This window comes from Polaromonas sp., from assembly GCF_012927455.1.
Taxonomy (GTDB): Bacteria; Pseudomonadota; Gammaproteobacteria; order Burkholderiales; family Burkholderiaceae_C; genus Polaromonas.
The window spans coordinates 456,887-512,719 of record NZ_JABBPE010000008.1; the positions used below are offsets into that span (position 1 = coordinate 456,887).

Annotated in this window: 59 protein-coding genes (2 of these 59 only partly in view); 18 read left to right on the forward strand and 41 right to left on the reverse strand. The window is 58.3% G+C overall.

Annotated features, from left to right (window positions below; all coding sequences use genetic code 11):
- The 3 genes in view from HHJ18_RS10675 to HHJ18_RS10685 are tightly spaced (at most 29 nt apart) and all read right to left on the reverse strand, a layout consistent with a single transcriptional unit that may run on beyond the window.
- Positions 1-290, reverse strand: partial view of a DUF2147 domain-containing protein gene (locus tag HHJ18_RS10675; RefSeq protein ID WP_296914976.1) — the 5' portion only. The gene continues 145 nt to the left of window position 1, outside the view; the window shows 290 of its 435 coding nt (coding positions 1-290); the start codon lies at positions 288-290; its stop codon lies off the left edge, out of view.
- A 29-nt stretch (positions 291-319) separates the two neighbouring features.
- A complete protein-coding gene (locus HHJ18_RS10680) occupies positions 320-2,116 on the reverse strand; it encodes an acyl-CoA dehydrogenase C-terminal domain-containing protein (protein WP_296914979.1) in 1,797 nt (598 codons plus the stop codon).
- Between the two features lie 15 nt (positions 2,117-2,131).
- Complete coding sequence (locus HHJ18_RS10685; protein WP_296914981.1) at positions 2,132-2,878, reverse strand: TetR/AcrR family transcriptional regulator; 747 nt, start codon at positions 2,876-2,878, stop codon at positions 2,132-2,134.
- 281 nt (positions 2,879-3,159) lie between these two features.
- Here HHJ18_RS10685 and HHJ18_RS10690 point away from each other — a divergent pair, with 281 nt between their 5' ends.
- From HHJ18_RS10690 to HHJ18_RS10715, 6 genes are all read left to right on the forward strand, one after another.
- Entirely contained in the window at positions 3,160-3,879 is a 720-nt protein-coding gene (locus HHJ18_RS10690; protein ID WP_296914984.1) for a DUF1028 domain-containing protein, read from the forward strand.
- Positions 3,876-4,871: an ABC transporter ATP-binding protein gene (locus tag HHJ18_RS10695; RefSeq protein WP_296914987.1), complete on the forward strand. Its 996-nt coding sequence runs from the start codon at positions 3,876-3,878 to the stop codon at positions 4,869-4,871. Before HHJ18_RS10690 ends, HHJ18_RS10695 begins: the two co-directional genes overlap by 4 nt.
- Entirely contained in the window at positions 4,868-5,932 is a 1,065-nt protein-coding gene (locus HHJ18_RS10700) for an ABC transporter ATP-binding protein (protein ID WP_296914989.1), read from the forward strand. The genes HHJ18_RS10695 and HHJ18_RS10700 overlap by 4 nt, the downstream gene beginning before the upstream one ends.
- A gap of 98 nt (positions 5,933-6,030) precedes the next feature.
- Positions 6,031-7,530: an ABC transporter substrate-binding protein gene (locus tag HHJ18_RS10705; protein WP_296914991.1), complete on the forward strand. Its 1,500-nt coding sequence runs from the start codon at positions 6,031-6,033 to the stop codon at positions 7,528-7,530.
- Between the two features lie 30 nt (positions 7,531-7,560).
- A complete protein-coding gene (locus HHJ18_RS10710; RefSeq protein ID WP_296914994.1) occupies positions 7,561-8,508 on the forward strand; it encodes an ABC transporter permease in 948 nt (315 codons plus the stop codon).
- Positions 8,509-8,528: 20 nt separating this feature from the next.
- Positions 8,529-9,377 (forward strand): ABC transporter permease, encoded by an 849-nt coding sequence (locus tag HHJ18_RS10715; protein ID WP_296915203.1) that lies wholly within the window; start codon positions 8,529-8,531, stop codon positions 9,375-9,377.
- A 56-nt stretch (positions 9,378-9,433) separates the two neighbouring features.
- On the opposite strand, the gene HHJ18_RS10720 is transcribed toward HHJ18_RS10715, so the two are convergent.
- From HHJ18_RS10720 to HHJ18_RS10730, 3 genes are all read right to left on the reverse strand, one after another.
- A complete protein-coding gene (locus tag HHJ18_RS10720) occupies positions 9,434-10,282 on the reverse strand; it encodes a fumarylacetoacetate hydrolase family protein (RefSeq protein ID WP_296914997.1) in 849 nt (282 codons plus the stop codon).
- A gap of 171 nt (positions 10,283-10,453) precedes the next feature.
- Positions 10,454-11,209: an SDR family NAD(P)-dependent oxidoreductase gene (locus tag HHJ18_RS10725; protein ID WP_296915000.1), complete on the reverse strand. Its 756-nt coding sequence runs from the start codon at positions 11,207-11,209 to the stop codon at positions 10,454-10,456.
- A complete protein-coding gene (locus HHJ18_RS10730; protein WP_296915003.1) occupies positions 11,206-11,940 on the reverse strand; it encodes an SDR family oxidoreductase in 735 nt (244 codons plus the stop codon). Before HHJ18_RS10730 ends, HHJ18_RS10725 begins: the two co-directional genes overlap by 4 nt.
- A 123-nt stretch (positions 11,941-12,063) precedes the next feature.
- Between HHJ18_RS10730 and HHJ18_RS10735 the strand changes: the two genes are divergently transcribed.
- The 6 genes from HHJ18_RS10735 to HHJ18_RS10760 are packed head-to-tail and all read left to right on the forward strand — an operon-like array spanning position 12,064 to position 18,469.
- On the forward strand, positions 12,064-12,783 hold the full coding sequence (locus HHJ18_RS10735) for a FadR/GntR family transcriptional regulator (protein ID WP_296915008.1): 720 nt from the start codon (positions 12,064-12,066) through the stop codon (positions 12,781-12,783).
- Positions 12,784-12,843: 60 nt separating this feature from the next.
- A complete protein-coding gene (locus tag HHJ18_RS10740; RefSeq protein ID WP_296915010.1) occupies positions 12,844-13,830 on the forward strand; it encodes a sialic acid TRAP transporter substrate-binding protein SiaP in 987 nt (328 codons plus the stop codon).
- A gap of 12 nt (positions 13,831-13,842) precedes the next feature.
- On the forward strand, positions 13,843-14,409 hold the full coding sequence (locus HHJ18_RS10745) for a TRAP transporter small permease (RefSeq protein ID WP_296915013.1): 567 nt from the start codon (positions 13,843-13,845) through the stop codon (positions 14,407-14,409).
- Between the two features lie 12 nt (positions 14,410-14,421).
- On the forward strand, positions 14,422-15,819 hold the full coding sequence (locus HHJ18_RS10750) for a TRAP transporter large permease (RefSeq protein WP_296915016.1): 1,398 nt from the start codon (positions 14,422-14,424) through the stop codon (positions 15,817-15,819).
- On the forward strand, positions 15,819-17,345 hold the full coding sequence (locus HHJ18_RS10755; protein WP_296915018.1) for a UxaA family hydrolase: 1,527 nt from the start codon (positions 15,819-15,821) through the stop codon (positions 17,343-17,345). The genes HHJ18_RS10750 and HHJ18_RS10755 overlap by 1 nt, the downstream gene beginning before the upstream one ends.
- 59 nt (positions 17,346-17,404) lie before the next feature.
- The gene (locus tag HHJ18_RS10760) at positions 17,405-18,469 is read left to right on the forward strand and encodes a malate/lactate/ureidoglycolate dehydrogenase (RefSeq protein WP_296915021.1); all 1,065 of its coding nucleotides are present in this window, start codon (positions 17,405-17,407) and stop codon (positions 18,467-18,469) included.
- A gap of 198 nt (positions 18,470-18,667) precedes the next feature.
- On the opposite strand, the gene slmA is transcribed toward HHJ18_RS10760, so the two are convergent.
- From slmA to HHJ18_RS10910, 30 genes are all read right to left on the reverse strand, one after another.
- Complete coding sequence (slmA, locus tag HHJ18_RS10765) at positions 18,668-19,318, reverse strand: nucleoid occlusion factor SlmA (RefSeq protein WP_296915024.1); 651 nt, start codon at positions 19,316-19,318, stop codon at positions 18,668-18,670.
- Positions 19,319-19,663: 345 nt separating this feature from the next.
- A complete protein-coding gene (gene argB, locus HHJ18_RS10770; protein ID WP_296915027.1) occupies positions 19,664-20,584 on the reverse strand; it encodes an acetylglutamate kinase in 921 nt (306 codons plus the stop codon).
- Positions 20,585-20,675: 91 nt separating this feature from the next.
- Entirely contained in the window at positions 20,676-22,568 is a 1,893-nt protein-coding gene (locus tag HHJ18_RS10775) for a nucleoside-diphosphate sugar epimerase/dehydratase (protein ID WP_296915030.1), read from the reverse strand.
- A gap of 24 nt (positions 22,569-22,592) precedes the next feature.
- A complete protein-coding gene (locus HHJ18_RS10780) occupies positions 22,593-22,958 on the reverse strand; it encodes an H-NS histone family protein (protein WP_296915033.1) in 366 nt (121 codons plus the stop codon).
- Between the two features lie 203 nt (positions 22,959-23,161).
- Positions 23,162-23,722: a sugar transferase gene (locus HHJ18_RS10785; RefSeq protein WP_296915035.1), complete on the reverse strand. Its 561-nt coding sequence runs from the start codon at positions 23,720-23,722 to the stop codon at positions 23,162-23,164.
- Between the two features lie 158 nt (positions 23,723-23,880).
- A complete protein-coding gene (locus tag HHJ18_RS10790; RefSeq protein ID WP_296915037.1) occupies positions 23,881-24,264 on the reverse strand; it encodes a type II toxin-antitoxin system VapC family toxin in 384 nt (127 codons plus the stop codon).
- On the reverse strand, positions 24,251-24,478 hold the full coding sequence (locus HHJ18_RS10795; RefSeq protein WP_296915040.1) for a DUF2281 domain-containing protein: 228 nt from the start codon (positions 24,476-24,478) through the stop codon (positions 24,251-24,253). The genes HHJ18_RS10790 and HHJ18_RS10795 overlap by 14 nt, the downstream gene beginning before the upstream one ends.
- 105 nt (positions 24,479-24,583) lie before the next feature.
- The gene (locus tag HHJ18_RS10800) at positions 24,584-25,531 is read right to left on the reverse strand and encodes an SDR family oxidoreductase (protein ID WP_296915042.1); all 948 of its coding nucleotides are present in this window, start codon (positions 25,529-25,531) and stop codon (positions 24,584-24,586) included.
- A gap of 145 nt (positions 25,532-25,676) precedes the next feature.
- Entirely contained in the window at positions 25,677-26,519 is an 843-nt protein-coding gene (locus HHJ18_RS10805) for a glycosyltransferase (protein ID WP_366558830.1), read from the reverse strand.
- Positions 26,516-27,424, reverse strand: a complete 909-nt coding sequence (locus HHJ18_RS10810; RefSeq protein ID WP_296915043.1) for a glycosyltransferase family 2 protein — start codon at positions 27,422-27,424, stop codon at positions 26,516-26,518. Before HHJ18_RS10810 ends, HHJ18_RS10805 begins: the two co-directional genes overlap by 4 nt.
- Positions 27,425-27,487: 63 nt before the next feature.
- Positions 27,488-28,798, reverse strand: coding sequence for a hypothetical protein (locus HHJ18_RS10815; protein ID WP_296915045.1), 1,311 nt, complete (start codon positions 28,796-28,798; stop codon positions 27,488-27,490).
- A gap of 212 nt (positions 28,799-29,010) precedes the next feature.
- Positions 29,011-29,952, reverse strand: a complete 942-nt coding sequence (locus HHJ18_RS10820) for a glycosyltransferase family A protein (protein ID WP_296915209.1) — start codon at positions 29,950-29,952, stop codon at positions 29,011-29,013.
- Positions 29,953-30,120: 168 nt separating this feature from the next.
- The gene (locus HHJ18_RS10825; protein ID WP_296915048.1) at positions 30,121-31,389 is read right to left on the reverse strand and encodes an O-antigen translocase; all 1,269 of its coding nucleotides are present in this window, start codon (positions 31,387-31,389) and stop codon (positions 30,121-30,123) included.
- Positions 31,382-32,482 (reverse strand): DegT/DnrJ/EryC1/StrS family aminotransferase, encoded by a 1,101-nt coding sequence (locus HHJ18_RS10830; protein WP_296915050.1) that lies wholly within the window; start codon positions 32,480-32,482, stop codon positions 31,382-31,384. Before HHJ18_RS10830 ends, HHJ18_RS10825 begins: the two co-directional genes overlap by 8 nt.
- Complete coding sequence (locus tag HHJ18_RS10835; protein WP_296915052.1) at positions 32,479-32,889, reverse strand: FdtA/QdtA family cupin domain-containing protein; 411 nt, start codon at positions 32,887-32,889, stop codon at positions 32,479-32,481. Before HHJ18_RS10835 ends, HHJ18_RS10830 begins: the two co-directional genes overlap by 4 nt.
- A 44-nt stretch (positions 32,890-32,933) precedes the next feature.
- On the reverse strand, positions 32,934-33,686 hold the full coding sequence (locus tag HHJ18_RS10840; RefSeq protein ID WP_296915055.1) for an acyltransferase: 753 nt from the start codon (positions 33,684-33,686) through the stop codon (positions 32,934-32,936).
- Positions 33,687-33,779: 93 nt separating this feature from the next.
- A complete protein-coding gene (locus tag HHJ18_RS10845) occupies positions 33,780-35,747 on the reverse strand; it encodes an acyltransferase family protein (RefSeq protein ID WP_296915058.1) in 1,968 nt (655 codons plus the stop codon).
- A 223-nt stretch (positions 35,748-35,970) separates the two neighbouring features.
- Positions 35,971-36,513 (reverse strand): dTDP-4-dehydrorhamnose 3,5-epimerase, encoded by a 543-nt coding sequence (gene rfbC / locus HHJ18_RS10850; RefSeq protein ID WP_296915212.1) that lies wholly within the window; start codon positions 36,511-36,513, stop codon positions 35,971-35,973.
- Between the two features lie 14 nt (positions 36,514-36,527).
- On the reverse strand, positions 36,528-37,574 hold the full coding sequence (locus HHJ18_RS10855; protein WP_296915061.1) for a PDDEXK nuclease domain-containing protein: 1,047 nt from the start codon (positions 37,572-37,574) through the stop codon (positions 36,528-36,530).
- Positions 37,571-38,491, reverse strand: coding sequence for a glucose-1-phosphate thymidylyltransferase RfbA (gene rfbA / locus HHJ18_RS10860; protein WP_296915063.1), 921 nt, complete (start codon positions 38,489-38,491; stop codon positions 37,571-37,573). The genes HHJ18_RS10855 and rfbA overlap by 4 nt, the downstream gene beginning before the upstream one ends.
- 11 nt (positions 38,492-38,502) lie before the next feature.
- Positions 38,503-38,682: a four helix bundle protein gene (locus tag HHJ18_RS10865; protein ID WP_296915066.1), complete on the reverse strand. Its 180-nt coding sequence runs from the start codon at positions 38,680-38,682 to the stop codon at positions 38,503-38,505.
- On the reverse strand, positions 38,679-38,876 hold the full coding sequence (locus HHJ18_RS10870; protein WP_296915068.1) for a type II toxin-antitoxin system VapB family antitoxin: 198 nt from the start codon (positions 38,874-38,876) through the stop codon (positions 38,679-38,681). The genes HHJ18_RS10865 and HHJ18_RS10870 overlap by 4 nt, the downstream gene beginning before the upstream one ends.
- An 11-nt stretch (positions 38,877-38,887) precedes the next feature.
- Positions 38,888-39,253 (reverse strand): MarR family EPS-associated transcriptional regulator, encoded by a 366-nt coding sequence (locus HHJ18_RS10875; protein ID WP_296915071.1) that lies wholly within the window; start codon positions 39,251-39,253, stop codon positions 38,888-38,890.
- A gap of 429 nt (positions 39,254-39,682) precedes the next feature.
- A complete protein-coding gene (locus HHJ18_RS10880; protein WP_366558831.1) occupies positions 39,683-40,087 on the reverse strand; it encodes a type II toxin-antitoxin system VapC family toxin in 405 nt (134 codons plus the stop codon).
- Positions 40,087-40,341 (reverse strand): type II toxin-antitoxin system prevent-host-death family antitoxin, encoded by a 255-nt coding sequence (locus HHJ18_RS10885; protein ID WP_296915076.1) that lies wholly within the window; start codon positions 40,339-40,341, stop codon positions 40,087-40,089. Before HHJ18_RS10885 ends, HHJ18_RS10880 begins: the two co-directional genes overlap by 1 nt.
- A gap of 251 nt (positions 40,342-40,592) precedes the next feature.
- Positions 40,593-40,868: a BrnA antitoxin family protein gene (locus tag HHJ18_RS10890; protein ID WP_296915079.1), complete on the reverse strand. Its 276-nt coding sequence runs from the start codon at positions 40,866-40,868 to the stop codon at positions 40,593-40,595.
- Complete coding sequence (locus tag HHJ18_RS10895; RefSeq protein WP_296915216.1) at positions 40,852-41,079, reverse strand: BrnT family toxin; 228 nt, start codon at positions 41,077-41,079, stop codon at positions 40,852-40,854. The genes HHJ18_RS10890 and HHJ18_RS10895 overlap by 17 nt, the downstream gene beginning before the upstream one ends.
- Before the next feature lie 21 nt (positions 41,080-41,100).
- A complete protein-coding gene (rfbD, locus tag HHJ18_RS10900) occupies positions 41,101-42,000 on the reverse strand; it encodes a dTDP-4-dehydrorhamnose reductase (protein WP_296915082.1) in 900 nt (299 codons plus the stop codon).
- Positions 41,997-43,061, reverse strand: a complete 1,065-nt coding sequence (gene rfbB / locus HHJ18_RS10905; RefSeq protein WP_296915085.1) for a dTDP-glucose 4,6-dehydratase — start codon at positions 43,059-43,061, stop codon at positions 41,997-41,999. The genes rfbD and rfbB overlap by 4 nt, the downstream gene beginning before the upstream one ends.
- 35 nt (positions 43,062-43,096) lie before the next feature.
- A complete protein-coding gene (locus HHJ18_RS10910; protein ID WP_296915088.1) occupies positions 43,097-43,996 on the reverse strand; it encodes a Wzz/FepE/Etk N-terminal domain-containing protein in 900 nt (299 codons plus the stop codon).
- 256 nt (positions 43,997-44,252) lie between these two features.
- Between HHJ18_RS10910 and HHJ18_RS10915 the strand changes: the two genes are divergently transcribed.
- The 3 genes from HHJ18_RS10915 (at position 44,253) to HHJ18_RS10925 (ending at position 46,423) form a co-directional block, all read left to right on the forward strand.
- Positions 44,253-44,756: a phasin family protein gene (locus HHJ18_RS10915; protein ID WP_296915090.1), complete on the forward strand. Its 504-nt coding sequence runs from the start codon at positions 44,253-44,255 to the stop codon at positions 44,754-44,756.
- Positions 44,757-44,915: 159 nt separating this feature from the next.
- Positions 44,916-45,587, forward strand: a complete 672-nt coding sequence (locus HHJ18_RS10920) for a TetR/AcrR family transcriptional regulator (protein ID WP_296915093.1) — start codon at positions 44,916-44,918, stop codon at positions 45,585-45,587.
- Positions 45,588-45,649: 62 nt separating this feature from the next.
- Positions 45,650-46,423 (forward strand): hypothetical protein, encoded by a 774-nt coding sequence (locus tag HHJ18_RS10925; protein ID WP_296915095.1) that lies wholly within the window; start codon positions 45,650-45,652, stop codon positions 46,421-46,423.
- Positions 46,424-46,589: 166 nt separating this feature from the next.
- Here HHJ18_RS10925 and HHJ18_RS10930 read toward each other — a convergent pair whose 3' ends face one another.
- Genes HHJ18_RS10930 through HHJ18_RS10945 form a run of 4 tightly spaced genes read right to left on the reverse strand, consistent with a single transcriptional unit; the run spans position 46,590 to position 50,741 of the window.
- Entirely contained in the window at positions 46,590-47,237 is a 648-nt protein-coding gene (locus tag HHJ18_RS10930) for an HAD-IB family hydrolase (protein WP_296915098.1), read from the reverse strand.
- Positions 47,225-48,790, reverse strand: coding sequence for a glycosyltransferase family 39 protein (locus HHJ18_RS10935; protein WP_296915101.1), 1,566 nt, complete (start codon positions 48,788-48,790; stop codon positions 47,225-47,227). Before HHJ18_RS10935 ends, HHJ18_RS10930 begins: the two co-directional genes overlap by 13 nt.
- Before the next feature lie 51 nt (positions 48,791-48,841).
- A complete protein-coding gene (locus HHJ18_RS10940; protein WP_296915104.1) occupies positions 48,842-49,834 on the reverse strand; it encodes a lysylphosphatidylglycerol synthase transmembrane domain-containing protein in 993 nt (330 codons plus the stop codon).
- A gap of 10 nt (positions 49,835-49,844) precedes the next feature.
- A complete protein-coding gene (locus HHJ18_RS10945; RefSeq protein ID WP_296915106.1) occupies positions 49,845-50,741 on the reverse strand; it encodes a decaprenyl-phosphate phosphoribosyltransferase in 897 nt (298 codons plus the stop codon).
- 78 nt (positions 50,742-50,819) lie between these two features.
- Between HHJ18_RS10945 and argE the strand changes: the two genes are divergently transcribed.
- On the forward strand, positions 50,820-52,040 hold the full coding sequence (gene argE, locus HHJ18_RS10950) for an acetylornithine deacetylase (protein WP_296915109.1): 1,221 nt from the start codon (positions 50,820-50,822) through the stop codon (positions 52,038-52,040).
- Between the two features lie 70 nt (positions 52,041-52,110).
- Here the strand turns inward: argE and HHJ18_RS10955 are convergent, their stop codons facing one another.
- On the reverse strand, positions 52,111-53,244 hold the full coding sequence (locus HHJ18_RS10955; RefSeq protein WP_296915111.1) for an ABC transporter substrate-binding protein: 1,134 nt from the start codon (positions 53,242-53,244) through the stop codon (positions 52,111-52,113).
- 284 nt (positions 53,245-53,528) lie between these two features.
- On the opposite strand from HHJ18_RS10955, the gene HHJ18_RS10960 reads away from it, so the two are divergent.
- Entirely contained in the window at positions 53,529-55,646 is a 2,118-nt protein-coding gene (locus HHJ18_RS10960; RefSeq protein ID WP_296915114.1) for a molybdopterin oxidoreductase family protein, read from the forward strand.
- Positions 55,647-55,660: 14 nt separating this feature from the next.
- A protein-coding gene (locus tag HHJ18_RS10965; RefSeq protein ID WP_296915117.1) for an aminopeptidase crosses the window boundary here: on the forward strand, positions 55,661-55,833 show its start. The gene runs 952 nt beyond the window's last position; only the first 173 of its 1,125 coding nucleotides appear in the window; it begins with the start codon at positions 55,661-55,663; its stop codon lies off the right edge, out of view.

Genomic DNA, 55,833 nt, shown 5'->3' on the forward strand with positions numbered 1-55,833 from the left:
ACCTCGCGGCCCTCGGCTTTCTTGGCGCCACGAATGATTTCAAGGCCGAGCAGCGGCTGGCCTTTGCGCTCGTCGCTGCATTCGGTGCAAATATCCTCGGGTTTGGCAGTCTTGAGCAGGCGTTTTTCAATTTTCCCGCTCAGCACGCCCGCCGTCTCGACGATACGCACTTCAGCCTTCGCCTCGCCGGTTTTGTCATCGCTGTTGCGCCACAGGCCAACCGGCGTGCCTTGCGCCAGCGCAGAAAACCCAATTGATCCTAAAATAATAGCAGTCAACGCAAGTTTCATAAGGGCTCCAGCAGTAAATGATTGATAACTCAGGCCAACGCAGCGTCGGTATCCATCAACGCCCGGCTGCCGCTGCGCGCCGTGCGCATCAGCATCGCCGTTTCCGGGAACAGCTTGGCAAAGTAAAAGCGCGCCGTCTGCACCTTGGCCAGGTAGAAGGGGTCGTTATTGCCAGCGGCGATTTCGCGCAGCGCCACTTGCGCCATGCGCGCCCAGAAATAGCCAAACACCAAGTGCCCCGCCACGCGCAGATAGTCCACCGCGGCAGCGCCCACCTCATCCGGATTCTGGAAGCCCTTGAAACCGAGTTCGGTGGTGAACTTGGTCATCTGGTCGGCCAGATAGGCCAACGGGTTGATGAATTCGGCCATCTTCTCGTTGACGCCTTCTTCGGCAATCAGCGCACCAATGATCTTGCCGAATTTCTTCAGCGTCGCGCCGTTGTTGCCCAGCACCTTGCGGCCCAGCAGGTCGAGCGACTGGATGGTGTTGGTGCCTTCGTAGATCATGTTGATGCGGTTGTCGCGCACCAGCTGCTCCATGCCCCATTCCTTGACGTAACCGTGGCCGCCAAACACCTGCATGCAGGCATTGGTGGCAATGTGGCCGTTGTCGGTCAGGAAGGCTTTCACGATGGGCGTGAGCAGCGCGACGATTTCGCCGGAGTCCTTGCGCACTTTTTCATCCGGATGGTAAAGCTCCTTGTCGAGCAGCAGCGTGCAGTAAATCGCCAGCGCGCGGCCGCCTTCGGCATAGGCCTTGGCCGTCAGCAGCATCTTGCGCACGTCGGGATGCACGATGATCGGATCTGCGGCCAAGTCCTTGGCCTTGACGCCCGAGAGCGAACGCATCTGGATGCGGTCCTTGGCGTAGGCCAGCGCGTTCTGATAAGCCACTTCGGTCAGGCCGAGCGACTGGTTGCCCACGCCCAGGCGGGCCGCATTCATCATCACGAACATGGCGGCCAGGCCCTTGTTGGGTGCGCCAACCATGGTGCCAACGGCTTCCTCCAGCACGATTTGCGCGGTGGCATTGCCATGGATGCCCATCTTGTGCTCCAGGCCGCCGCAGTAAATACCGTTGCGCGAGCCTAAAGAACCATCTTCATCGACATTGAATTTCGGCACGATGAACAGGCTGATGCCCTTGCTGCCCTGCGGTGCATCCGGCAGACGGGCCAGCACCAGGTGCAAAATGTTGGGCGTCATGTCGTGCTCGCCGGCACTGATGAAAATCTTGTTCCCCGTGAGCTTGAAAGTACCGTCAGCCTGCGGCTCGGCCTTGGTGCGCAGCATGCCCAGATCGGTGCCGCAATGCGGCTCGGTCAGGCACATGGTGCCAGTCCATTCACCGCTGACCAGCTTGGGCAGGTACAGGTTTTTCTGCGCCTCGGTGCCATGGGCATGCAGTGCTTCATACGCGCCATGCGACAGGCCGGGGTACATGGTCCAGGCCTGATTGGCCGAATTCATCATCTCGTAGAAGCACTGATTCACCACGAAGGGCAGGCCCTGGCCGCCGTAGGCCGGGTCGCAGCTCAGCGCGGCCCAGCCGCCTTCCACATACTGCGCGTAGGCTTGCTTGAAGCCCTTGGGCGGTGTCACTTCGTGGCTAACCTTGTCGAGCTTACAACCCTCTTCGTCGCCGCTGATATTGAGTGGAAAGGTGACTTCAACAGCAAACTTTCCGCCTTCTTCGAGCACGGCATTGATGGTGTCCGCGTCGATGTCGGCATGCCGGGGCAAGACCTTCAACTCGTCGGTAACCTTGAGCACTTCGTGCAGAACGAATTGCATGTCGCGTAGCGGGGGGTTGTAGTGAGGCATGTCGGTCCTTTGGCTTTAAAACGGATGGGAAGGAGGTGTTTTTGCCGAAACTTTCTTCGACGAAACAGGAGTGGAAGAAAAATCGACAGACGGTGCATCGTCGGTGGCGCCGTAACGCGCCAGAATGTTGGCAAAGCCGGTGTTGGCGCGGTTCAGGGAACCGGGCGTTTTAAGAAAGCGAGCTTCGTAATGCAATGCCAGGATGAGGCCATGAATCTCGAAGGCCATTTGCTGCTCGTCGGCGTCGGCACGCAAGTGGCCAGCCTCCTTGGCCTGCACCAGCGCGCGGTACATCGCAGCCAGCCAGGTTCGGACCGAATCCGCCAGCGCATCGCGCACCGGACCAGGCCGGTCGTCAAACTCAACAGCGCCGCTGATATAGAGGCAACCCGAATCAATCTCGACCGAGGTGCGCATCATCCAGTTTTGAAACATGGCACGCAGACGCGGCAGGCCGCGCGCCTGTTGCAGGACGGGGAAAAACACCTCTTCCTCAAACCTGGCGTGGTATTCGCGCACCACCGAAATCTGCAATTCCTCGCGCGATCCAAAATGGGCAAACACGCCGGACTTGCTCATGTGCATGACCTCGGCCAGCGCACCTATGCTCAGGCCTTCGAGGCCGATATGGGTCGCCAGGCCCAAGGCCGCATCCACAATGGCCGCCTTGGTCTGCTGGCCTTTTTGCTGGCTGCTTTTTGCAACAGGCGGGCTGATCGGCCCGGTGCGGACAGTTTTGACAGGAAGTTCAGGGGCGGACATGGCGCTGTAAAAAATAAAACGAACGATCGTTCTATTTTGCCGCAAATTGATCCACAAGAGTGCGGCAAGGCGCACTTATTTGCTGGGTCAGCCCCGCCAGAATTACGGGTTTACCCGAAGTCTCCATCGGTATTTTTTTAACGCGAGTCACTGTTTCTTTAGTAATGTCGGACGTTGACAAAGCAGATCGGCCCTGATCCGAGCGCTAGAAATCGCCTCGCCGTAACTATTTGCTTCTGCACATAATGCGTCAGAGCCGCCATTACCGACGAAAGTACTTTATGACTTGGTCCATCATCGCGCGCGATTCTTCCGGCGCGTTCGGTATCGCCATTGCCAGCAGATTTTTTGCAGTGGGCGCCTTGTGCCCGCATGCGCGCAGCGGGGTAGGCGCGCTTTCCACCCAGGCGCTGGTCAACCCGCTTTATGCCGCCCCGGCGTTGGCAGGTCTAGCAAAAGGCATCGATCCAGAGCGCATCATTAGCCAGCTGACCGCCGGCGACGAAGGTCGCGACCACCGGCAGATACACCTGATCGACGCCAGCGGGAAGGCCGCTGCCTATACCGGCGCCGCCTGTATTGACTGGTGTGGTCACACGCTAGGCAGCAGATTTTCGGTAGCCGGCAACATGCTGGCCGGGCCACAGGTACTTGCCGCCACGGCCGCCGCCTACGAAACGAATCCCGCCTTGCCGTTTGCGGAGCGCCTGATCGCTGCGCTGGTTGCCGGCGAGGCAGCTGGCGGCGACAAGCGTGGCAAGCAGGCCGCGGCGCTGCTGACCTACACCACGGAAGATTATTGCGCACTCGATTTGCGCGTTGACGACCACCCGGAGCCGATCGCGGAACTGCAGCGCCTCTACCAGAAAAGCCTGGAACGCTACCAGCCGTTTAGCGCCTGCCTGCCTTCGCGCAAGCACCCAGCGGGCATCACCGACCGCGCGCTGATCGAAGCCGAGATCGAGCGCTTTCAAGCCCGGCAAGGCGGAGCGGGCACATGAGCGCGCTGCTGGAAGTCAGCGGTTTGCGCACCAGCTTCAAACTTGAAGGCGGCGGCGAATTTGCCGCGGTGAATGGCATCAGCTTTTCGGTCGAAGCTGGCCGCACGTTGGGCATCGTCGGTGAATCGGGCTGCGGCAAAAGCGTGACGGCGCTGTCCATCATGGGCTTGCTGCCCAAAGGCCAGGGCCGCATCGCCGCCGGCGCCATCCGCTTCGAGGGCCGCGACCTTGCGACGCTGGCACCGGACGCGATGCGCGCACTGCGCGGCAACCGCATGGCGATGATCTTTCAGGAGCCCATGACTTCGCTCAATCCGGCCTTCACCATTGGCGACCAGCTGATAGAGGCGATTCGCTGCCACCGCGACCTCGGCCAGGCGGGCGCCAGAACGCACGCGATCGAGATGCTGCGACGGGTGCGCATTCCCTCGCCCGAACAGCGCATCGACGAGTATCCGCACAAGTTGTCGGGCGGCATGCGGCAGCGCGTGATGATCGCGATGGCGCTGTCGTGCGAACCAAAACTGCTGATCGCCGACGAACCGACCACCGCGCTCGACGTCACGATCCAGGCTCAGGTGCTTGACCTGATGCGCACACTGCGCGAAGAAACCGGAACCGCCATCATCCTGATCACGCATGACCTCGGGGTGATCGCCGAGCTAGCCGACGAAGTCGTCGTCATGTACTCAGGCCGCATCGTCGAGCGGGCCAGCGTCGCGCGCCTGTTTGCCCAGCCGCAGCATCCTTACACGATTGGCTTGCTCGGATCGATACCGAAGCTGCACCTGCAACAAGACAGGCTCCATGCCATCGAGGGGCAGGTGCTGCCGCCGATGGCCGAGGTGTCCGGCTGCCGCTTCGCGCCTCGCTGTCCGTTTGCGCTTGACCAATGCCGCCAGGCGCCGCCACCGCTGACTGACATGGGCGACGGCCACGAAGCCGCTTGCTGGCGCGCGCCGCTGGAAGCCGGCATGGAGCAGACCGCATGAGCGCGCTGCTGCGGGTTGAAAACCTGGTCAAGCACTTCCCAATCCATCAGCACCTGTTCGGCCGCCAGACCGCGGTAGTGCACGCGGTCGATGGCCTGAGTTTCGAAGTCGGCGCCGGCGAAACCATGGCGCTGGTGGGCGAGTCCGGCTGCGGCAAATCCACGGTCGGGCGGCTGGTCTTGCGTTTGCTTGACGCCACGGCAGGCAAGGTCTGGTTTGATGGCGAAGATTTGATGGCGCTGGCGCCCGAACGCATGCGCGCCAAACGGCGCGAGCTGCAAATGATTTTTCAGGACCCGTATTCCTCGCTCAACCCGCGCATGACGGTGCAGCAGACGCTGGTCGAGCCGCTGGCGCTGCATGGCCTGGCGCGCGGGCGGCAGCGCGAGCGGGCCGCCGAGCTGCTCGACCTGGTGGGCCTTGCGCCGCAGTATTTACAGCGTTATCCGCATGAATTTTCGGGCGGCCAGCGCCAGCGCATCGGCATCGCCAGGGCGCTGGCGGTAGAGCCCCGATTGATCGTCTGCGACGAGCCGGTGTCGGCGCTGGATGTATCGATACAGGCGCAGGTGGTCAACCTGCTGCAAGACTTGCAGCGACGCCTGGGCCTGGCCTATGTCTTCATTGCGCACGACCTGGCCGTCGTTAAACATATCGCTTCGCATGTCGCGGTAATGTATTTGGGCCAGATCGTCGAGTACGCGGACAAGCGCAGTCTGTTTGCCCAGCCCAGGCATCCTTACACACAGGCCCTGTTGTCGGCGATACCGATTCCGGAACCGGGCATCCAGCGCGAGCGCGCCCTGCTGCAGGGCGATGTTCCCAACCCCATCAATCCGCCCTCGGGCTGCCGCTTCAGGACGCGCTGCCCACATGCGCGCGAGCGGTGCGCGCAGGAGGTTCCATCCTTGCGGACGCTGCAAGGGCATGGGGTGGCCTGTCATTTCTGGGAAGACATCGTGGCGCCCCCAGTGATCGCCGCGCCGGCAGTGATGAATGAGCGGCTGCGGCGTTTGCAGGAGGCGTTTCGTCCGCACGGTGCTGGAGCGGGTTTTCAGTAGCATGATCGGATTTGGCAAGCCAGACCGGCGCCTTGCGGCAACTCTCAGTGACGTGAAAAGCAATTTAATCAACGGCTAACCGAAAAAGGAGACACACGATGAACAAGAAGTTTGTGCTGGCACTCACCCTGGCGATCACCACTTGCGTGGCGAATTCCCAGACCCTGCGCATCGGCTTGGCCGAAGACCCGGACATACTGGACCCCAGCCTGGCGCGCAGCTTCGTCGGCCGCATCGTCTTTGCCTCGCTCTGCGACAAGCTTGTCGACATCGATGAAAAACTCAACATCGTGCCGCAACTGGCCACGTCGTGGCAATGGTCGGCCGACAACAAGGCGCTGACCATGAAGCTGCGCCCCGGTGTCACTTTCCATGACGGCGAAAAATTCGACGCCGCCGCCGTCAAGTTCAACATTGACCGCCACAAGAGCCAGCCCGGTTCCAACCGGCGCGGCGAACTATCGCCCGTCACCACGGTCGACGTCATCGACGATCTGACGGCCAAAATCAACCTCAGCGCCCCCTTCTCGCCGCTGCTTTCCGTGCTGGCCGACCGCGCCGGCATGATGGTCTCGCCCAAAGCGGCGCAGGCCAACACCACTAACTTTGGCGCCAAGCCAATCTGTTCGGGCCCGTTTCGCTTTGTCGAGCGCATTGCGCAAGACCGCATCGTGCTGGAGCGCTTTCCCAACTACTGGAACAAGGCCGAGATCCATTTTGACAAGGTGACCTTCCAGCCCATCGTCGATGCCACGGTGAGGCTGGCCAACCTGCGCTCTGGCCAGCTGGACTTCATCGAACGGGTCGCCCCGTCTGACATGGCATCCATCAAGGCCGATAAAAAACTGGCGATCTCCCGTATTACCGAGCTGGGCTACCAGGGCATCACCATCAACACCGGCAAAAGCGATTTTGCCCAGAAGAATCCGTTGGGCCGCGATCCCCGGGTACGCGAAGCCTTCGAGCTGTCGCTGGACCGCGCCGGCATCGTTCAGGTGGCGATGGATGGCGAAGCCCAGGCGGGCAACCAGTGGGTGTCACCGGGCAACAGTTTTTACGCGAAGAACGTGCCCCTCCCGAAACGCGACATTGCGCGCGCCAAGGCGCTCTTGAAAGAAGCCGGCGTCCCCAATCCAAGCTTCACGCTGATGACGCCCACGACGTCTGACGGACAGCGCGTTGCACAGGTGGTGCAGGCCATGGCCAAAGAGGCCGGCTTTGACGTGAAGATCCAGTCTACCGAGTTCGCCACCACGCTCAACCTGGCCGACAAGGGCCAATACGATGCTTTCGTGCTGGCGTGGAGCGGGCGCGCCGATCCGGACGGAAACCTCTATAGCTTTTATGGCTGCAAGCAGCCGCTGAACTACAGTGGCGTCTGCAAGCCACAGTGGGACGAACTGCTGGACCGCTCGCGCAGCACCCTCGATGCTGCAGGCCGCATCAAGGTGTTCGAGACACTGGCGGCAGAAACGGCCAAAGAACGTCCCATCGTTTATCTCTACCACCGCAACTGGCTGTGGGCTTACAACAAAAAACTGACCGGCATGCGCACCATCCCCGACGGATTGGTGCGGGTGCAGGGATTGAAGATGTAACGCGCGCCTCGCTAATCCGCAACCGCCCCCATGCTCAACTACCTGCTCAAGCGGCTGGCCGCCATCGTGCCGACGGTTTTCTTCGTCACGATCATCATCTTTGGCTTGCAGCAGTTGCTGCCCGGCGATCCGGCCGTGATCCTGGCCGGTGAAAACCAGGATCCGGACGTCATTGCCTATCTGCAAAAGAAAATGCATCTCGACAAAGCGCTGCCCGTGCGCTACGCCTACTGGGTGGCCGGTGTATTCCAGGGCGACCTGGGCGAGTCGCTGCGCATCCAGCAGCCGGTGCTCGATTTGCTCAAGGAGAAACTGCCGGTCACGCTAGAGCTTGCTGCCCTGGCGATGCTGATTGCGCTGGTCATCGGCATTCCGGCCGGCATCGTCTCGGCGGTCGGCAAGGACACGGTGTGGGACTATGCGGCCAACGTGATTGCCTTGTGGGGCTTGTCCACGCCGAACTTCTGGCTGGGCATACTGATGATTCTGTTGTTTTCCGTATCGCTTGGCTGGCTGCCGGCCTCCGGCTATGTCAGCCCGTTCGAAGACCTGAAAGCCAATCTGGCGGCGATGATCATGCCGGCCTTTGTGCTTGGCAACGCAATTGCGGCGGTGCTGATGCGGCACACCCGCAGCGCCATGCTGCAGGTGCTCAATGCCGACTATGTTCGCACCGCCCGTGCCAAGGGCCTGGACGAGCGCACCGTGGTGCTCAAGCATGCACTGCGCAATGCGCTCACGCCGATCATCACGCTGGGCGCGCTCGAATTCGGGACGCTGCTTTCAGGAGCCGTGCTGACCGAACAGGTGTTCTCGATTCCCGGCTTCGGCAAGCTAATCGTCGACGCGGTCTTCAATCGCGATTACGCCGTCGTGCAGGGTGTGGTGCTGTTCACTTCGAGTGTCTATATTGTGCTGAACCTGCTGGCCGATCTGGCCTATTTTCTCGTCAATCCCCGTCTGCGAGATAGCGCATGAGCGCCGTGTTTGCGCAGGGCATGCCGCGCGAAGCCACCCCGTCCCGGCGCGCCTTGCGCCGGCTGCTGCGGCGCCGCGGCGCGATGCTGGGTGGGGTAATCGTGCTGTTTTTCGTCGTGCTGGCGCTGTTCGCCCCGAGCATCGCCCCCTATGACCCTATCGCCACCAGTTGGAGCGCGGTGCGCAAGGCGCCCAGCATGCAGTACCTGTTCGGCACCGACGAGATAGGCCGCGACGTGCTGTCGCGCGTTGTGTGGGGCGCGCGCGCCTCACTGATGGCAGGCCTGGTCTCGGTGTGTATCTCGATGGCGCTGGGCGTACCGATCGGCCTGCTGGCGGCCTATGTCGGCGGCTGGACCGACAGCCTGATTTCGCGCTTTACCGACGCGATGCTGGCCGTCCCCTTCCTGATTCTGGCGATCGCACTGGCCGCCTTTCTCGGGCCCAGCCTGAGCAATGCCATGATCGCCATCGGCGTGTCAGCAACGCCCATCTTCATCCGGCTGACGCGGGCCCAGGTGCTGGCAGTCAAGGTCGAGGATTTTGTCGAGGCCGCGCGGGCGGTCGGCAACCCGCACTGGCGCATCGCCCTGCGCCATATCCTGCCCAATGTGCTGCCGCCGCTGATCGTGCAGGCCACGCTGGCGATCGCCGCCGCCATCATCGCCGAGGCCAGCCTGTCCTTCCTCGGGCTGGGCCAGCAGCCGCCGGCGCCCAGCTGGGGCAGCATGCTGAACACCGCCAAAAATTATGTCGACAATTCACCCTGGATGGCAGTCTGGCCTGGCCTGTCGATCTTCCTGCTGGTGCTGTCTTTCAACCTGCTGGGCGACGGCTTGCGCGATGCGCTGGACCCCAAACACAAATAGTTCGCGGGGGCACTGCTGACGCCGCTGCGGCGCCAGCACCAAGCAGCCCTAACGCATCAACGTTTGAACGGCACGACCAGCTGGCGCTGCTCGCCCAGTCCTTCAATGCCCAGCGCCATCTGGTCGCCCTTTTTCAAGAACAGCGGCGGCTTCATGCCCAGGCCCACGCCGGGTGGCGTACCGGTGGTGATCACGTCGCCTGGTTCCAGCGTCATGAACTGACTGACATAGCTGACAATTTTGGCTACGCTGAAGATCATGGTTTTGGTGTTGCCGGTCTGCATACGCTTGCCATTCACATCCAGCCACATGCCAAGCTTCTGCGGATTTGGCACTTCATCGCGCGTGACCAGCCAGGGCCCCAAAGGGCCAAAGGTATCGCAGCCCTTGCCCTTGTCCCAGGTGCCACCGCGCTCGATCTGGAACTCGCGTTCGCTGACATCGTTGATGGTGCAGTAACCCGCGACGTGGTTAAGCGCATCTTTTTGCGACACATGACGTGCCTGCGTGCCGATCACCACACCCAGCTCTACCTCCCAGTCGGTCTTGACGGAGCCCTTGGGCAGCATGACCGCATCGTTGGGACCCTGGATGCAACTGGTCGCCTTCATGAACACAACCGGTTCCGCCGGAATCGGCAGGCCGGCCTCGGCCGCATGGTCAGCGTAGTTCAGGCCAATGGCGATGAACTTGGGCGTGCCGGTGAGCGGGCTGCCCAGACGCGGCGAGCCTCTGACCAGCGGCAGCTTGTCGGTTTTGAGTTTGCGCAGCTTGGCGAGCGCCGCATCGCCGAGTTGCCCGGGTCCGATGTCGGGAATGACGGCACTCAGATCACGCAGCTTGCCGTCAGCGTCAATCAGGCCTGGTTTTTCTTTGCCGGGGTTACCGTAGCGCACAAGTTTCATGGGGCTTCCTTTTTTTGCTCTTAACAGGGAAATTATTACAACAGAGGATGACGATTCATCAAGCGTGTCATTCCATTTCTAAATCAAGCGTGGACGCGAAGGCGAAGCGACGACAGTACAAACGTACGACTCGCGGAGCCGACAAAGTGCACGATTGATTTAGATATGGAATCAATAGGTGGCGCGGCCGCCGGAGAGATCAAACACCGCGCCTGTGGAGAACGAGCAGTCTTCAGTACACAGCCAGGCCACCATTGCCGCCACCTCTTCGGGCTCGCCGAAGCGGCCCATGGGAATTTTCGCCAGCATGAAGGCAATATGCTCAGGCGTCATCTGCTCGAAAATCGCCGTTTTCACCGCCGCAGGTGTTACGCAGTTGACGCGAATGCCAGTGTCGGCCAACTCCTTGCCCAGCGATTTGGTCAGCGCAATCACCGCCGCCTTGCTGGCGCTGTAGGCGCTGGCGTTCGGGTTGCCCTCTTTGCCGGCCACCGAGGCGATGTTGACGATGCGCCCATAGTTGCGCTGGCGCATCAGCGGCACCACTTCGCGGCAGCAATAAAACAGGCCATTGAGATTGACCTGCATGACCTGCAGCCAGTCGGCCGGCGGGTAGTCCCAAAGCTTCACGTTCGGACCGGTGACGCCGGCGCAGTTGACCAGCACGTCGATAAAGCGGTGCCGCGCCACAGTTTCCCGCAGCGCCTGCACCACGCTGGCATGCTCGCTAACATCGACCATCACTTGGTGCACTTGCCCACCTTGCGGGCCGAGCTGCTGCTGCGCCGCCGCCATGGCCGCGGCATCGCGGTCCCACCAGGTGACGCTGGCACCCGACGCCAGCAAACGCTGCGTGATGGCAAAGCCCAAACCGGCCGCGCCGCCGGTGATGACCGCGTGCCGGCCCTTTAGATCAAGCTGGTTCATAGCGTCATGCCGCCGTCAATGTTGTAGGCCTGCCCGGTCACAAAGGCGGACTCGTCGCTGGCCAGAAACACCACTAGCGGCGCGATCTCTTGGGCCTGCGCCAGCCGACCCATGGGCTGGCGCGCAATGAAGTTTTTTCTCGCCTCCACCGGGTCAGCATGGGCTTTGATGCGCTCCTGCAGCGAAGGCGTATCCACGGTGCCGGGGCAGATGGCATTGCAGCGAATCCCCTGCGCTATGAAGTCTGCCGCAATGCTTTTGGTAAGCCCGAGCACCGCGGCTTTGGTCGTGCCATAGACAAAGCGGTTGGGCAAGCCCTTGATGCTGCCGCAGACGCTCGCCATGTTGATGATGCTGCCGCCCTTTTGCGCCAGCATGGCAGGCAGAACGGCCTGGATCATCCAGAACTGGGCGCGCACATTGAGGTTGAAGGCAAACTGCAGCTCGGCATCGGTAGCGTCAAGCGCCGTACCCCCGTGAACCACGCCCGCACAGTTAAACAGTACATCCATCGCAGGCAATGCGGCCACCAGCTTTTCAATGGCGACCTTGTCCAGCACGTCCAGCGGCAGCGCCGTGATGTTGGCCACACCCCGGTAACTCTCAAGCAGTTCGGCATTCACGTCGGTCGCCCACACCTGGGCACCTTGCGCGGCCAGTGCCAGGGCGCTGGCGCGCCCTATGCCCTGCCCTGCGGCAGTGACCAGCACGTTTTTTCCTTCAAGTCTCATGAATGCTCCTACAGGGTTTTGCCCGATGTTGCCCTAACGCTTTCATGGGATTATTAATTGGCCTGACCACTTGTCCAATTCTGACTAACCCTTAAAGCCTGCAAAACCTTCCTGCACCCCTCGATGCCTCTGCAAACCGTCGAACCGCGCCGCCTGTACCGCCAGATTGCCGAGCAATTGCGCTCGCTGATCAGTGCGGGTGAGTTTGCGGCAGGCAGCCGCCTGCCGGCCGAGCGCGACTTGGCCAAGCAGCTGGGCGTAAGCCGCCCCTCGGTGCGTGAAGCCCTGATCGCGATGGAGGTGGAAGGCTGGGTCGAAGTCCGCACCGGTTCTGGCGTCTACGTGCTGGATCGATCGAAGCGGACCAACCGCTCCAAGGGGCTGCAGATTGCGGCCAGCGAATGGGGACCGCTCGAACTGATACGCGCTCGCCGCGTGGTGGAAGGCGAAATTGCCTCGATGGCTGCCGTGCAGGCCAAACGCAAGGACATTGACGCCATGCGCAAAGCCATTGACTCGATGAAAAGTGATGCCGACGGGGGCGTGCTGCCGATCGAAGGCGACCGGGCATTTCACAGCGCGATTGTCGAGGCCTGCGGCAACGTGGTGCTGATAGAAACCGTCCAGAGTTTCTGGGATTCACGCCGCGGCCCGCTGTTCGAGCGCCTGGTCGGCTATTTCGAGACGATGAAATCATGGCAGTCCGCCATAGCCGAGCACGAAGCGATTTTTGCGGCCATCCGCGCGCATGATGGCGCCGCCGCCCGCGCTGCGATGCATGCCCACATGGACAAATCCCATTCCCGATTCAGTGCAAGCTGGCGCCGCGCGAAAACCAGCTGATTCAAGCGCCCCAGTCACTGCACCTTTCACTTTCACCGTTCTTTCAACCGAGGAGACAACATGACAAAACGATTAGCTATTAAAACCATAGCTATGTGCGCAGTATTGGCGGGCGCCATGAGCACATTTGGCATTTCCCATGCGCAGACCAAGCTGAAATGGGCGCATGTCTACGAAACCTCCGAGCCCTTTCACAAGTGGTCGGTCTGGGCGGGTGACGAGATCAAGAAGCGCACCAATGGCCGCTACGACGTGCAGGTGTTTCCGGCCTCATCGCTGGGTAAAGAGTCTGACATCAACCAGGGCCTGACGCTGGGCACGGTGGACATCATCCTGACCGGCGCGAGCTTTGCAGCCTCCAGCTACCCGCCGCTGGCGGTGACCTACTTCCCGTTCATCTTTCGCGATTCCGAGCACCAGCTCAAGTACGCCAAGAGTGAGGTGTTCAAGGAGCTCGCCAAAGGCTATGACGACAAGAGCGGCAACCACATCACGGCGCTGAACTACTACGGCGCGCGCCAGCTGACATCCAACCGCCCGATTGCCAAACCCGAAGACATGAAGGGTCTGAAAATCCGCGTGCCTGACGCGCCGGCTTACCTTGCATTCCCAAAATCACTGGGCGCCAACGCTACGCCGATTGCCTTTGCGGAGGTTTATCTGGCGCTGCAGAACGGCACCGTGGACGCGCAAGAAAACCCGTTGCCCACCATCCTGGCCAAGAAGTTTTTTGAAGTGCAGAAAAATATCTCGTTGACCGGTCATATCGTGGATTCGCTGCTGACCGTCGTCGGCGGGGCGCTGTGGAACAAGCTGTCGGAAGCCGACCGGAAAATCTTCAGCGACGTGATGCAGGAAGCCGCCGAGAAAACCGGTCGTGAAATCATTGCCTCGGAACTGCGCCTGGTTGACGAATTCAAGCAGAAGGGCATCAACGTGATCACGGTGGACAAAAACGCCTTTCGCGAGGCCGTGTTGAAAAATGCCAAGCCCGCCGACTACGGCTACCGCCAGGCCGACTACGACCGCATCACTGCAATCAAGTAGGCAGGATGCATCATGCAAGACATTGACGCCGGCCCCAAAATCATGGGGGACGACGGCGAGTTCCACGCGCAGGACGAGGCGGTGGATCTCTCCGGCACCACAGGGGAAGCCTGGGTTGCGCTGGGCATCTTCTGGGCCCTCGGCGTCACCGTGTTCTACCAGTTTTTCACGCGCTATGTGCTCAACGACTCTGCCGCCTGGACCGAAGAGATCGCGCGCTATCTGCTGATCGGTGTGGTCTTTGTCGGCGCCTGCATCGGTGTCAGCAAGAACAACCACATTCAGGTCGATTTTTTCTTCAAGTTCATGCCGCCCGCCATCGCCCGCTTTGTGGCCACTCTGGTGGACCTGCTGCGCGTGGTGTTCCTTCTCGCCTTCGCGGTGCTCACGCTGATGATGATGAACAAGCTGAGTAACGCCCGCATGACGATGATTGACCTGCCGATGAACCTGGTTTATGGCGTCTGCATGGCCGGCTTTTCGGCCATGACCTGGCGTGCCATTCAGGTGGCGCGCTTTCACTGGAAGCGCGGCTACAGCGTGCTCGAACGCCCTGAATCAACTATGGATGACGTCTGAGCGACCTACCCTATGCTGAAAATTATTTTCCTGCTGCTCTTGAGTGGCGGCATTCCGGTCGCCATCGCCATGGCCGGCTCCGCGCTGCTCTACATCTGGTGGACTGGCACGCTGCCGCCGTTTGTGGTGATCCACCGCATGATCAGCGGCATCGACAGCTTTCCCCTGCTGGCCGTGCCCTTCTTTATTCTGGCTGGCAACCTGATGAACAACGCTGGCATCACCAACCGCATCTATAACTACGCGCTGGCATTGGTGGGCTGGATGAAAGGTGGCCTGGGCCATGTCAACGTGCTGGGCTCGGTGATTTTTGCCGGCATGAGCGGCACCGCCATTGCCGACGCGGCCGGCCTGGGCACGATTGAAATCAAGGCCATGAAGGACCACGGCTACAGCACCGAGTTTGCCGTCGGTGTGACGGCGGCCTCGGCCACGCTGGGTCCCATCATTCCGCCGAGTTTGCCGTTTGTGATCTACGGCATGATGGCCAACGTCAGCGTGGGCTCGCTCTTTCTCGCCGGCATTCTGCCGGGCGTGCTCATGGCGATTTTGATGATGCTGACGGTGGCCTGGTTTGCCCACAAAAACGGCTGGGGCGCCGACGTCAGGTTCGAGTGGCCCAGGGTCATCAAGGCGCTGCTGGAAACCGTTGTGGTGATCGCCTGGCCGGTGCTGCTTTGGCTGCTGATTGTCAAGGGCGGCCTGCCAGCGCAGCTGACGGTGTTTATCGGGCTGGTCATGCTGTTCGTTGCCGACAAGCTGTTCAAGTTCCAGGCCGCGCTGCCCATCATGACGCCGGTGCTGCTGATTGGCGGCATGACGACCGGCATTTTCACGCCCACTGAAGGCGCCATCGCCGCCTGCCTGTGGGCCATGCTGCTGGGCTTTGCCTGGTACCGCACGCTGAATTTCAAGTCGTTCGTGAAGGTCTGCCTGGACACCGTGGAGACCACCAGCACGGTGCTGTTCATTGTCGCGGCCGCCAGCATTTTTGGCTGGATGCTGACGGCCACCGGCGTCACCGCCGCTATCAGCGAATGGGTGCTGGGCTTTACCCAGAGCCCCTACATGTTTTTGCTGCTGGCCAATCTGCTGATGCTGTTCGTCGGCTGCTTTTTGGAGCCGACTGCGGCGATCACCATCCTGGTGCCCATACTGGTGCCGATCTGCCAGAAATTGGGCATTGATCTGGTCCACTTCGGTCTTGTGATGGTGCTCAACCTGATGATAGGCCTGCTGCATCCACCCATGGGCATGGTGCTGTTTGTGCTGGCGCGGGTGGCCAAGCTCTCGGTGGAAAGAACCACCGTGGCAATCCTGCCTTGGTTGCTGCCCTTGCTGGGCAGTTTGGCCATCATCACCTATTTCCCCAGGGTCGTTCTGTGGCTCCCCAACATGGTTTTTAACTAATGACACCTTTTATCCGTCTCCACCCCCAGGACGATGTGCTGATTGCCCGAGCCCAGCTGGTCGGCGGCACGCAAGTTGAAAACATCACAGTCAAGGGGCTGATACCAGCCGGCCACAAAATTGCCAGCCACGCCATTGCGACTGGCGATGCGGTGCGGCGCTACAACCAGATCATCGGTTTTGCCAGCAAAGCGATTGCCGCAGGCGAGCACATTCACACCCACAACCTCGACATGGGTCCGGACAAGGGCGACTTCGCGCGCGACTACGCCTTTGGCGCTGATGTCAAACCCGAGCCGGCACGGCTGGAAGCCACCTTCATGGGCATCAAGCGCGCCGACGGCCGCGTCGCCACGCGCAACTACATTGGCGTTTTGACCAGCGTGAACTGCTCGGCCACGGCGGCGCGCGCCATCGCCGATCATTTTTCGCGGCAAAGCAATCCGGCCGCACTCAGCGCCTTCCCGAACGTGGATGGCGTGGTGGCGCTGACCCACGGCACCGGCTGCGGCATGGACACCGAGGGCACGGGCATGCAGATTTTGCAGCGCACGCTGGCCGGTTATGCCACGCATGCCAACTTTGCCGCCGTGCTGGTGGTGGGCCTGGGCTGCGAGGCCAACCAGATCAATGCCTGGCTGGCCAGCAGCAGCCTGCGCGAAGGCGAGACCTTCAAGGTGTTCAACATCCAGGACAGCGGCGGCACCACCAAGACCGTGGCCAAGGGCGTGGCACTGATCAACCAGATGCTGCCCAAGGTCAATAACGTGAAACGCGAGCCTTGCAGTGCCGCGCACATCACCATAGGCCTGCAATGCGGCGGCTCCGACGGCTACTCGGGCATCAGCGCCAACCCAGCGCTCGGCGCTGCCGTGGATTTGCTGGTGGCGCACGGCGGCACCGCCATCTTGAGCGAAACGCCCGAAATTTACGGCGCCGAGCATTTGCTGACGCGCCGAGCCGTGACGCGGGAGGTCGGTGAAAAACTGATTGCCCGCATCAAGTGGTGGGAGCACTACACCGAGATCAACCAGGGCGAGATGAACAACAATCCCTCGCCCGGCAACAAGGCGGGCGGGCTCACGACCATTCTTGAAAAATCGCTGGGCGCCGTCGCTAAGGGCGGTACCTGCAATCTGCAGGCGGTCTACGAATACGCCGAAGCAGTGACGGCGCACGGCTTTGTCTACATGGATACGCCCGGTTACGACCCGGTCAGCGCGACTGGCCAGGTGGCAGGCGGCGCCAACCTGATCTGCTTTACCACCGGCCGCGGCTCGGCCTACGGCTGCGCGCCCTCGCCCTCGCTCAAACTGTCGACCAACTCGGCGCTGTGGCGCAAGCAGGAAGACGACATGGACCTCAACTGCGGAGAGATCATAGACGGCAGCAGCACAGTGGCCGAGATGGGACAGCGTATTTTCGAGCTGGTGCTGGCCACCGCCTCGGGCGGCAAAAGCAAGAGCGAGTCACACGGTTATGGCCAGAACGAATTTGTGCCCTGGCAGGTCGGCGCGGTGATGTGAGTCAGCTTAGGCCTACGGCCAACTGACCTGATTCGTGCGCCTCACCAAACTACTTTTACATGCAAAAAACAATCCAGGCCCAAGACCTACGTGCGCAAGTAGCTACTGTTTTAATAGCAGCCGACAGTTCCGCCGAAGAAGCTGCCAGTGTCGCGGCCAACCTGGTGCTGGCCAATTTGAGCGGCCACGACTCGCACGGCGTGGGCATGCTGCCACGCTATGTTGACGCGGTACTCGAAGGCGGCCTTCGCCCCAACACCGGCGTGCGCGTGCTGCTAGACAGCGGCTCGCTCTTGACGCTGGACGGCCAGCGCGGCTACGGTCAGATCGTCGGCGAGCAGGCCATAGCGCTTGGCATAGAGCGCGCCAAAACCCATGGCAGCTGCATCATGACACTGGGCAACGCGCACCACCTGGGCCGCATCGGCCACTTTGCCGAGATCGCCGTGGCGCAGGGCCTGGTGTCGCTGCATTTTGTCAATGTGCTGTCGCGTCCGGTCGTCGCACCGTTTGGCGGCGCCGATGGCCGCTACGGCACCAATCCCTGCTGCATTGGCGTGCCGCTCAAGGGGCGGGAGCCTTTCGTGCTTGACTTTGCCACCAGCCGTGTGGCGCAAGGCAAGATGCGGGTGGCCTACAACAAGGGTATACAGGTCGAACCCGGCACGCTAATTGACGAGATGGGCCGCCCAACCACAGACCCCGGTGTGGTCGTGGTGCCGCAAAGTAATGGCCTGTTTGGCGCCCTGCTGGCCTTTGGCGAGCACAAGGGTTACGGCCTGGCCGTAGCCTGCGAATTGCTGGGCGGCGCACTGACGGGCGGCGGCACTTGGCACAAACCGACCGACCCCGCCGTGCGCGCCGTCGTCAACGGCATGCTCACCATCTTGATCGACCCGATTAGGCTGGGCACACAAGCGGTCTTTGAAAAGGAAGCGTTGGCGTTTGTTGACTGGCTCACGGACGGGCCGGTGGCGCCGGGCTTTGACGCCGTGCAGATTGCCGGTGAGCCCGAGCGCGCGACCCGGCTGCGACGCGAAGCTGAGGGAATCGTGATCGATGCCATTACCTGGCAGGAAATTGTGGCGGCGGGCCTTAAGCTGGGCATCAGTCTGCCAAGCTGATAGTCCATTCCAAGACCACGTTTGCGCTTTTCATGCGTTTTTGCATGCTATTAAACTGATAGCTGTTTGCGCCCGTATCTATTGGGCTGCGACAGCATCTTCATCAACAGATATATAGAAAATGCCGCTAGCCCAATAGAAACGGGCGCTAGCAGCTACTTTTTTCATAGCATCAGCGGCCAATGCGACAGTGCAGGCTCAAGCCAGCACGGCGTTCAGGCTGGCTTCCAGGTGCTCGGTCGGCAAGCGCTTGAAGCCGGAGCGGTTAAAGCGCTGCAGGCGCCCAACCATGAAGGCGACGATCACCGATGCGCGCACCTGCGCGTCGACCGTCGGAGTGGCGGCGCCATTGCCGGCGGCCGCATCGCGCAGGCTTTGCTTCAGGCTGGACTCGAGCTTGTCGAAAAACTGGTTCATGCGTGCCTGCAGGCGCTCGTTTTCAAACACTAGCGCATCTCCCACCATCACGCGCGCCATGCCTGGGTTCTTTTCGCCGAATTGCAAAATCATGACGACCAGCTTGCGGGTGCGTGCGGCGTGTTCGGTTTCGCGCTCGGTGATCTGGTTGACGAGTGTAAAAACGCTTTGCTCGATGAACTCGATCAGCCCCTCGAACATCTGCGCCTTGCTGGCGAAATGGCGGTACAGCGCCGCTTCGCTCACATCCAGTTTGGCGGCCAGGGCTGAGGTGGTGATGCGCTCGGCGCCCGGCTGCTCGAGCATGGTCGCCAAGGCCTGCAGAATCTGCTCGCGGCGCTCTCCCGGCTTGGGACGCTTGCGCGCTGCCGGTTCCGCAAACGCTGGCGTGGCCAGCGGGCTCAGTTCGGGTTCAGACGCAAAGTCGGGCATAGGGGCAATTGGGGCGATAGGGGGGCGATAAGGCCCGAAATGAAAAGTGTTTCAAAAAACCAGCGTTCGTTGCAAATCCATTCTCGCACAGGGGGATAAGCGATCTGGCGCCATCTTGTGGGGGTTTTTGCTCATGGCGCCAGCAAAATTTTTAGCTTTTCAACAGGTCGGTTTGGCTGCTCAGAGCATCGCGCCAACAGTACTCAGGAGAAAAAAGTGCAGCGAACCTTCGACGAATTTAGTTCATCTCACGCATGCTGCATCTTGCCGATTTGATCCGGACAGGTTTGAACGCAGTTGAACGCAGTTGAACGCAGTTGAACGCGGACATAGCCCGGCGCCCGCTCAATGCGAGCGAATCATGGTCCCGTAGGCCTGATCGGTCAAAATCTCCAGCAGCATGGCATGCGGCACCCGGCCGTCAATGATGTGGACCGCATTGACGCCACTTTTGGCCGCATCCAGCGCGCCTTCTATTTTGGGCAGCATGCCGCCCGAAATCGTGCCATCGGCAAACAGCTCGTCAATCTCGCGGGCGCTCAGGTCGGTCAGCAGTTCGCCGGCCTTGTTCAGCACGCCGGGAGTATTGGTCAACAGAACAAGCTTTTCGGCCTTGAGCACGATGGCCAGCTTGCCCGCCACCACGTCGGCGTTGATGTTGTAGCTCTCGTTTTCCTCGCCAAAGCCAATCGGGCTGATGACGGGAATGAAGGCATCGTCCTGCAGTGCCTTGACCACGCTGGGGTCGATGCTGACGATTTCGCCGACGAAGCCGATGTCATGCGCCTTGTCCGCATCGTCCTTGTCGAGCATCTTGAGTTGGCGCGCCCGGATCAGGCCGCCGTCGCGCCCCGTGAGGCCGACCGCCTTGCCGCCGGCCTGGTTGATCAGGCCCACGATATCCTGCTGAACCTGGCCGGCCAGCACCCATTCGACCACCTCCATGGTTTCATCGTCGGTCACGCGCATGCCCTGAATGAAGCGCCCCTTTTTTCCGAGACGGTTCAGTGCCGCTTCAATCTGCGGTCCGCCGCCGTGCACCACCACCGGGTTCATGCCGACCAGCTTGAGCAGCACCACGTCTTCGGCAAAATCGGCCTGCAGCGCCGGGTCTGTCATGGCATTGCCGCCGTACTTGATGACGATAGTTTTGCCGTGGAACTTGCGGATGTAGGGCAGCGCCTGGGCCAGAATCTCGGCCTTGTCACGCGGTCCGATGTGGGATAGATCAGGATCGACGGAGGGAGTGGCAAGGGGTGTGGTCATGGCGCCAGGTAGTTAAGTCAATTAGCAAATTGTGCCGTATCTCGGTGCACCTCCGCCCGTCCTGTCCGCTAGCACTCAACCGATTGCGGATTCAGGCATCGTCACAAGGCTGATCCCCATAGCCATGAACACAGGCTTTCAACACCGCCTTGATGCGCGCCACATCGCTGGCTGCCGCAGCGCCGCGCAAGGTCTGCAAATGCAGCGCAAGCTCGGGCCACGCCATAAATACCTCATGCGCCTTCATGATGCGCGGATGGGCTGTCGGCGCGGGGTTGTCGCCAATCAGCAGCTCTTCGTACAGCTTTTCGCCGGGACGCAAACCGGTGATGGCAATTTCTACATCGCCCTCGGGATTTGCCTCGTCACGCACCTTCATGCCAGACAACGCCACCATGCGGCGGGCCAGATCAATGATTTTGACGGGCTCACCCATATCGAGCACAAAGACATCGCCCCCGGTGGCCATGGCCCCGGCCTGCAACACCAGTTGCCCGGCCTCGGGAATGGTCATGAAATAGCGCGTCACCTCGGAGTGCGTCACAGTCAGGGGTTCGCCCGCGGCAAGCTGGCGCCGGAACAGGGGCACCACGCTGCCGCTGGAGCCCAGCACATTGCCAAACCGCACCATACTGAAACAGGTAACCAGCTTTTCATCCGTCTGCGGAGCAGCTCTTTCAGCCAGCGCCTGCAGCACCAGTTCGGCCATGCGCTTGCTGGCGCCCATGACGTTGGTCGGCCGAACCGCCTTGTCGGTGGAAATCAGCACGAACCGCGACGCGCCGCTGGCCAGTGCGGCCTCAGCCATATTGAGCGTACCGAAGACGTTGTTAAAAATGCCTTCTGCCGGGTTGGCCTCGACCATCGGCACATGCTTGTAGGCCGCCGCGTGATAAACGCTGTCAGGGCGATAGGTCTCGCAGATTTCCCGCAGCCGAAGCGGATTGATGACTGAACCCAGCAAGGGCACCAATTCCGCCTTCAGGCCCTGAGCTGGTTGCAAGCCCTGCAACTCCTGGTGAATGCTGTACAAACCGAACTCGCTGTGGTCCAGCAGCAAAAGCTGGCGCGGCCGCTCTGCCAGAATCTGCCGGCACAACTCACTGCCGATACTGCCGCCGGCGCCGCTGACCAATACCACTTTGCCCGCCAGATTGCGCGTCAGCAGACCCGCAAGGGGCGCAACAGGATCGCGCCCCAGCAGGTCTTCAATATCCAGTTCCTTGAAATCCTGAACCGTTACGCGGCCGCTGGCCAAATCAGCCAGACCCGGCAGGGTTCGAATATGCACCGGCAGCGAGTGCAGGCTTTGAATGATGTTGTTGCGCCGTTCGCGAGATGCGCTGGGGAGTGCCAGCAAAATATCTGTCACCCCTTCACGGGCTACCAGGCCGGCAACATCCTGCTGGGAATATACCCGGATGCCATTGATGCTTCGACCGACCTTGCCCAAATCATCATCGACAAATCCCAGCAACTGATACTGGCCTGATATTCCCAGTGCTGCCGCTGTTTGCACGCCCGCCGTACCCGCGCCAAAAATCAATAATCGGCCGTCATCGTTGTGCCGCTGCTCCCAGCCGGCCAACCAAAATCGCGCAACAGCCCGACTTGCCCCGACCAGCAGCAAAAATATCATGGGCTGCAATACGCCCAGGGTACGCGGTACGCCCGGCCAGCGCACCAGCAGCAACAAGCCCAGAAGCAACCCGCCGTAAACCGCAACGGCCTTTGCTGTCGCCAGCAAAGCGGCCTGACCGGTGTACCTGAATATGGCGCGGTACAGCCCGAAGCGGATGAATAGCGGCACGGCCAGCGTAGGCGCCAGCGCATAAACCCACCACTGCGCCCCGCTGGGCCAGTGCAGAGTATCGAGCCGCAAACTGAACGCCAGCCAGGTCGCCAGCACGGACATACCGACGTCTATCGCGACAACAATCAAAAGCTTGAAAGTACGAGGCCAGCTGAGAACTTTTTCCTGCATTTGATTGCCTGAAGCCTTCCAGTTCTACTGAGCCGTGATGGCAAAGTTTTCTTTAGATTGCCCTTGCGAAACCAGCGCTGAAAGCCAGCGAGGCATCAAACCGCGGCCGCTCCAGGTTTCGCCGTTGGGTCCACGGAATTTGGCGGCCACAGGCGGCTTTTTAACACCAGAACTTGCCCGTTTGCCCGCTGCGGGTGTCTTGGCCGGGGCTTTGGTTTTGCCTTTAGCGCCCTTGCGCTTGCTCGTACCCAAGTCCTTGACGGTAATTCCGAAGGCCTGCATTTTTGCAAGGATTTCCTGCACGGTTTTATCAAATTCCCGCGACTTGATTTCATCGGCCTGCTTTTGCAGCTTTTCAATCTGGCTCTGGAGATCAATCAAATTACTCATGTCTGAATTCCTTCTTGGGTTGGCTTTGAAAAGTCATACTGTAACCGCGACGTCTTGAAATTTAAAATAGATGCGTTCTTTAATCGCGACGCACTCACGCGCCTTGGCATTTTCACCGCAATGAGAAAATTAATTTTTCAAGCCAAATGAGTGCCGCACCAGGTGCGACGCATCGAGCGCACCCATTTTTGGACAACCCGACGTTAGTGCGTAACGCCCTCGCGCCGAACTACCTTTAAAAACGTCAACCACAAGATATGAATGTCAAACCACAGCGACTGCCGCTGAAGATATTCAACATCCAGCTTGACCTTCTCAGGAATGGGCAATTCGTCGCGTCCATTGATCTGCGCCCAGCCTGTGAGCCCCGGCATCAATTTATGCACACCAAGCCGTGTTCGCAGTTCTATCAGGTCATGCTGGTTAAAAAGCGCAGGTCGCGGACCAACAAAGCTCATGTCTCCTGCAAAAATACTCCACAGTTGCGGCAACTCGTCCAAACTGCTCTTGCGCAAGAAACTGCCAATCGGCGTGAGATGCGCATGGGCGTCAGCCAGCAGGTGTGTAGCGACCGCTGGTGTGCCTACCCGCATGCTGCGGAACTTGGGCATTTTGAAAATGGTGTTGAGGCGCCCTACCCGATCAGACCAGTATAGGGCTGGGCCAGGCGAGGTCAGCCGCACCAGGGCGGCCACCAACAATACTGGCACAGCCAGGATCACAGCCGCAGCCAGGGCCAGCAACAGATCAAATACGCGTTTCACGTCCATCTTCTGCAGCTTTCGTGAAACCTCGGTCGGGGATGAAACGCTATTTCAATCGCTGCATTCCGCGCGCAGCGAGTCACCCCTTTCGGACTAGCCTGACCTAAATGCTGAATGGTCGCAAGGGGTCGCGTGGAAGGATTAACCAGCGACGCCACTTAAGCACCAGAACCTGACACTGAACGCACGATGGACAGCAAAGCAATGTCGAATGTGAGTAGCTCAAGCCCATCATGAATAGCAGTCGCGGCAATAATGGCATCGGGCAGTTTGACTTTATGCGCACGGCGCAGGGCGATGGCTCCATCTTCAATCTCAATCGTGATGGTCCGATAGGTGAATTTAGACAGTCGATCCACTATCAATTGTTCTTCGGCAGCATTTATGCCCGGATAGCCCAACAGCTCCATTCGGGTGATTGCACTGTAAGCACACTCTGAAGCCAACAAAGCTCGCTGAGACACCATTTCAAGCACTTCTGGCGTTGCTTTGAGCAATCCCAAAATGCAGTTTGTGTCCAGCAGGTACTTAATGCCACTCATCACGCATCTTCCGCTGAATTGCCATAGGTTCGGCGCCAAATGTCAACGAATCTTCCAGACCGCCGCAAAGGTCAGACAGGCGCAACAGTGGGGGAACATGTTCAATCGGAACACGCTTGACTCGCAAAAACTCAGCAAAGTCCAATACCTCAGCCAGTAAGGGCTCAGGCAGCGTACGAGTAATTTCCCATAGTTTTTCGGCTGTCGTCGACATATGAACTCCCGTAAATGTTTGCATTTTACAAGCCCCCATTGCAAAAGTGCATCGGTGGCTGGATCCTTACCCCTGTGGACTTCATTCTGATGGCCGATGCATGACTTAATTGCCCGCCGCCGCCCGTCGCAAACCCTCATCCAGCGAAAGCGGAGGCGTCCAGCCCAGCAAGCGCCGGGTTTTTTCAATATCCACTTGCAAAGAGCCGCACAGGCGCTGCGCCACATCCTGCTTGCCTACCATCGTGGCCGCCAATTTCAGCCAACTGGTCGGCACAGGAATCAAATGCGCCGGGCGGCCCATGGCCTGACCCATGCGTCGCAACAGTTCCGCGGTCGAAACATCCTCGCCATCGGAGACCAGAAAAGTCTGATTGGCTGCTGCGGGATGCGTAAGGCAAGTCACGATCAAATCGACCAGGTTGTCTAGCGCCACCAGACTGCGCTGGTTGTGAATGGCGCCCAGCGGCAAGGGTATGCCGCGCAGAAGCCAGCGCATCAGTGAGCCGAAATTTCCGGGTGCATCTGGCCCGTACACAAGCGGAGGGCGAATAATCACCACCTCCATACCGGTTTTAGTGGCCAAGGCTTGCAACCCTAATTCGGCCTCGTACTTTGATTGTGCGTAGGGGGAATGTGGCTGGGCCTGATCTTCGGAGGTAAACGGCTGGTGAGATGTCGCTGCTCCATTCACTCCAATTGAGCTAATAAACACAAATCGGCGCACACCGCTTTTAGCCGCCTGCCGGGCCAGATTTAACGTGCCTTGTACATTTACCCGACGAAACTCGTCCAGCGGGTTTACCGCGGTCTCAGCCATCACATGAACCCGTGCCGCACAATGCAAAAGCACCGACACGCCATCAAGCGCAAGCGACCAGTCGGTTGAGGGCTCTAGGTCACCCGTAACGCGGGACAAAATTCTGTCCGACCATTGCTCACCGTCTTTACGTAAAGCAACTGCCACCCGCCGCGATCCGTCGTCATTCAGTAAGCGGTGCACGACCGCTTTACCCACGAACCCTGTCGAGCCAGTAACAAGTATTTCAGACAATCAGAAATCCTTCCGGATTCGTTCGCCACCGAAGCCCGGAATCAATACACGACTCATCGATAGCGCGAGACGCCATTAAACAAAACAGAAGACACAGCCTCGGTTGCATTTTTAAATATCTCAATATGACTATCAAACAGCATGACTAGCGAGAACGAAGAGCAACGCGATAAAGTATGCCACGAACAGAGCCCGGGACCAATCTTGGAAACACCCGTAAAACAAGGTTATAAAGCGCCCGTGGAAAAGTAATAAACCCAGCCGCCAGAAATAGCCGCTGAGCCTTTATTTCGCTCTTTACATAACGCATTCCACCGCGCCTCTCCAGCAGTCCCGCTCCAGCTCGGGCATGGACAAACACTTGCGCCAGATTGGCGAATTTATACCCATTATTAATCATCCGCACCCAGAGCCAGTAATCCTCCATCAGATCGAGTTCTTGATAACCCCCTGCCGAATCGACCGCTGATTTTCGATACATCACAGTCATGTGATTCATGGGGTTTCGGGTCCGAGCAAATCGCACTATCTGCGCATGCTCAAGCGGGACTTTCCGTAGCCCCGAAGTCACGTGAGGGTCAACTTCGAATTCTGCGATCCATGTTCCCAGCACGTCGACGTCGGGGTGCTTGTTCATCCAGGAGCATTGCGCCTCAAAGCGTTCCGGCGAGCACCAATCGTCTGTATCAAAACGCGCCACCAGATCATAGCTGCAGTGTTTTAGCCCTTCGTTCAGAGCAGCGGCAAGGCCGACATTCCTGGAAAGTCGTACTATTTTCATTGGGAGCATTGTTAAGTGCGATTGGACTATTGATTCCAATTCCTCCCCAATAGGACCATCGATAACAAGAATTACTTCCCGTGGTGGCAGCGTCTGACTCGTAATGCTTTTCAACGCGCATTCTAGTGAAGATGGCATCTCGCGCGAGTACAGTGACATAAGTATGGAAAACTCCATAGCTGCCGGTAACTGTTGTATTGTCATCATTTACCCGGAAATGGTCCGCTCTTCCCTATAACTCCATGATAGAGCCCAAGGAGCATAAATTTCACTTGCTTAAGTCGTGGCGGGTTAACACAGGCAAAAAGTAAAAATCCGCGCACAGTTCGAACAATATCGTAAAACTTCCAATACAACGGAAAAGCTGGATGCTTTTGCATAGCCACTGCATTTCGCATTGTGTAGTAATGCCGTAATGGCGAATGCAGCGGCACAATGATGGGGCCAATTTTCAGTCGCTGATCCCCAAGATTATGAAACAGCGTCGCGGCGGCGACTCCATAGGATTTAAGGCCTCGTAGACGTGCGCGTGCGCCCCATTCAACATCCACATATTCCAAAAATAAGTCTTCGCGCATTAGGCCGACGGTCTCAAGAGATTCACGAGACATCAACGTTCCAGAACTTAAAAGCGAAAAACATTCAACAACCTGTTCCGGCGTGGTAACGGATAGTCGTCGCTTAAATCCATGAACAAATGTCACAAACGGTATTATGTTGCCTGTAGCCTGATCAATTAACTTTGGTCCGACAGCTGCAACACCTACACCCTTTTGTTTCAACGCCTCCTCAGCCTCAATGAGATGTTTGCGAAAGCCAGGTGTCACCATGCTGTCTTGATCAAAAACTATGACGTGAGTTACGCCTTTGACAAGAGAATTCTCTATGCCTATATTTTGAGCCGCGCCAATCCCCAAATTCACCTTATTTAATACCAAGTCTACCTGACTGTTAACCGTCACTTCGCATAACAAACTCGTGTCAGGCGAACCATTATCAACGATAACAACTCTTTCAAATTGAGCGCACAACTCACGAATAAACACTGCAAGATGAGACAAGTCAGGATAATATGTGACAACAACCGCAAATATTTTAGAATTATCTTCCATATTCTCACTCATTCAGATATTAAATATTATCTATATCTAAAAATAATACAAATAAGAAATGCTTTATTTCTTTTCTGGTTGCTGAATTGCAAAATTGCTTCGAGATAAATAATCTACAACAAATACAAACCCAAAATTAATTGCAAAATCAAGAACGACCTTGAACCATAAAAAATCTGAGTAATTGTTAACTATCGGAACACGTATAATGAGCCAAAATATGACAGGATAGTAAATTGTTGGATTTTTTGCCACAAATGGACGAGCTATATTTAGCACGACGGTTATATTAAAAAGAACGAATAATGGTCCTAAAATTATCGACCAAGTTCCAAATATCGTCCATGCATGGGCTAGGTAATAGGTGTTCGCATTGAGCCAAGCATCTCCAGCCGTTGGAAATAATATCTGGACCACTTCTGCAGCAGGATCGATTTGCTGGAGGCCAAATAGACCAGCCAACGGCATTCCAAGCCATAGATATTTTTCATCTGGCGTTAAGAATTGATATATATAAAACATACCCTCGTTTTGCCCGGCAAATATTCGTAACAGCGTGTCTTGAACCAGCGCCATGTCAAACTCATAGCCAAGCGTGATAACGAACATCACAGCACTCAGTCCAAAACCCAAAAGACCACCACGGATAAGATATTTCGCTCGACCGCCACGAATATAGAATAGCCAAAAAGTTGACACTACTAAAAGTACAATCGTAAATTTCTGAATGTCATACAATGAATTAATAAGAGCCAATGGTATATTTGCGATAAATATTGCTCGTTTTACGCTATTCTTCGGGTCATAAGAGAGCAACATAACCGAAGCGAGATATACGTAGGAAGTAAAACTTCTAAAAATATAATTCAAGCCAAAAACTGTGATGCCCTCCTGATTAGTTAAAATTCGAACTTTTGCTTCCCCGGCAGCCACTATATCGCCACTAAAAGCTAGCAACAAAGGAATCTCTGATATGGATGCTAATTTTATCGCCAGTATAATTAGCGAGACGAAGGTCAACCATTTTAAAGTTGATATTTTTTCGTCCTGCGCTCTATAATACAATGGCGATAATATTCTGCTCTTAAAAAGGAAGGCAAGTCCAAGAAAAAATAAAATAATACTTAGAATTGTACTTATTACCGCATACTCCTTCGCGCTTTGGCTAATATCCATATCCATATCAAATGACATCGGAAAATCCAAAACACCTATGGCAATTGTTCCTGGAAGTGTAAAAAATAATATTTGCAATAGAATTACCAGCGATAGCGGATGTGCATTTTCTCCGAGAAAACGAAATCCTGCTGATTTCAGAATAAATGCTGATAAAGCGAGCAATAGGCATAACATACCTATTAAAAAATAGAACAAGATTTTTGCCTTATGAATTCAATTATTGGCGTAATTTAACTGCCGACTTTTGTATTGTTGGCAGAAACTTTATATAGTATTCTAAATCTCAAGAGTGGAATTGCCCTTAGCCGATCTATTAACTAATCAACAGACGAGAATCAAGACCGGACTTAAAAAGAGTGCTACCTCTACATGCTGAGACACCAAGTCGAGAAAATCCACTGGTGTCATTAGTGCATCTTTCCATCAATATATGCTACCAAGCGAGCCATGTATTTGTACCCCAGCGCTGCTGAACGGGCAATAGCGGTCTGCATGAACGGGATGATTACTTTAATCCCCGTGGTCCGTCGGAAATTTGCTGAGTTTCCTCGCAGTGCTAGCCAAAGCGCCGTCCGTTTGAGGCCCATGAAGCGGTCTAAATTATGCAGTTCTATTCGCATTACTTCCAATCCGACCTGAACCTGCCGTTCCCGTGTCCCCGTGCTTGCTGCGTCATGGAGGCGATACGCCGCAACTTTGCTAGCGGTAAAAGCGAGTGCATCGCTCGCAATGAGTTTTAGGTAGTAATCCCGATCTTCTACTCGGAAGGCCTCATCGTAGTATCCGATTTTTTTTAGTACTTCGCGTTTTGCCAGATAAACCGGGCCGGGAATACACCAATTGAGTATGAGTTCGTATGGTCGGGTGCGGCAATTTGAAAGTGCACTTACGTTAGCATGAAACTTGTCGACCAATACTGAGCTACAGATTTTCTTACCTGCTTCGTCTATGCCAATGCAATCGGCAAAAATGGCCAATGCCTTTGGCGCACCCTTAAGAGTAGCGAGCCGCGCCTCAATGCCTCCCTTCAGAAGCATGTCATCACTCGCGAGCAGCACCAAATATTCACTCGTAAACGTTCGCAGTAAGGTGTTTAGTGTTTTTGTAACCCCTTGATTATCTTGACGCATTAGAATATAGTGATTTAGACGATGCCCATGGGTACTGAACCATTCGTCTGCTAATCGATAAGTCTCATCGGTTGAACCGTCGTCGAGGACAATTACTTCCAAATTCGGGTATCCGTCGCTCAATATACTGTCAAGGCAAGACCTAATATACCGGGCATGGTTATAGGCGGGAATTAAAACACTAATAAGTGGGTAGTCAGAGGCGGAGGTTATCAACATTTTCAAAGCAGTCTTTGTGTCACATCAAGCGAGATAGTACTAGCGACGCAGAGAAAACCTGAGCAAACCAAGCGGCGGCCATCTATTCTAGCTGTACATAACCCCACAATACCCATCCGAATATATAATTATCTAGTGTTAAAAAGAATAGAATCTGCAATAATAAAATCAACGGGAAAAATGTTTCAAATTCTTATATAAGAAAAGTAGATACAAACAATAGTTCGCTGTATAGGCGAAGTTTGCACCATGGACGCCATATTTCGCCACGAAAACATATGCTAGCAAAACAAACATTATGGAGAAAGCTATTTCGCTCCCCATAAACCATTTTGTCGCACCACGAGATAACATTGGATATGCATAGAGCCAGGACATAATCTTTACCACATCGCCCACCAACTGAATCGCAAACAATTCCCGCGCCGGACGAAACGCCTCCGTAAATATCAAGCTAATAGCCACATCGCGCAGTAGATAGACCGCGATTGCCAATAGCAACACAATCGGCATCACTATCTTTGCGGTTGTTTTAATTTCCTTCAGAATCGCGCCTGCTCCCTCCAACGAAGCCAGCTTGGGCAGGAAGTAGGTGCTTAATGCCATGGTGATCACACCAAGGTACACCTCGGATATTTTCCATACCGCTTGCCAGTGGCCAGCCTGCTCCCAACCGACCTGCGCGATCAGAATATTTCGCACCATCAGCAACGACACCGGCACGGTCAGCGCGGTGGTCACAGCCATTGCGACGTAGCCACCGATGCCTTTCAGATGTGCACTGTCAGTTGCACCCCACCAATACTTTAGACGGAACCACGGCTGTTGGACTGATCCGACCAGCATTACCAGGCCGGAGATACTTGAGAACAAAACCGCGGCGATCATTGCGCCTTTGAGGTTTTCTTCCATCACCAGCACCACCATTACGATGGTGGCAATAATCACCGACACCATTCCTAGCCCAATAAAGCGGCGGTACTGATGCTGACCGTTAATCACCGATGCGATCAGAGTATTGGCTGCGGACAAGGGCAACGCCAGCGCCGTCATCACGACTAACCAGAAATAATTCACGTCACCAAATACCCAGTGAGCCAAAGGTTTGGCAAAAATACACGCAACAGGAATGACTACAGCCAACAGCACCACGATCCATTTCAGAGCAGCCTTCCACCATGGGGCGCAACCATCTAATCCCGCAGCCTGGTATTCGGCGGTGTAACGCACCACGCCAGTCCCCGCCGGCGCAGCAGTGATGCCACTGAGCGCACTAACCAGACTTTGAACTTGCCCAAGCATGGCAATACCACTCGGCCCGGTATAAATGGCTACCACCTTGGCGATGACAAATCCGCTAGCCATCCGCAACAAGGTGAGCAAGCCGCTAAATAGCGTGACAGTTAATAGTTTCCTCACGCTAATTAATTCATGCAAGATTAGCTTTTACCGCTTCTATTACTTGTTCGACGTCACTCGCCGGCATCGCCGGCCCAATTGGGAGGCTTAATACCTGAGCCGCCATGTGCTCGGCCAGCGGAAAGGCACCCTCCTCCCATCCGGCCTGTCCATAGGCCTGTTGGCGATGCGGCGGAATGGGGTAATGAATCAGCGAACCCACACCGGCATCGGTAAGCGCCTGTTGCAGTGCGTCGCGCTGCGGGTGTTGCACCACATATAAGTGCCACACCGGCTCGACCCAGTCGGGAACATGCGGCAGCGTCAGGCCGCCGCCGGCCAAACCTGTTTGGTAAAGCTGGGCGATGATGCTGCGACGGGCGTTCCATTCATCCAGGTGCGCCAATTTGACGCGCAAGATGGCGGCCTGCAGTGGGTCCAGCCGGCTGTTATAACCCTGCACTTCGTTGACGTATTTCACGCGTGAGCCGTAGTTGCGCAACACGCGGATGCGGTCGGCCAGTTGCGCATCGTTGGTGGTCACTGCGCCGCCGTCGCCCATGGCGCCCAGGTTCTTGCCGGGGTAAAAGCTCCAGGCCACGGCGTCCCCATGCGTCCCAATACGCTGACCTTTATAGCGTGCGCCGTGAGCTTGCGCTCCGTCTTCAAGCACACGTATTCCATGTTTGCGCGCAATGGCCAAAATTAAATCCATGTCGGCTGGCTGTCCGTAGAGGTGCACCGGCAGGATGACTTTGGTGCGGGGGGTGATGGCCGCTTCAATCAGCGCCGGGTCAATGTTGAAGGTGCGCGCATCGGGCTCTACCGGTACCGGCGTGGCGCCGCACTGACTCACTGCCAGCCAGGTAGCAATGTAGGTGTTGCTGGGCACGATGACTTCGTCGCCCGGCCGCACGTCCATGGCGCGCAGGGCCAGGTGCAGAGCGTCCAGACCGTTGGCTACGCCTATGGCCTGGGTTGCGCAGCAGTAGCTGGCAAATTCTTCTTCGAATGCCTCTACCTCGGGCCCCCCAATGTAGTAACCCGAGGCCAGTGTTCGGGCAACGGCTGCGTCAATTTCAGTTTGCAGTTCGAGGTAGGCCGCGCCCAAGTCTAAAAATGGAATGTTCATGCTTGCCACCGATTTCTCATAAATTCTGCGTAGTCGCGGTAATAGTCTGCTTCGTCGTATTTGTTGGAGGCCAGCACCATGCAGACGGAGCCTGAGGAAAAGTTGTCCAGCTCGCGCCAGATCATGGGGCATACATACAGGCCGTTGTAGGAGCGGCTGAGGTGCACGCGTTTTTTATTTTTTCCGTCATCAAGCACCACGTCAAAACTGCCCGACATGGCAATGATGAGTTGGTGCAAGCCCTTGTGTGCATGACCGCCACGCTCGGCGCCGCCCGGCACGTCGTAAAGGTAATAAACGCGCTGTATGTCAAAGGGAATCTGGTTACCCCCTTCGATAAAGCTCAGGTTGCCGCGGGGGTCCGTAATTTTTGGAAGTTCAATTATTTTGCAGAGATCAATATTCATTTCAGTAACTTTTCTTGTGTATTAATTTATTTCCGAAAAAAATTTCAAGAAAACTCTTTAATCCACGCAGCAACAAGCTCTTCAGGATACCCACGATGGAAATGCTTACGCCACGGATAGGCGCTCAAATTTGAACCATCTTTCAGTTTAATTTTACTGGTATCGCAAATAAACTTAGCTGGCGCACCACCTACTACCGTGTCAGCAGCTACATCACGCGAAACCGAACTATGCGCGCCAACCAAGGCCCCTTTGCCCACAGTCACGCCGGGCAAGATGATCGACATGGTTGCAATCGCGACAAAATCTTCGATAGTGACACCCAACATCACTTCACTTGGTGGATGAGGGTCATTTGTAAGTACCACATAGGGAAATATCCAGACATAGTTACCAATGCATGAGTGTTGGCCAATGTGAACATTGCTATGAAAACGCACATAGTCACCAATTTCACAGTGGCCCTGAATATCGCAGAGCGTGCCAATTTGAAGGTTTTTTCCGGCCTTGGTTTTCTCGCGTACTGTTACGCGGTGCCCGGTAACAAGACCATCGCCGAAATGCGAACCTTGATAGAAAACGCTATGCGAACGAATGACTGAATCACGCCCGATGATTAGCGGTTGACCATCTGCCAGTGAAGTTGGGTAGCCCAACTCACAATAACCGTCAATGCGCGTGCCACTACCCACGTGCACGTTCTCGTGTATGACAGTGAACGGCCCAACAGTTACATTTCCACCTAACTTAGCTTGAGGTGAAACAAGAGCGCTTGGATGAATAAGAGGTTTTGTCATTGAATGAGCTTGAGTTGGGTTGTATTGATAAGCCTGCTTGGGACGATAAAAAGTTGCGTTGGTTTGGCCGCGAATGGCTGCTAAGTATGTTTATCAAGGTCGTGATAATTGCGCCAATTGGCCCAAATTGGTAGGCTGGAGCTGCTCCCACAAAAAACTTTTAACCACGAAGTCCGACCCGGCCGGAGTGAGGTGTCCATAGTCGATAACAAGTAAATTGAATTCATCGTTGGAAGGTACTCTCGCACGGCATTCGTTCGCCCGGCACAACTTGTCAATGAGGGAAACGTAGCGGACGTTGCTGTTCGCATAAGTCGCCCGCAATTTAGCGTTTGTCTCGATGATCTTGGCATCCAGACCTTCGGAAATGTAATCGCGCTGAACCTTCAAACCCTTTGCAACGATGACCGGCAACGAAGGTCGCCATTGCGGTACGGGTCCAACGAGTACTAGTTCACCTTGGTTTGCCTCAACGAATTGTGCAACCTTAAACCAATCCGTCAGATCATGTTCTTCGCCTTGCGCGACGAACACCCGCGCTGGCTTGTTCTTCTTGATGAAATCTATCGCGAACTGGTTGCTAACTTGACATGCAGCTTTATTCGCGCCGTTCTCGGGATCATGTTGGAGCTTTGGTTTGCACCCGCTTGTGGCGATAAGGGCTAGTTGGGCCATAGGCGAGATGTTTTTCCGGAAGCCAAATGAGAGTGCTTGTGCATGCGAGTCACCCCATAGGAGGTATGCGGGACGACTACCACTAACGGCCGTACAGGCCTTATCAACCACGCCCTTGTTGGCGCCAGTAGGCCAGTCATAGAAATCGCACCGCTCTTGATAGTAATCAGACATGCCAAACTTGTGCAGCTTGTTGTAGCGATCAAGGAAAACCCTAGTCTCGTCTCTGTTCACCGGCCGCTGGGGTAAGCCGTCAAAGAACAATATGGGCGTGGCAAATACTCCGACAAAAAAGAAGATACTGACGAGTTGCGAGGTCGAACCCCTGTTGCTGACGCGTATAGGCGTTTCGATTGTCTTGTAAGTAAGCCATGCCAAAACGATTGAGAGAAGAACCAAGCCAACACGCACCGTGCTTGAAGTGTGTTCCCCACTGTTTAGGATCAGTGCCAATGACAACATTGGCCAATGCCACAAATACAGCGGGTAGCTGATTTTCCCAAACCAGACCGCTAACTTGTTAGATAGCACGATGCGATTTACCCACGCTGCCGGCCCTGCCGAGATAAGCAATGCTGCCCCCAAAGTTGGTAAGAGTGCCCACCAGCCTGGGAAAGCTCGAGCTTTATTGATAAACACCAAACCAACGACGATCAGCGCCATTCCAACGATGGACTGGACGTTACGGTGCTTTGAAATCGAAATAGGCTTGAACAAAACAGCATAAGCTAACAATCCGCCAATCATTAGCTCCCAAAAACGCGAAAGCGGGGAATAGAACGCAGCCTCTGCATGCTCTGGAAAACTCAGCAGGTTGACCCCGAAGGACACCAAGGCGACAGCTGCCGCAATGGCTAACAAGTTCCACTTGCGCTTCCAGGCCAATCCCAGCAATAGCGGCCAGATGATATAAAACTGCTCCTCTATTGCAAGGCTCCACAGGTGTAGCAGCGGCTTTGCCTCTGCAGAGGAATTGAAGTAGCCAGACTCACCCCATAGTATTAAGTTGGACACGAAACCTATACCGCCGAGAGTGTGCTTGCCAACCTGCTCGTATTCGCTGGCCAGTAAGCCGAACCAGCCTACGCCGAGACAGGCCAGAAGCACGACCACCAGGGCGGGAAATATCCGCCGAACCCGTCGCCGATAAAACTCCAAATAGCTGAAAGAGTCGTTTTGAAGGTTGCCAAATATGATCGTTGAAATCAGAAAGCCAGAGATGACAAAAAAGATGTCGACGCCTATGAAGCCGCCCACGATCAGCCCCGGGAATGCATGAAAACCCACAACCGAGAGCACGGCGACGGCACGCAGTCCGTCGATGTCAGCGCGGTATTTTGGATGGGTCAGAGCTTCGGGTGGTGGCGCAGTAGCAAAAAAATTCATATTAAATAAAAGCAACTAAAGAACGTCTCGTATAAAACTTGGTAGTTTCGTGATCTGGCGCGGCTGCGCGTGCTATCGGCCTACGCTTTGCCAACCCGACCTACTTGCTCTTGTTTTTATAGCAAAGTTTGCCCGTGGAACATGGGCTTGAGGCTGATTTGACAATTACTTTCCTCGCTAGCTGACCCGGTAGTTCATGGGCTGCAAGGCAGGTCACCCGCCCTCAAAACGTCTCGGCTTCGCGCAGCGCCAGCCCCAGCTGGTCTTTGGCAGACAGACTGGGCTGCGTCATCACAGGCCAATCGATGCCAATTTCCAGGTCATTCCACGCAATGCAGCGCTCATGCTCTGGCGCGTAGTAATCGGTGGTTTTATACAGAAACTCTGCTGAATCACTGGTCACCAGAAAGCCATGCGCAAAGCCTGCAGGTATCCAGAGCTGCTTGTGGTTGTCTTCGCTCAACTCCATGCCCACCCATTTGCCAAACGTGAGTGAGCTTTTCCGGATATCCACCGCCACATCAAACACCGCCCCGCGCACCACGCGCACCAGCTTGCCCTGCGGCTGCTCGATTTGATAATGCAGGCCACGCAGCACGCCCTTGGCGCTGCGGCTGTGGTTGTCTTGCACAAAATTGACATCAAGGCCGGTGGCCTCGTTGAAGGCTTTCTGATTGAAGCTTTCAAAGAAGAAACCACGGGCGTCGCCGAACACCTTGGGCTCGATGACGAGGACGTCTGGGATGGTGGTGGGGGTGATTTTCATTTGAGTTTTGTCGCTCATTTTGCGGCCTTTCCTTGCTCTGCCAGCCACAGTTGTTCCTTTTCCAGCTCTGCCCTGAGTTCGTCTTCGGACGGCAAAACCAGTTTGTATTTACTGGCAAAAAGTTGTTCGTTTTCGTGCAGGACGGAATAGCGCACCACAGAGGTATCTTTGCCTGCGCAAAGGATGATGCCTACTGTGGGGTTGTCGTCCGGGGCGCGCTTGAGGTCATCAACCATGCGCACATACATGTCCATCTGGCCAATATCTTGATGGGTGAGTTCTCCGGCTTTTAGGTCAAAGAGGACGAAGCATTTGAGCAGGTAGTTGTAGAACACCAGGTCAATGTAGAAGTCTTTGGTTTCGGTGCTAATGCGCATTTGGCGGGCGACGAAGGCAAAGCCTTTGCCCAGCTCCAGCAAAAATCCTTGTAATTTATTGATTAGTGCTTGTTCCAGGTCAGCTTCCAACAGACGGCCGGTTTCAGGCAGCCCGAGAAATTCCAGTAGTACCGGGTCACGCACGAATTCACGCGGTGTCTTTTGCAAGGGGGCCATCTGCGCGGCGGCTTCTTGACGCACGGGGTCACGGTCGCGGCTGGCGAGCAGGCGCTCGTAATACAGCGTGCCGATTTGCCGGTCCAGTGCGCGGGTGCTCCAATTCTGGTCCGCAGCTTCGTTCATGTACCAGTGTCGGGCCTGTTCACCGTCTACGCGCAGCAGGTTGCGGTAGTGGGTCCAACTCAATTCGTGACGCAGCGCGTCACGAATCGGAAACGCCAGGTAAAAAAGTCGCATGTAGCGCAAATTGGAGGCATCAAACCCCCGCCCGAACTCGCCGGTCAGCGATTCCGCTAATCTGGGGATCAGGCGAATACCATACGCTGCCCGGTCTGCGCCTAGCTGCTCGAATTCCACAATATGCTGCCCAATTTCCCAGCAAGTACGCACCTGTATGGAATCAACGGCCCGGAGTGCCTGCCCACGCGCGGCTTCAATCAGCCCGCGCAACTGGCTGATCAGCGTGGGGAGGGATTCCTGGTCTTGAACGGTCAGCTTTTTCAAAGCTGCACCCCTTCAATTAACAAGCGCAGCAAATACTGGCCATAGCCGTTCTTGGACAGCGGCTGGGCCAGCTTTTCAAGCTGCTCGGAGGTGATGAAGCCGTTGCGCCAGGCGATCTCTTCGGGGCAGGCAATCTTCAGGCCCTGGCGGCGCTCTAGCGTGGCAATGAACTGGCCGGCTTCCAGCAGGCTGTCATGGGTGCCGGTGTCGAGCCAGGCGTAGCCGCGCTGCATGATCTGCACATTGAGCTGCCCCTTGTCGAGGTAGGCCTGGTTGACGGCGGTGATTTCAAGCTCGCCACGGGCGCTGGGTTTGACGGCCTTGGCGATGTCGACGACCTGGTTGTCGTAGAAGTACAAGCCCGTGACGGCGTAGTTACTCTTGGGCGTGAGCGGCTTTTCTTCGATGCTGCTGGCCTTGCCGGCCTTGTCGAAGGCGACGACGCCGTAGCGCTCGGGGTCTTGCACATGGTAAGCAAATACCGTGGCACCGCTGACTTGGCTGTCAGCGCTTGAAAGCAGATTCACGAAATCGTGGCCGTAGAACAGGTTGTCGCCCAGCACCAAAGCACTTGAGTGGTTGCCAATAAAGTCTTCGCCGATCAGAAAGGCCTGTGCCAAGCCGTCGGGGCTGGCTTGCACGGCATATTGCAGATTCATGCCCCACTGGCTGCCGTCGCCCAGCAGTTGCGTGAAGCGCGGCGTGTCTTGCGGGGTGCTGATGATCAGGACGTCGCGAATGCCGGCCAGCATCAAGGTGCTGAGCGGGTAGTAAATCATCGGTTTGTCGTACACCGGCAGCAACTGCTTGCTGATGGCCAGCGTGGCCGGGTGCAACCGGCTTCCGGAGCCACCGGCGAGGACGATGCCTTTCCTGGAAAGTGGGGAGTGGCTAGTTGCTAGTGGGGAAGAGGTCATGAGAGGCTTAGTTATTTGTGCCGGCCGGTAAGGAGTTTGCCGCTACGGTCGACAAGTTCGAAGACAACATGGTCTTGGGGCGCGAAATTCAGCATGACGGCCAGTTGAAGCTGGGTTTCGAGTTCTGCCAGCAAGCCGCGCGCAATGCCAATGAAGTGCAAATATTCTTTTGCACCGTTTCCCGGCATCATGCAGAGGCATCCCGACGACGGGGGACAGGCTGCAACTGGGCTTGTGTCCCGTCCAGCCTGGCGAGACGGCGGGCGCTCTCGCGCTGCACCAGCGCCAGCAGCGCTTCCCGCACCAATTGGGTACGCTCGGTCAAGCCCGTCAGGAGTTGGGCTTGCGTCAGTAGTTCGTCGTCAAGATTGATGGTGGTGCGCATAGATGAGCCTTTTAGGCATCTTCTGCTTTGACTGGAGCCTGATTCACTTCAGATTTCAAAGCCTCGATTTCCAGCATCAGGCTTTCAAATTCGGCCACCTTGCGCGCCAGAAAGCGGACGGTGAGACCGGCTTTTTCAGCGATGCCGACGGGGGTGAGCAGGTAGGCGTAAGCCAGCTTGTTCGGGCTTTTTTGAAAGCTCTGCATCTTGATGAAGCCCTTGCCCAGCAAGGCCTTCAGGCAATAGTTGGTTTTACCCAGGCTCACACCCAACGCATCGGCCAGATCGCGCTGGCTTAAGTGCGGGTTGACCTCTAGAAGGCGCAGAACCTTGAGGTGGTTTTCTTCTTGGAGGGATGGAAATTCGGGGGCGTTCATTGGGTGAACACGAATGTTAGCACGGCATGCTTACGGCTTTGCTCGACCTCCTCGTTTTACTCTTTCCGCATTGGGGGAAGTTTGGGATGGGAGCTTCAGCGGTAGTCATTCAAAGTCTGGAAGACAACATGCGAAGCCTGGGCCTGCGCTGAAATAAGTGGCATTGACCGAGCGAACTCTGCGCCCCCATCTCAGCCTTTCCCCAAAGGGTGAAGGAGGAATACCGGCGCCGGGGCACCGGTCAAGCGATGACCTAAGTAGTTACAAATTCATGATGAAATATGGCCTTAACGCAATATACACGGGCGATAGACGCTATAACTTTAGTAGCATAGACTGAAGCGATTACTTAAGGCGGGTTAAGGCAACCGGTCATGCAAGTGCTTTTGCTGCACTTGTAGGGAGTGAAGCTTGACACCATTGATTTGTTTACATCAGCGCGACACCTGCTTTTAAGGCGGCCTCTCTTAGCTTGCCGTCCTGGCATGCAATGGGCAGGCCGTGGCGCATGGCGAGTTCGAGGTAGGCCGCGTCGTAGCTGCTGAGGTTGTAACGCATGGTCAATTCAAGCAGTTGTCTGGGGCCTGGGGCCACGCCCTTGTCAATTTCTATAGGCAGGGTTCCAACGGTGGCCACTATCTCCCTGGCGATATCCAGTGTTAGTTTGCCCCGAGTACACGCCGTTTTAAGTACATTGGCAAATTCTAGTTGCCACAATGCGGGCACGATTGCCCGATCCGTCTCCAGCAGGGTTGCCATGGCTTGCGTGTAGGCAGTTGCCTGGTCTGGGATGTACCACCCGGTGACCACGGAGTTGTCCAGCACGAAGGGCATTAGTCGCGGCCGCTTTCTATGGCCTGCGCGAGCGAAACACCCAGCCCGGCATCTTGCCCCAGACTGCGTAGCCGTTGCAGAGCCCCCGCAACGCGCAAGCGCTGGCCAGCGGGTGGCTGGCCGACAGCACTGACCGAGACGAGACGAGCCACCGGTTGGCCGTGCCGGGTAATGGTGATCTCCTCACCCTGCTCCACCGCATTCAATAACTCCGAAAAGCGGTTTTTGGCTTCGAAAACAGCAAAGGATTTCATGCGACATCCTTGAAAATATGGATAGCCATATTTTGCCAGCTTTGACGCCCTGCTGATAGCGGGCTTGCAATGGCAGCACGACGCGAGCACTGGTCGGTACCGGGGTCACTTCTTTTGCTATTATTTTAATAGCTGCTTGCGTCCGCTGCGAATGGGCTGTCACGTGTTTTGAATCGCTATTCCAGATGGTTTCGCCGCGGGGCGACCAGCTGGCACAAACCGATATCGGCAGGGCTCTGGCTCAGTCAGCCCTAAATACTTCCGTGCTTAAGCGCATCACGCAGCAGACTGTTAACCCGCGTTTGCCAGCCCGGACCTTTGCTTTTCAGCGCATCCATGACATCGGCATCAACGCGCATGGTCAGCGCCACCTTGGGCCGCGCAAGCCGTGGGCGTCCACGCATGGGCAGCAACTGGCCCAATTGCTGATCGGTGAGCGGCAAATTGTCCGGATCACCCAAGGCTGCCGCTGTAATGGTGGCATCTTCTTCGAGTGTGGGCGGGTTGAGCTTAGGGCGCTTGTTCATAACGACGATACTCCCGTAATTTGGCCTTGCGCAGGCCGATCACTCGTCGGCCTTCCGGCCGGTCCGTGAACACCACGACCCACAGACGGCCATCCATGGGCGCCAAAGCCACCTGCCGCAGTTCGCCATATTCACGGCGATCATCCAGCGACACAAAGGCATTGTCCCAATCGAACCAGCGGGGCTCAAACCCTCTGAAACCGTGGCTGATGGAAAACCTGCCTGCTCTTCACTAGCTGTCTTCCAGCACTTCTTCAAGCATGCGGTTCACGCCGTGCTGCCACGGCGGCAGGCTCAAGCCGAAGGCGGCTTGCAGTTTGGCCGTGTTCAGGCGCGAGTTGTGCGGCCGCTTCGCCGGCGTGGGGAAGGCGCTCGTGGGTACCGGGGCTACTTCTTTCGATATTATTTTAATAGCTGCTCGCGCCCGTGCTGCATGGGCTAGCACGTGTTTTGCGTAGCCGTGCCAGGTGGTTTCGCCGCTGGCAGCAACGTGGTAAATGCCCGCATCCTGGGGGCGCTGCAGCACCTGACGGATGGCGTGGGCCGTGACATCGGCCAGCAGCTCGGCGCCGGTGGGGGCGCCCCACTGGTCGTCGATGACAGTCAGGCGCTCGCGCTCTTGCGCCAGGCGCAGCATGGTTTTGGCAAAGTTGCCGCCTCGGGCCGCGTAAACCCAGCTGGTTCTGAAGATCAGGTGTTTGCTGCAGTGGGCCGCTATCAGCTGCTCGCCTTCGAACTTGCTTTGGCCATAGACGCTGAGCGGCGCGGGCGTGCCGGTTTCCAGCCAGGGCTGGGTACCGCTGCCGTCAAACACGTAGTCGGTGGAATAGTGCACCAGCCAGGCGCCGAGCTGTTGCGCTTGTTGTGCCAGCAGGCCGGGGGCGCTGGCGTTGATGAGGCGGGCCAGTTCGGGCTCGCTCTCGGCCTTGTCGACTGCGGTGTGGGCGGCGGCGTTGACGATGACGTCTGGGCGCACTTGCCGCACCGTCTCTGCAAGGCCCTGCAAATTGGAGAGGTCGCCGTAAAAATCCGTGCTATGGCGGTCCAGGGCAATCAACTCGCCCAGCGGCGCCAGGCTGCGCTGCAGCTCCCAGCCGAGCTGGCCGTTTTTGCCGAGCAGCAGGATTTTCATGCGACGGCGTATTGCGTCTGCACCCACTCGCGATAAGCGCCGCTTTGCACATGGGCGACCCACTCCGGGTTGGCCAAATACCACTGCACGGTCTTGCGGATGCCGGAATCGAAGGTCTCAGCTGGCTTCCAGCCCAGTTCGCGTTCGATCTTGCTGGCGTCGATGGCGTAGCGCCTGTCGTGGCCGGGGCGGTCTTTGACGCTGGTGATTTGAGTGCTGTAGCTGGCGCCGTCTGCCTTGGGGCGCATCTCGTCGAGCAACGCGCAAACGGTATGCACGATGTCGATGTTGGGCTTTTCGTTCCAGCCGCCGACGTTGTAGACCTCCCCCGGTTTTCCGGCATCTAGCACGCGGCGGATGGCGCTGCAGTGGTCTTTGACGTACAGCCAGTCGCGCACCTGCAGGCCGTCGCCGTACACCGGCAGGGCTTTGCCGGCCAGCGCGTTGACGATCATCAGCGGAATGAGCTTTTCGGGGAAATGGTAGGGGCCGTAGTTGTTGGAGCAGTTGGTGGTGAGTATTGGCAGGCCGTAGGTGTGGTGGTAGGCGCGCACCAGGTGGTCGCTGGCAGCCTTGCTGGCCGAATAAGGGCTGTTCGGCTCGTAGCGGTGAGTTTCGGTAAAGGCCGGGTCGCTGGCGCTGAGCGAGCCGTAGACCTCGTCGGTGCTGACATGCAGCAAGCGGAAAGCGGTTTTGGCAGCGCTTTCAAGATTGCCCCAGTAAGCGCGCACGGCTTCGAGCAGGCGGAAAGTGCCAACGATGTTGGTTTGGATGAAGTCTTCAGGGCTGTGGATGGAGCGGTCCACATGGCTTTCGGCGGCAAAGTTAAGGACGGCGCGCGGCCGGTGCTGGGCCAGGAGGCTGGCGACCAGATCGGCGTCGCCAATGTCGCCCTGCACGAAAACATGGCGCGCGCTGCCTTGCAGGCTGGCCAGGGTTTCCAGATTGCCGGCGTAGGTCAGCTTGTCAAGATTGATGACGGACTCATCGCTTTGTGCCAGCCAGTCGAGGACGAAGTTGGCACCGATGAATCCGGCGCCGCCGGTTACGAGAATAGTCATGGGAGGTTACCAATCATGGGCGTCAGGGCGCCGGCTTACTTGGGAGCGGCGGCCTCTTGCGATGGACGCGCATTTTGTGAGGATGATTTCAGTCCCATGGACCTCCGGATGCGCGCCAGCTTCTCGGCGGCTCTAGCGTTGGCTGCGGTTTTAAGTGCGATTTGCCGCATGAAGACAAACAGCACAAGCAGCAGCCCCGTCACCAGTGTGGCGCCAATCGCCAGCAGGGCTTTTTTGGGCTTGCTGGCCAACTGCGGCAGCGTGGGGGCTTGGATCAATTGCGCCGGGCTTATCAGGCCTTCGAGTTGCGCTTCGAGCGCGCTTACCTGTTTTTGTGCTTCTGCGGCAGTGTTCAGCAGTTCCGCGTAGCCTCGCCCCGGGTCATTGCCGCTGGTGATGGCGGCCGATGATTCCAGCCGACGGGCCAGAGTGGCGGCAGCGGTCTGGGCGTTTTTGAGGCGCATTTGAGCCTCGGCCAATTGGGTTTCCAGCCGCACCCGCGCGTTGGCCCTGGGCCGGCTTTCCTTGTAGGCTTGCAGCAGCAAGGCGTTGGCAATGGCCTGGGCCTGCACGGCGCTGCCGGCGGACACTGTCAGCGTGAGCAGCTTGTCGGTTCTTCCAACGACGGCCTTGATTTGCCGGCGCAGTTCGGTGCGTGCTTCTTCAACCGTCTGGCCCTTGGCCAAGCCCAAGCTGGCGATCACCGGGTCCAGCACGGTAGCGGTGGTCATCAGGCTGGCCGGGAATTGCTCTGCCTGAAGCACCGCCACGCTTTCGTAAGTCTTTGGCCATGCGAAGCCGATGCCGAGCGCGCACAAACCCACCAGCAGGGGACCGATGATCAGCAGTTTGAGGTTTTCCGCCAGCGTGACCAGCACGTCAAGCAGGCTGAACTCATCCAGGGTGGTGGAAAGGGGGCTTTGAATTTCATCCATTTATTGAGCAGACTTTTTAACCACAACCCGCAATTCTAAGGGCCGCGCTTCCACATTGATTTACAGGTGTAAGGGCTGGCCGATGGGCGTACCATTTTTGACGGATGCAAACAAAGCAATCTCAAAGCGTGGCGTCCCAGAGCAGACGGCGCGGCGAATTGGGTTGCCCACGGAAGTTTCTAGAAGCCGGCCTCTACTTGCGGACGCGTGAAGACCGTATATTTTGAGTTCCCCCTCTTTTTTTCTGGAGTCAACTATGGTCAAGAAACAACAAACAACGAGTGATGACAACAAGGCAGAGCCGCCCTTGGGCAGCTCTGTCAAGGATTCGGCGCAGCAAATCTGGCTGGCGGGTCTTGGCGCTTTTTCCAGGGTGCAGGAAGAAGGCAGCAAGGTGTTTGAGGCGCTGACGAAAGAAGGCCAGGCGATACAGCGCAGAACGCAGGAAGCGGCTGGTGAAAAGATGGCAGAAGCAAGTAGCAAGATGACCAACATGGCCTCCGACATCCAGTCAAAGGCGGGCCAGCAGTGGGACAAGCTGGAAAACATCTTTGAAGAACGCGTGGCCAAGGCGCTGAACAAACTCGGCGTGCCCTCTGCCAGGGATGTGGAAGCGCTGACCGCGCGCATCGATGAACTTAACCAGAGCCTGCAAGAGATGAGCAGCAAGGCGCCTGCCGCTAAAACCACTGCAAAAACGGCTACCAAAAGGGCAGCCAGCCCTGCCGCCAAACGCCCGGCCGCTCGCCCCGCGGAGTGAGCCCGCGCCGCGCGCGTTGCGCTTTTTGAAAAAAGGGACAGCTGTCCCTTTTTTTTCGCTTGGCGCCTGCCGCACCTTCGCCCCGGGTTGTGTGCGTATTCCCGAATTAGTCGCCCGCTGCCGCTGGGTTAGAGTACGGAACAACAACAGGGGACAAACATGGCGAAAAAAGCGCCGCGACGTACCGCGGAGCGCATTCTGGAAGTCACGCTGGCGCTGTTCAACCGCTTTGGCGAGCCCAATGTTTCCACCACGCTGATCTCCGCCGAGCTGGGCATCAGCCCGGGCAACCTGTACTACCACTACCCGGCCAAAGACGAGCTGATCAACGCGCTGTTCGACCGCTACGAAAAAGCCCTGAACGAGCTGCTTAACGCCAGCGACGCCGTGCGCAACGTCGAAGACGCCTGGTTTTTCATGCACACGCTGTTTGAGCTAATCTGGCAATACCGCTTTTTATACCGCGATCTCAATGATTTATTGAGCAAGAACCGCCGGCTGGAAACGCATTTTCAAGCCGTGCTTAAAAACAAGACGCGCGCCGTCAAGACCCTGCTGGACGGCATGAGCCGCGCCGGCGCCATGACGACAGCTTCACGCGAACTTGAAGCCACGGCCACCAGCATGGTGGTGGTGCTGACTTACTGGCTTAGCTTTGAATACGTGCGCGACCCGCGCAACGCGCTGGAGCCGGCCAACGCGCAAGCCGCGCTGCTGCGCGGCGCGCACCATGTGCTCAATTTGCTGATTCCCTACCTTGAACCTGGCCAGCGCGCGCATTTGCAAGCGCTGGTGGGCGCCTACAGCAGCCCCGCTGGCACTAAAGGCTAAACCGGCACTCTGACTGCACCGCCAAACCATAAAACTACAAGCCAACAATCAAGAGGCATCACATGACCCAATGGACCGCTTTTCCCCACGCTGGCGACTATGCCTTTGATGCCGCCAGCGTGAAAAAGAGCTGGGCTCGCCTGCATCAGGGCGACTGCGAAGCGCTGCCCGGGGAGGCCGCCGTGCTGCAGGCCTGGGTGCTGTTTCACAACGGCGAGTTTCAAGCCGCGGCGCAGGCCGGCCTTCAGGCTGGCGGCCAAGGCATCACGGTGGCCAACAAAGCCACCAGCATTTACGCCAACTATCTGGAGGTCAAGGAAAAAAACAGGCTGGCGCTTTTCCTGGAAGTCGCCAGCCGGGCCGAGGCGCAGCAGGCGCTTGATCCGGACAACGCCAACGCCTGGTACTGGCAGGCCTACGCACTCGGGCGCTACAGCCAGGGCATCAGCGTGGCCAAGGCGCTGGCGCAGGGTTTGGGCGGCAAGGTCAAACAGGCGCTGGAGCAAACCATCAGGCTCTCGCCCCGGCACGCCGAAGCGCACATCGCGCTGGCCACCTTCCATGCCGAGGTGATTGACAAGGTGGGGGCGCTGATTGGCTGCATGACCTACGGGGCCAAAAAAGACCTCGGTTTGTCGCTCTACCAGGCGGGTTTGCAATTTCACTCCGGCTGCGCGATTGCGTTGATGGAATATGCCAACGGCATGCTCATGCTGGAAGGCGACAAAAGCATGGCGCAAGCGACCGCGCTTTATGAGCAGGCGGCGGCCGTCCCGGCGGCCGACGCCGCCGAGCGGCTGGGTATGGACATGGCCAGGGCTGGACTGAAGGACTGAAGGACTGAGTTTCTGGCATCTGCCTTCAGGAAAGAGCAGCCCGGTCAACAGACTTGGTTGCTCTTTTTTTTATAGCTGCTCGCGCCCGTCCTGATTGGGCTAGGGGCCTATTTCGTTCTTATTCCAGCCTACGCGAGACATGGCGCCCGGCACAGTGCGCCTGCCCTCACCCTGCGGCTGCCGCCTCTTTCCATGGCTTGCCCCTATACCAGGCATGCTGCGCTAGCCGCAGCAGCGGTTTGTCGCCCGCCGTGTCGCCATAGGCATGAAGCGTTAACGCGTTCAAGGACGCCGCATCAAAACGCTGGGCCAGCCAGCTTTGCAGGCGCAGCACTTTCTGCTCGCCGTAACAGTTGGGGGTACGCATGCGGCCGGTCAGGCGCTCGCCCTGCACTTGCATTTCGGTGCAGATCAGCCCGTTAAAGCCCAGCTCGCGAGCGACGCGGGCGAGGTAAATGTCGGGTGAAGCGCTCACCAGCACGCAGCAATGCCCGGCCTGCTGGTGCTCAGCCAGGCGCGCCATCGTCCAGGGGCGCAACTGGCCGGACAAGTCGCGGGCCAGCCAGCGCGCGGTCCAGTCATCGGCCTGCGCCGTGCTCACGCCGCTGAGCGTGGCGCGCAGCAGCCGCGCCTTGGCCACGTCGTTGCGCAGCAACCGCAGTGCGTAGGCGGCCAGCCACGGCGAGCACGTCAACAGCGCCAGCAAAAAGCGTGGCCAGCCCAAGCCACGCGCCAAAAACGGTATTAAGGTGTCGCGCCGCGTCAGCGTGCCGTCGAAGTCAAAGGCGGCGACCACGCTCGTCACGGCGGGCATCGCACCTGTCCGCAATAGCGCTCACAAAACGGGCAGCCGGTCATCGGCAGGGCACGCGGAATGTTGTAGAAGCGCTTGTAGATGGTGCCCAGCACGCCCTGCCGGTAAGCCTCGTATTGAAACCCCGTGCCTTCCACCGCATAAAACGGCACGCCGTTCTGCATGAAGCTGAGCACGCGCACGGACTCAAAATAAGGCTGAAATTCCTGCAGCTGCGGTGGCTCGGTGACGATGACACGGATGGTTTTCCCCTGGTAGAGCGAAAAGTCCACCAGCATGTCGTCTTGCCGGGCGTGAAATTTGCCAACGCCAAACACCGGCATGTACTGACGCCGCTCGAAACCGTAAATCGACGCGGCGGTGTAGGCCTCGGCCATCAGCACCACGCCGGGGCGGCTGAGCTGCTGCAGAATTTCAGCGGTTTTGTAGCTGCGGATGATGGACGGGTAGATCTTGCTGCTCTTCCAGTTGTCCAGCGTTGTCAGATACAGCCCCGCCACCAGCAGCACATGCAGGGCGGTAAACACGGCCAGGCCCTTGGCGCAGGGCTTGAGCTTGCCTGCCGGCAAGGCAAAGGCCAAAAACGCAAAACCGAAGGGGTAAAACGACAGCGCCCAGTGCAGGCCAATCACTTTTTTGAACGACAGCAGCGCAAAGAACAGCAGCGGCACCAGCACCAGGCAGGCCAGCAGGTGCTGCGATGGCGCGCCAGACCTGGCATTTTGCAGCAGCGCCTTGCGCTGGCGCAGCGCCAGCCACAGCGCGGCGGGCGTGATCAGGTAAGCCATCATGCCGAGGTAGAGCAGCGGCTTGCGCCACTCGAACAACTCGGCCTCGTTGCGGTTGTAGAGGTTGAACATGATGTTCGACCAGCCATGCGACAGGTTGTAGGCGATGTTGATGGCCGGGCCTGGCAGGGCACAAACCACCAGCAGCGCCAGTCCGGCCAGCCGCTGGCGCCGGTACAGCGCAAAGTAAACCAGGTAGGTCAGGCCCAGCACCACCGAGAAATACTTGGACAAAAAGGCGCAGCCCAAAAACACGCCTGACAGCGCATACAGGCCACAGGCCGCGCGGTCCAGCGTCTGGCGCTGCTCGGCACGCAGCAAGGCGGCGGCCGACAGCACCGACCAGAAAATCAGCGGTGTGTCGGTGGTGATCAGCACGTTGAGCCAGTTCAATGGCGCCAGCCAGAAAAACAGCACAGCCCAGGCCGCGCGCACACGGTCCAGCGGCTTGAGCCCCCACCACAGCGCGCCGCCCAGGGCCAGCGGCAGCAACAGCACCGGCAGTCGTATCGACCAGACGCTGTCGCCCAGCGCGGCCCGCATCAGGGCAATCAGCCAGCCGACCATGGGCGGGTGATCGGAGTAGCCCCAGTCGGGGTAGACCCCCCACCAGTAGAAAAACGCCTCGTCGCCGGTGATCGGGAAGGTGACGGCGATCCAGCAGCGCAGCAGCAGCGAAGCCAGCCCAACGGCCAGCAGCCAGCGGCTCAACGTGGCGGTGGTGGCGTTGGTGGAAGAAAAAACGGTCGGGTGGGTCTGGGGCATGAAATGTTGACGGGGAACGGCCAGGTGCTGGCCGGACTCAAGAGGGAAGCGCTAGCGGAAACTGATTTCCTTGCGAATGGCCGCACTATAAAGCAAGCTCAGCAGCCCGATGGCGACGGCCAGCCACAGCGTCAGCAGGCGCACCAGCACGGTGATGGTGAGCGCTGCGGCGGGCGTCGCGCCCTGCGCGACCAGCAAACCGGTCAGCACGGCTTCGGTGCCGCCCAGCCCTGCCGGCAGCGCCGACAGCGCGCCGGCCACCATGGCCACCGCGTAAAAGCCGCTGGCCGTCAGCCAAGGGATATCCACCTGCAGTTCCTGGCAGATCAGCCAGACCGCCAGCCCCTGCGCGGCCCAGGCGGCCAGGGTCAAAGTCAGCCAGCGCAGCGGGCGCAGCGCCAGGCATTGCCAGGCTTCCTTCAGCCAGCCCAGGCGTTGGCGCAGCGCCTGCCGGCGCAGTATCAGCAAACCCAGCAGCAGCGTGAGCAGCAGCACAGCGGCGGCCAATCCCAGCAGCAGCGCGGGACGGGCCGGCCCGGCGCCACGGCTGAATAGCCAACCCAGCACCGGCAGACACAGCAGCAGCAGGCACAGCAGGTCGGCCAGCCGCTCTGCGCCGAAGATCGCCAGGCTTTGCCGGGGCGTCAGGGGCTGGTGCGCCAGCAGCAGGCCGCGCATGGCCTCGCCGACATTGCCGGGCGTGGGCGTGAAGGCGTAGCCGGCTAGGTACAGGCGCAGGCCCTGCAGCCAGCCAAAATGCCTTTCAAAATGCGCCATCCACAGGCGCCAGCGAACACCGCGCAGCACATAGCTGAGCAGGCACAAGGCGGCGGCTTGCAAGCCGGTCCATGATCCCAGGCGGGCCAGCGAGGCACGCGGGCTGTCACCCCAGATCAGCAGGACGGCCGCATAGACCGTGGCGACCAGGCCCAGCACCAGCAGCAGTTGCTTGATCGGTAACCGGATGGCTGGCTTGATGGGTGGCTGGATGACGGGTCCGGCAGGCGCAGGGTCGGCCGCCTGCGGTCCGGCGTCATGCGTCATGCGTCATGCGTCACACACGCTTGCTCAAGAAGATCGCCAGCCACAGCAGGCCGGCTCCCAAAATCCACGGGTCGCGCAGCATGTCGCGCGCCACGTCTTCGCCGCGGCCGCGGTGCACCTGGTAGGTGTAGCGCAGCATCGCAAAAATCACCACCGGCACGGTGTAAAGCAGACGCTCGCCGTGCTGCAGTTGCGCCTCGGGGCTGGTGGCAAACAGGCTGTAGGTGGTCAGCGTGGCGGTCATGGCCATGGCGATGAAGGTGTCCAGCAAGGCCGGCGGGTAGTGCTCGAGTACGGCGCGCTGGCTGCTCTCGTCATGAAAACTCTCGGCCCGGCGTTTGGAAAAGCCGAGGAACAGCGCGATGAAAATGCCGGTCAGCAGCAACCAGCGCGAGGGCGGTATGCCGACCGCCACGGTGCCTGCCAGCAACCTGAGCATGAAGCCCGAGGCGATGATGGATACATCAACCACCGGCACCCGCTTTAGCCGCCAGGAATACGCCAGATTGAGCACCGCATAAGCCCCCAGCAACAGCAGCAGCGTGCGGTTGCCGGCGGCCAGCAGCAGGCCCGCCGCCAGTAGCGCCCCCGCCACTATTAAGGCCAGGGGGACCGACACTGCGCCCGAGGCCAACGGCCGGTTGCGCTTGACGGGATGCAGGGCATCGCTGGCGCGGTCATGCCAGTCGTTGATGATGTAGACCATGCTGGAAAAGCAGCAAAACGCCGCGAAAGCGTAAAAGACACGCAGCGTCAAAGGGCCGTCCTGCCAGGACTGGCTGAACACCAGGCCGGCAAAGACAAAGCCATTTTTTAGCCACTGGTGCGGCCGCATCAACTGAAGCAACTTGACGAACACAAGCAAAGAGGGCGGCGAAGAAGGCATCAGAGAGAAACGCGACAGCATGGGGGCAAAAAAAATATCATTCGAGCATAACTGACAGGGTCGGCCACGCAGGTTTCTGAATACAGCCAAAATCGGTACATGGCTCAAACACCTTCCCGCGACGATCTGTCCTCCCCTGCCCAATTTCCTGACCAGTTTCCGGCCCCCTCGGCGCACGCCCTGCAGCTGATTCAGACGCTGGTGCGCATGAACACGGTCAGCCACAACGCCAACCTGGAACTGATTCACTTTGTGCGGGACGAGCTGAAACGCTTAGGCGTGGCCAGCCGACTCACCTACAACGCCGACAAAACCAAGGCCAACCTGTTTGCCACGCTGGGCGAAGGCAAGGCGGCCGGCATTATTTTGTCGGGCCATACCGACACCGTGCCCTGGGACGGGCAAGACTGGACGCTGGACCCGCTGTCGGCCACGATCAAGGACGGCAGGCTCTATGGCCGAGGCAGCTGCGACATGAAGGGTTTTATCGGCATGGCGCTGGCGCACGCCGGTAATTTTTTGAACAGCACCGCGCCCTTTGCCGTGCACCTGGCGCTGAGCTACGACGAAGAAGTCGGCTGCATGGGCGTGAAGGGGCTGATTGCCGACATGAAAGACGCCGGCATTGTTCCGCTGGCCTGCATTGTGGGCGAGCCCACCAGCATGCTGCCGGCCACGGCGCACAAGGGCGTGTACCGCTACAAGTGCTGCGTGCGCGGCAAGGAAGCGCATTCTTCGCTGACGCCGAAATCGGTCAATGCCATAGAAATGGCGGCGCGCGTGATTGGCAAGCTGCGCGACATGGCCGAAGGCTTTGAGGCCAACGAGCCGCGCTACGAAGGCTTTGACGTGCCATTCAGCACCGCCAGCGTCGGGCAGTTCCACGGCGGTATCGCCGACAACGTGGTGCCGCGCGATGCCGAGTTTCGCTACGAATTTCGCAATCTGCCCAACGCCGATGCCAATTTGATGCAAAAAGAGGTGCTAGCCTTTGCGCAGCGGGCGCAACCAGCTATGAAAAAGATAGCACCGGATGCCGGCTTCAGCTTTGAAACGCTGTGCGAGGTGCCAGCTTTTCTAGGATCGGCCGATGACCCGGTGACGCGGCTGGCGCAGCGCCTGGCCGGGGCAGAGCGCACCACGCTGGTGGCCTTTGGTACCGAAGCCGGTTTGTTTCAGCAAGCCGGCATACCCAGCGTGGTGTGCGGCCCCGGCAGTATTGAGCAAGCGCATCAGCCCGATGAATTTGTCAGCCTGGAGCAGCTGGCGCGCTGCCAGGCCTTCATGCACGGGCTGGTCGCGACCAGGAAGATCGCCTGATTGAGGATTCGTTCGCCAGATGAAAAACGCCTGACCAAGTCAGGCGTTCATATCTGCAAAGTCAGCCAATTCAGGTGCGCACGCGGCCGTCACCGGTCAGCATGGACAGCTCGACGAAGTTCGAGGCCACATGGTCGGTGGGCGAGAACGACACGGCAAAGCCGCCCATGGATTGGCTGCCCAGGTTTTCCAGGCCGGTGATCAGTGACTCGCGGCTGGGCTTGGCACCGGCGCGCCGCAGTCCCTCGACAAACAGCTTGGCCGCCAGGTAGCCCTCCATGCTGGAGAAGTTGGGCTGGACATTTTTGCCGGCGGCCTTCACGACATCCGCAAATTCGCGCGCAATCGGCCGCGCCGCCTTGTAGGGAGAGGGCATGACCTGCGACACCACCACGCCCGCGCCCTCCTTGCCAAGCTCGTCGGCCAGCGCCTGCGTACCGACAAAAGACACGTTGTAGTAGGTGCCGCCGTAGCCGGCCTTGCGCGCTTCACGAATAAAGGCGGCGCAGGCCTTGTAGGCACCGATCTGCACCACGGCGTCGGGGCCGGCAGCCACCAGCGTCTTGACCGCTTGGGCTACGTCTACCGTGTTGCGTTCTACCGTCGCCGTGGCCACCGGCTTCAGGCCCCGGCTGTCAAGCGCCAGGTTCACGCCGTTGAGTCCGGCCTTGCCATAAGCATCATTCTGGTAAAAAACCCCGATTTTTTTCAGGCCCAGCGTGGTCAGCTGCTTGACGATCAGCGCGGTTTCGTCGTTGTATGAGGCACGCACATGAAAGGCATATTTGCTGAACGGTTCGCGCAGCGCCATGGCGCCTGTGAACGGCGCAATAAAGGGTACTTTTGAATTAATCGCCTGGGGCAAGGCGACTAGACTGGTGGGCGTTCCAATATAGCCAAACAGCGCAAAAACGTCGTCTGCAATCAGTTTGCGGGTGTTTTCGGCGCAGCGCTCGGGCTCGTAGCCGTCATCGAGCTTGCGGACTTCAATCAGGTGCCCGGCCACGCCGCCCTGCGCGTTGACCTGGTCAAAATAGACCTTGGCACCCTCATAAAACTGGATGCCCAGCTGTGCCGCAGGCCCGGTAAAGGCGGCCGACTGGCCCAGAATGATTTTGCTTTCGGACTGGGCCCGGGCAGTGTTAAATCCGGCCAACAGGGTTGCACCGGTGCTGATGGAGAAGGTTCTGCGGTTCAGATTCATGCACATATTTTGCTACAAAATTTACATTTTTAGACAAAAAAGGTAACAAAATGAAACCTTGTACGGGCTTTTGCACGATTTATATACTTTAGTTTTAGCGCCGTTCGCATGGGTACGCTTCTTTGACGCCGTGTCCTTAGTGGCCTTTTCGGCCGCGCACAGGCCAGGGTCGCTACCATGCTAATTTCCAGGAAGATTCGCCATGCTGGAAACCTGATTTACGCCGGGGTCATGCTTTCTCCTCTACCCGCAGGCCACGTTGCCTGCCACTATCAAGCCAAATCATGAATATTCCCGTCAACACCACACGGGCCACCGCACCCGCCAACCCCGCCCAGCCACCGCTGCAGGTGCGCGGCGCCTGCCCGCATGACTGCCCCGACACCTGTTCGTTGCTGACTACGGTGGAAAACGGCGTGGCAACGCGCGTGCAGGGCAACCCCGATCACCCGCAGACCGGTGGCGTACTGTGCAACAAGGTCTCGCGCTACACCGAGCGCACGTACCACCCCGAGCGCCTGCTGCAGCCGCTGCGGCGCGTCGGGCCCAAGGGCAGCGGGCAGTTTGAAGCCGTGAGCTGGGCCAGCGCGCTTAGCGACATTGCAGCGCGCCTCAAAGCTATCGCGGCGCGCAACCCCGAAGCCATCGTGCCCTACAGCTATGCCGGCACCATGGGCCAGGTGCAGGGCGAAAGCATGGCCGGGCGTTTTTTCAACCGGCTCGGCGCTTCTTTTCTGGACCGGACAATCTGCTCGACGGCGGGCGGCGAGGGCTTGAGCCAGACCCTGGGCGGCAAGGTCGGCATGCGGGTGGAGTTTTTTGCCGAGTCCAAGCTCATCATCATCTGGGGCAGCAATTCGATTGGCAGCAACCTGCATTTCTGGCGCTACGCGCAGCAGGCCAAACGTGACGGCGCCAAACTCATCTGCATTGACCCGCGCAGGAGCGAAACCGCCGAGAAATGCCACGAGCATATTGCCCTGCTGCCGGGCACTGATGCCGCGCTGGCGCTGGCGCTGATGCACGAGCTGATCACGCACAACTGGCTGGACCATGACTACATCGCGCGCCACACGCTGGGCTGGGAGCAGCTGCGGGAGCGCGCGCTGCAGTGGAGCCCGGAGCGCGCCGCCGCGGTCTGCGCTGTGCCGGTCGCGCAGATTCGAGCCCTGGCACGCGACTACGGCCAGTGCTTTGTCAACCAGCAACCTGCAGCCATCCGCCTGAACTACGGCATGCAGCGCGTGCGCGGCGGCGGCAACGCGACCCGCGCCGTGGCCTGCCTGCCGGCGCTGATTGGCGCCTGGCGGCATCGCGCGGGCGGCGTGCTGCTCAGCAGTTCCGGGCTATTTCCGGTCGACAAAGCCGCGTTGCAACGGCCCGACCTGCTGGCCGGGCGGGCCCCGCGCACCATCAACATGGTCACCATTGGCGACGATCTGCTGCGCCCAAGCTCGCCGCAGTTCGGCCCGCAAATTGAGGCGCTGATCGTCTACAACAGCAACCCGGTGGCCGTCGCCCCGGACTCTGGCAAGGTGGTGCAGGGCTTTGCCCGGGAAAATCTGTTCACCGTGGTGCTGGAACACTTCCAGACCGATACCGCCGACTACGCCGACTACCTGCTGCCGGCCACCACGCAGCTGGAGCACTGGGATGTGCACAGCGCCTACGGCCACACCGACGCACTGCTGAACCGCCCGGCCATTAAGCCGCTGGGCCAGGCCAAGCCCAATACGCAGATTTTTCGCGAACTGGCGGCGCACATGGGTTTCACCGAACCGTGTTTTCTGGACAGCGACGAGACGCTGGCGTGCGCGGTCTATGGCGACAACATCGACTTTCAGCAATTGCTGGACCACGGCTTTGCCACGCTGAAGCTGCTAGATGCGCCATTTGCCGAAGGGCACTTCCCCACGCCCTCGGGGCGCTGCGAATTTTTCAGCGAACGGCTGGCGGCGCAAGGGCTGGACGGGCTGCCCGAGCATCTGCCCAACCACGAGACGCCTGGTTCTTCAAACGAATTTCCGCTCGCCATGATTTCGCCGCCGGCGCGCAATTTTCTGAACTCCAGCTTTGTCAACGTCAAAAGCCTGCGCGACATCGAGGGCGAGCCGCTGCTGGAGATGCATGCGCAGGATGCCGCCGCGCGCGGCATCGCCAGCGGCGCCATCGTCAGGGTGTTCAACGCGCGCGGCGACTACCGTGTGCGGGCCGAAGTGTCGGTGCGCGCCCGGCCCGGCGTGGTCAATGGCATGGGCATCTGGTGGCGCAAGCTGGGCCTGGACGGCACCAACGTCAACCAGCTTACCAGCCAGCGGCTCACCGACCTGGGCCGCGGCCCGGTGTTTTACGACTGCCTGGTGGAGGTGCAGCTGAGCGCGCCACCGCCCGCGCCGATCTAAAGATGAGCAGCGCCATGTCATGGACAGGACGGGGGGAACGGGGAGGATGGGGTATTGCGCTGGTCGCCAGCGTGGCGGTGCTGGGCCTGAGCGGCTGCAGCAACTTGGGCTATTACTGGCAATCGGTCAGCGGCCACCTGCACATGCTCAACGCGACGCGCACGGTCGATGACTGGCTGGGCGACGC

Coding starts and splice junctions, on each gene's coding strand:
- HHJ18_RS10680 (WP_296914979.1), bottom strand. CDS start 2,116: ATGCCTCACTACAACCCCCCGCTACGCGACATGCAATTCGTTCTGCAC.
- HHJ18_RS10685 (WP_296914981.1), bottom strand. CDS start 2,878: ATGTCCGCCCCTGAACTTCCTGTCAAAACTGTCCGCACCGGGCCGATC.
- HHJ18_RS10690 (WP_296914984.1), top strand. CDS start 3,160: ATGACTTGGTCCATCATCGCGCGCGATTCTTCCGGCGCGTTCGGTATC.
- HHJ18_RS10695 (WP_296914987.1), top strand. CDS start 3,876: ATGAGCGCGCTGCTGGAAGTCAGCGGTTTGCGCACCAGCTTCAAACTT.
- HHJ18_RS10700 (WP_296914989.1), top strand. CDS start 4,868: ATGAGCGCGCTGCTGCGGGTTGAAAACCTGGTCAAGCACTTCCCAATC.
- HHJ18_RS10705 (WP_296914991.1), top strand. CDS start 6,031: ATGAACAAGAAGTTTGTGCTGGCACTCACCCTGGCGATCACCACTTGC.
- HHJ18_RS10710 (WP_296914994.1), top strand. CDS start 7,561: ATGCTCAACTACCTGCTCAAGCGGCTGGCCGCCATCGTGCCGACGGTT.
- HHJ18_RS10715 (WP_296915203.1), top strand. CDS start 8,529: ATGCCGCGCGAAGCCACCCCGTCCCGGCGCGCCTTGCGCCGGCTGCTG.
- HHJ18_RS10720 (WP_296914997.1), bottom strand. CDS start 10,282: ATGAAACTTGTGCGCTACGGTAACCCCGGCAAAGAAAAACCAGGCCTG.
- HHJ18_RS10725 (WP_296915000.1), bottom strand. CDS start 11,209: ATGAACCAGCTTGATCTAAAGGGCCGGCACGCGGTCATCACCGGCGGC.
- HHJ18_RS10730 (WP_296915003.1), bottom strand. CDS start 11,940: ATGAGACTTGAAGGAAAAAACGTGCTGGTCACTGCCGCAGGGCAGGGC.
- HHJ18_RS10735 (WP_296915008.1), top strand. CDS start 12,064: ATGCCTCTGCAAACCGTCGAACCGCGCCGCCTGTACCGCCAGATTGCC.
- HHJ18_RS10740 (WP_296915010.1), top strand. CDS start 12,844: ATGACAAAACGATTAGCTATTAAAACCATAGCTATGTGCGCAGTATTG.
- HHJ18_RS10745 (WP_296915013.1), top strand. CDS start 13,843: ATGCAAGACATTGACGCCGGCCCCAAAATCATGGGGGACGACGGCGAG.
- HHJ18_RS10750 (WP_296915016.1), top strand. CDS start 14,422: ATGCTGAAAATTATTTTCCTGCTGCTCTTGAGTGGCGGCATTCCGGTC.
- HHJ18_RS10755 (WP_296915018.1), top strand. CDS start 15,819: ATGACACCTTTTATCCGTCTCCACCCCCAGGACGATGTGCTGATTGCC.
- HHJ18_RS10760 (WP_296915021.1), top strand. CDS start 17,405: ATGCAAAAAACAATCCAGGCCCAAGACCTACGTGCGCAAGTAGCTACT.
- slmA (WP_296915024.1), bottom strand. CDS start 19,318: ATGCCCGACTTTGCGTCTGAACCCGAACTGAGCCCGCTGGCCACGCCA.
- argB (WP_296915027.1), bottom strand. CDS start 20,584: ATGACCACACCCCTTGCCACTCCCTCCGTCGATCCTGATCTATCCCAC.
- HHJ18_RS10775 (WP_296915030.1), bottom strand. CDS start 22,568: ATGCAGGAAAAAGTTCTCAGCTGGCCTCGTACTTTCAAGCTTTTGATT.
- HHJ18_RS10780 (WP_296915033.1), bottom strand. CDS start 22,958: ATGAGTAATTTGATTGATCTCCAGAGCCAGATTGAAAAGCTGCAAAAG.
- HHJ18_RS10790 (WP_296915037.1), bottom strand. CDS start 24,264: ATGAGTGGCATTAAGTACCTGCTGGACACAAACTGCATTTTGGGATTG.
- HHJ18_RS10795 (WP_296915040.1), bottom strand. CDS start 24,478: ATGTCGACGACAGCCGAAAAACTATGGGAAATTACTCGTACGCTGCCT.
- HHJ18_RS10805 (WP_366558830.1), bottom strand. CDS start 26,519: ATGATGACAATACAACAGTTACCGGCAGCTATGGAGTTTTCCATACTT.
- HHJ18_RS10810 (WP_296915043.1), bottom strand. CDS start 27,424: ATGGAAGATAATTCTAAAATATTTGCGGTTGTTGTCACATATTATCCT.
- HHJ18_RS10820 (WP_296915209.1), bottom strand. CDS start 29,952: ATGTTGATAACCTCCGCCTCTGACTACCCACTTATTAGTGTTTTAATT.
- HHJ18_RS10830 (WP_296915050.1), bottom strand. CDS start 32,482: ATGAACATTCCATTTTTAGACTTGGGCGCGGCCTACCTCGAACTGCAA.
- HHJ18_RS10835 (WP_296915052.1), bottom strand. CDS start 32,889: ATGAATATTGATCTCTGCAAAATAATTGAACTTCCAAAAATTACGGAC.
- HHJ18_RS10840 (WP_296915055.1), bottom strand. CDS start 33,686: ATGACAAAACCTCTTATTCATCCAAGCGCTCTTGTTTCACCTCAAGCT.
- HHJ18_RS10845 (WP_296915058.1), bottom strand. CDS start 35,747: ATGAATTTTTTTGCTACTGCGCCACCACCCGAAGCTCTGACCCATCCA.
- rfbC (WP_296915212.1), bottom strand. CDS start 36,513: ATGAAAATCACCCCCACCACCATCCCAGACGTCCTCGTCATCGAGCCC.
- rfbA (WP_296915063.1), bottom strand. CDS start 38,491: ATGACCTCTTCCCCACTAGCAACTAGCCACTCCCCACTTTCCAGGAAA.
- HHJ18_RS10865 (WP_296915066.1), bottom strand. CDS start 38,682: ATGATGCCGGGAAACGGTGCAAAAGAATATTTGCACTTCATTGGCATT.
- HHJ18_RS10870 (WP_296915068.1), bottom strand. CDS start 38,876: ATGCGCACCACCATCAATCTTGACGACGAACTACTGACGCAAGCCCAA.
- HHJ18_RS10875 (WP_296915071.1), bottom strand. CDS start 39,253: ATGAACGCCCCCGAATTTCCATCCCTCCAAGAAGAAAACCACCTCAAG.
- HHJ18_RS10880 (WP_366558831.1), bottom strand. CDS start 40,087: ATGCCCTTCGTGCTGGACAACTCCGTGGTCACCGGGTGGTACATCCCA.
- HHJ18_RS10885 (WP_296915076.1), bottom strand. CDS start 40,341: ATGAAATCCTTTGCTGTTTTCGAAGCCAAAAACCGCTTTTCGGAGTTA.
- HHJ18_RS10890 (WP_296915079.1), bottom strand. CDS start 40,868: ATGAACAAGCGCCCTAAGCTCAACCCGCCCACACTCGAAGAAGATGCC.
- rfbD (WP_296915082.1), bottom strand. CDS start 42,000: ATGAAAATCCTGCTGCTCGGCAAAAACGGCCAGCTCGGCTGGGAGCTG.
- rfbB (WP_296915085.1), bottom strand. CDS start 43,061: ATGACTATTCTCGTAACCGGCGGCGCCGGATTCATCGGTGCCAACTTC.
- HHJ18_RS10910 (WP_296915088.1), bottom strand. CDS start 43,996: ATGGATGAAATTCAAAGCCCCCTTTCCACCACCCTGGATGAGTTCAGC.
- HHJ18_RS10915 (WP_296915090.1), top strand. CDS start 44,253: ATGGTCAAGAAACAACAAACAACGAGTGATGACAACAAGGCAGAGCCG.
- HHJ18_RS10920 (WP_296915093.1), top strand. CDS start 44,916: ATGGCGAAAAAAGCGCCGCGACGTACCGCGGAGCGCATTCTGGAAGTC.
- HHJ18_RS10925 (WP_296915095.1), top strand. CDS start 45,650: ATGACCCAATGGACCGCTTTTCCCCACGCTGGCGACTATGCCTTTGAT.
- HHJ18_RS10930 (WP_296915098.1), bottom strand. CDS start 47,237: ATGCCCGCCGTGACGAGCGTGGTCGCCGCCTTTGACTTCGACGGCACG.
- HHJ18_RS10935 (WP_296915101.1), bottom strand. CDS start 48,790: ATGCCCCAGACCCACCCGACCGTTTTTTCTTCCACCAACGCCACCACC.
- HHJ18_RS10940 (WP_296915104.1), bottom strand. CDS start 49,834: ATGACGCATGACGCCGGACCGCAGGCGGCCGACCCTGCGCCTGCCGGA.
- HHJ18_RS10945 (WP_296915106.1), bottom strand. CDS start 50,741: ATGCTGTCGCGTTTCTCTCTGATGCCTTCTTCGCCGCCCTCTTTGCTT.
- argE (WP_296915109.1), top strand. CDS start 50,820: ATGGCTCAAACACCTTCCCGCGACGATCTGTCCTCCCCTGCCCAATTT.
- HHJ18_RS10955 (WP_296915111.1), bottom strand. CDS start 53,244: ATGAATCTGAACCGCAGAACCTTCTCCATCAGCACCGGTGCAACCCTG.
- HHJ18_RS10960 (WP_296915114.1), top strand. CDS start 53,529: ATGAATATTCCCGTCAACACCACACGGGCCACCGCACCCGCCAACCCC.